Source organism: Bordetella sputigena (genome assembly GCF_965137885.1).
Lineage (GTDB): Bacteria > Pseudomonadota > Gammaproteobacteria > Burkholderiales > Burkholderiaceae_B > Bordetella_C > Bordetella_C sputigena.
In genome coordinates this window covers 337,599-394,347 of record NZ_CBCSCA010000001.1, presented here as the reverse complement: position 1 = coordinate 394,347, position 56,749 = coordinate 337,599, and the positions used below count along the sequence as shown (strand labels likewise).

The window sequence follows — 56,749 nt, the reverse complement described above, 5'->3', positions numbered from 1 at the left end:
GCGGCCTGCAGGGCTTCCATCAGCTGGGAGGCAAGGCGCAGGCGGCTGACCGCGTGCGATTCCAGTTGCTCTCGCCAGTCGCCGTTGGGGGGCGGATGGACATCCAGATCCTGTATCAGGGCGGAGGCCGCATCGTTCAAGCCATCGTGCAGGATATATCCGGACTGTGCCAAGGCCGCTTCGGCATCCCGGCGCCGGCCCGCGTGATGGTCGCGGAAGCGGCGCCACGCCAGGGCGGCGATGTCCTTGCACAGGCGCATCGTGTCGTCGGCGGTCATATCGGTGAAGCTCGCGCACTCGGCGCAAGCGGACGCGGCACACTCCGCGCCATCGCGCAAGGCGCGTAGGGTATGGGCAGGATCCGATGCGTCGCGCGCGAAGGCCTGCGCCACATCGGCCAGGTGATCGGCGGCCATCTCGATATGCGGCGCGGCGCGTTCACGGGCGACGGCGGCCAGGGCGCGCTTATCCAGGGACAAGCCGTATGGCCCCAGGGCCGGCTGTGCGATGCGCAGGCAGGCCGCCTCGCTGCCGCACAGGCTCTTGATGCACGCGTAATCCAGAGCGACCGCGAATTGGCGGTGGGCGGCCGCGGTGGCCGGATCGCCATGAAAATCGGAGGACCCGCCAGGCCCTGGCGACAAGCGATGAACGGCGCGCCGGATGGTGGCCCGCAGATCCAGCTCGATGTGCGGCGGAATGAGCAGTCCTCCCGGCAGGCAGTCGCTGTCCCAGGCCTCGACCGCCATGGCCAGCGTTTTCAGGCCGTGCGCGATGGGCCATCGCTGGTCGCCCGCGCTGTGGATTTCCAGTTCGCGGCGGCAGGTGAGCAGCGTGTCCAGATAGCGCTGCGCGAGATTGTCGCGCACCTTGCCCAGGAGCGCCGCCGCGCCCGCGTACTCGGGCGCGGCGCTTTCCATCGCCAGCAGCAGTTGCGTCAGCGTCCGTATGTCCAGGTGGCCGGCGAAGGCCAGGACATCCTTCAGCGGCTTGCCCAGCAAGGCCGCGGCGATCAGCCGAGGCGCGAGCGTGGCGCTGCCGCCGGGCGCCAGCATGCCGGCGTAGCCGACGCTGTCCAGGCTTTTCTCCAGCGATTCGGCGGCCAGGTCGTAGACGGCCTGCGGACGGCGGCCCTGTTCCAGCTGGAAGTCGACCAAGCGCGACGTGGCGTGGACGAAGTAATCCAGGCGTTCGCAGACCGTGCGGTTTACGGCCGCCTGGAGCGCGCCGATAAGGTCGAGCCGCTGCCGCCATATCTCCGGCGATGCGCGCAGATGACGCAAGGCCTGTGCGACCGCGCATTGCGGACGGGCGTCTGCACCGGTGACGCCTGGCCGCGGCGCCAGATGTGTCGCCAGGACTTGCAGTTCGATATGGGACAACTGCCCCAGGGCGGTGCCGAGCAGGCCGGTGCCGGCGCGCGTTCCCCCGGTACGGTGAAGCGCGGTCGCGAGGCGGGCGCATGCCAGGTCCAGCGCATGGCCGTCCGCGCGCGCGGGCAAGGCCTGGACGACCTGCTTCAGCGCCGGGAGCAAGGCACGGCGCGCCAGTTCGCCGTCCAGCATGGCGGAAAATCCGGCCCAGGCCTGGCGTGCCGGGTCCGCCTTGGGCGCGAGCATGACCCAGGGAACCGGACCGCGGGTGGCGCTGCCCAGCGACTGCCGCAGCGTTGCGAGTTGGGCGGTATCGGCGCGCGACAGATAGTTTTCCGCGATGCGGCGGAAGACATGGGCGTGCGCCTGCCGTGAGCATCTGCGTGTGACGCGCTCGTACAGGCGCTGCATATCGTCGTGGCCGACGGGGGCGCCGGCGCGCGCTTGTGACCACTTGGTCATGGCCCGCACCCGATCGGCGCTGCCGGCCCTGGCGTAGACCAGGGATAGTTTGCCGCGCAGGCTGTGCGTCTGGCGCATGTCGGCGATCAGCGCCTTCAACCGTTGCCGGCGGCCAGGCCGCGCGCGGAAGCCGACGCCGGCCGAACCCGCCGTCGTGGTGTCCGTGGGATAAGTAGCGCTACGGACCGAACCCCAACCATCCACCGCCATCATGTTCTCCTGTACGGCGCCTTGCACGTGGCGCTCGCGGCGCAACCGGCCATCGTAAGAGGCGGCGGTACCGGCGGCCATGGGCGGGTGCATATTGCGGCAGATTCCTAGGAGAAATGGTGGGGCCGGGCATCCGGGCGCCGGGCATCCGGGCGCCGGGCATTCGACCCGCGCGCAGTCGGGACACGCGGTATCCAGGCGCCGGGCGCCCGGGTGCGCACCTGCGCTACGATGGCAGCGCTGCCGCCAGGGCGCGCCCGGCGGCCGGACCCAGCCTATCGATCACGAATCACGCCATGAACATCGACGACGCGCACCGGATTGCCGACCTGGACGCCCTGACCGCGCTGTACGGGCAGCCCAAGGACACCTCCGTACTTAAAGAAAGCGCAACGCTGCATCCAAACTACCGCGCCTTCATCCGCGCCGCGCCCTTCGTCGCGCTGGCGACCAGCGGCCCCGGCGGCCTGGATGTCTCGCCGCGCGGCGATGCGCCGGGCTTCGTGGAAATCCACGACGAACAGACGCTGCTGCTGCCGGACCGCCGCGGCAACAATCGCGTCGACAGCCTGCGCAATGTGATCGCCGATCCACGCGTGGCGCTGCTGTTCCTGATCCCAGGTATCGGCGAAACGCTGCGCGTCAACGGACGCGCGCAGATCACGGTGGATCCGGCGTTGCTGGACAAACTGGCGATGGACAGCAAGCCGCCGCGCTCCGTGCTGGTCGTGCACGTGGAAACCGTGTTCTTCCAGTGTTCGCGGGCGGTGGTTCGGTCGCGGCTATGGGATCCCGCCACGCAGCTGCGGCGGGATGCGTTGCCCAGTACCGGACGCATACTGCGCGATCTGATCGGCAGTGGTTTCGATGGCGAGCAATACGACCGCGAACTGGCGGATCGCGTGAAAAAGACGCTGTATTGAAGAAAGCGCCTTATCGAAACGTTGGGCCCAGGACTGCCTGAAGGCCGCGGGCGACAGCGCTATTCCTTGGCCTGCCAGCCGCGCACGAAAACGTCCACGGGCTGGCGCTTGCCGCCGGCCTTCTGCAATTCAAGCAGGCGCAGGATGCCATCGGCGGTGGCGATGTCGATACCCGCGGGCAGTGCCCGCAACACCGTGCCGGGCACAGTGGCCGATTCGCCGGGCAAGGCCTGCGCGCGCCACACCTTGACGGGATCGTCCAGCCCCGGCAGACGCACGGTGGCGCCGGGCACCGGGTCGAAGGCCCGCACTCGCCGGGCCAGCGTTTCCGCGGACAGCGAGAAATCCAGCGCGGCTTCGGCCTTGTCCAGCTTGGCTGCGTAGGTGACGCCCTGGTCCGGCTGCGGCGTCGGCGTCAAGCCGCCCGCGCTCAAGGCAGCCAGGGCCTCGACGATAGCGGCGGCGCCGGCCGTCGCCAGATCGTCATGCAGCGCGGCGGCGTTCTGCTCGGGACCGATGGGAACGCGGCGCACGAGAAGCATGTCGCCGGTATCCAGGCCGGCGTCCATTTGCATGATGGTTACGCCGGTTTCCGTATCGCCCGCTTCGATGGCGCGCTGGATGGGCGCGGCGCCGCGCCAGCGCGGCAGCAGGCTGGCGTGAATGTTCAGGCAGCCATGGGGCGGCAGGTCCAGCACCCACTGCGGCAGGATCAAGCCGTAGGCCGCGACCACCATGACGTCAGGTTCGGCCGCCCGCAATTGGTCGCGGGCCTGGGCGGCCTCTTCCGGATAGCGGCCGTCCAGGCGCAGGCTGCGTGGCTGATCGACCGGAATGCCGGCGGCCAGCGCCGCCTGCTTCACCGGACTGGGCGTCAACTTGAGCCCGCGCCCGGCTGGCCGGTCGGGCTGCGTCAGCACCAGCGGCACCGTATGCCCGGCCGCCAGGATCGCTTCCAGCGCCAGACGGGCGAAATCCGGTGTCCCGGCGAAAACAACGCGCATCGTTACCCTACTCGTTCTGCTTTGCGCATCTTGGTCTTGATGCGGTTCTGCTTCAGCGGCGACAGATATTCGACGAACACCTTGCCGTCCAGGTGATCGAGCTCGTGCTGCACGCAGACCGCCAGCAGGCCTTCGGCTTCCATCTCGTAGGGCTGGCCTTCGGCGTTCAGCGCCTTGAAGCGGATGCGCGCGGCGCGTTCGACTTCGTCGTAGATGCCCGGCACGGACAGGCAGCCTTCTTCGTAGGTCTGCCTTTCTTCGCTCTTCCAGGTAATTTCCGGGTTAATCAGCGTCAACAGCTGACTGCCGTCCTCGGACACGTCGATGACGACGACGCGCTCGTGCACATCGACCTGGGTAGCCGCCAGCCCGACGCCGGGCGCGTCATACATGGTGTCCGCCATATCGCGGACCAGCCGGCGGATGCGGTCGTCCACTTCCGCCACCGGCTTGGCCTTGATATGCAGCCGCGGACTGGGATAGTGAAGGATGTTGAGCAAAGCCATGGAAAGCGGTGCATCCCGCGGCCGCGCTCGAGCGGGCGGGAAACAGGATCGGGTGGTTGGGATAACTGTAATGATAATTCAACAAGGGTTTGATTTCTAATAGTTTCCGGCTAACAGCCACATAGCCGGATCGGTCGTCACCCGGGCGGCGACCCGGTTGCCGAAGCCTCCGCGGATGAGCTCCGCCGGATGGATATTCCGGTCACTGCGCCGAACACCGGACAGCCGCGATCGTGCGACACTGCGCGCATGCCTCTGGACACCTCACGCGACGAACTGGCCGCCTGGCTGCGGCTCTCCCTGGAACCCGACCTGGGCGTGATGGGAGCCATCGGCCTGCTCAGCGCCATCGGCCTGCCCGAGCAGATCTATGCCCTGGGCGCCGCCGCGCTCGCACGCCATATCCCGCAGGACCTCGCCCGCCAGCTGGGCGCGCCGCCCGCGCCCGCGACGGCCAGCCTGATCGACGAGACGCTGCGATGGGTGGAAGGCCCGGACCGCCACATCATCACACTGGCGGACCCACGCTACCCGCGGGCGCTGCTGACCACGGCGGATCCTCCCCTCTTGCTGTACGTCCGCGGCGAACCGGCGCGCATGGCCGGACCAGCCCTGGCGGTGGTGGGCTCGCGCAGCGCGACGCCCGGCGGCGCCGAAAATGCCCGGGCTTTCGCCCGCCATCTTGCCCAGCACGGCTGGTGCATCGTCAGCGGATTGGCGTTGGGCATAGATGCGGCCGCCCACGAGGGCGCCCTGGATGCCGGGTCCGCGGGCGCCGGCACCGTGGCCGTCATGGGCACGGGCATCGACCGGATCTACCCGCCGCGTAACGCGGGACTGGCGGAACGCATCGCGGCGCATGGCGCGCTGGTGTCGGAGCTGCCGCTGGGCAGTCCGGCGATTGCCAGCCATTTCCCGCGGCGCAACCGGCTGGTGGCCGGGCTTGCGCAAGGCGTCCTGGTCGTGGAGGCCGCGCGCCAGAGCGGTTCGCTGATCACCGCCCGCCTGGCGGCCGAGAACGGCCGGGAGGTATTCGCCATCCCGGGCTCCATCCATTCGCCGCTATCGCGCGGTTGCCATGCGCTGATACGGCAAGGCGCCAAGCTGGTCGAAACGGCGCGCGACATCACGGACGAACTGGGCGATGCGGCCGGCGCCGCGCGTAGACAAAAAGCGGATGCGCGTGCCGCGGACGCCGCGGCCGAGGCCAGCGACGGCTCAGGCCGGTACGATGCGCGGGACGTGAAGGGACGCGCCGCCGGCACGGACGTCCCCGGCGAAGACGGTGCCGACGAACACGCGGCGGACCACCGCGCGGCGGCCGGACAGGATCGGGCCGATCATGACGCCGCTGCCGCCGCCGGCAAGCCGGCCGGCGCCCAAGCGGCCGTCATGGCCGCCCTGGGCCATGACCCCGTCCATCTGGACACCCTGCTTGAACGCACCGGCCTGGCCCCCGCCACGCTCTCGGCCCGCCTGCTGGAACTGGAATTGGCCGGCGTGGTTGCCCGCCTGGATGGCGGTCGTTTCCAGCGTTTGGCTGGCGCGCGACGCGCCGCCAAAGGCTAATATCCCGCTATATCGCCGCATTCAGTCCAGGAATACGCCATGCCTGCTCCCACCCGCGTCAAAATCGTCGAAGTATCCCCGCGCGACGGCCTGCAGAACGAAAAGGATTTCGTTCCGACCGACGTCAAGATCGAACTGGTGAACCGGCTCGCCGCGGCCGGCTTTCCGAACATCGAAGCCACGTCCTTCGTCTCGCCCAAGTGGGTCCCCCAGATGGCCGACGCCGCGCAGGTGATGGCCGGCATCGAGCGCAAGCCCGGTGTCATCTATTCCGTATTGACGCCCAACATGAAGGGCTTCGAAGCCGCGCGCGATGCCGGGGCCGATGAGGTCGTGATCTTCGGCGCCGCCAGCGAGGCCTTTTCGCAGAAGAACATCAACTGCTCGATCGCCGAATCCATCGCCCGCTTCGAACCGGTGGCGGCCGCCGCCAAGGCCGCGGGCCTGCGGCTGCGCGGCTCCATCAGTTGCGCCCTGGGCTGCCCCTACCAGGGCGAGGTGCCGGTGGCCGCCGTGGTCGACGTGGCGCGGCGCTACCTGGCGCTGGGCTGCGACGAGATCGACGTCGCCGACACCATAGGCGTGGGCACGCCCAGGCGCGTGCGCCAGGTCATGGACGCGGTGACCGCGGTGGTCGATCCGGCCCGGGTCTCCGGCCACTTCCACGACACCTACGGCCAGGCCGTGGGCAACATCGCGGCGGCGCTGGAAAGCGGCATCGCCATCTTCCATGCATCGGTGGCGGGGCTGGGCGGCTGTCCCTACGCCAAGGGCGCCACCGGCAATGTGGCCACCGAAGACGTGCTGTACCTGCTGCGTGGCATGGACATCGATACCGGCATCGATTTCGACGCGGTCGTCGACATCGGGCAATGGATGTCCGCGAATCTGCACCGCAAGTCGTCCAGCCGCGCGGGCAATGCCGTCGCGGCCAAGCGGGCCGCCTAGCAGCGTGCATCCATCCATCAGCCACCCGCTGGAGGCGCCGACGCGCACCCCATGAACCGCCCCGCCGAGCCGCCTTCCTACATCCCGCTTGCCGCCTTGCTGCAAGAGATCGGCCCGCTGCCGCTCAACGGCCAGGCCTGGCCCGACTGGGTGAAAATCCTGGCCTGGATACTGCTGGCCGCGCTCGGCTGGGAGATCGTCACGACCATCATCCGGCTATACAGCGGCGCCTTGAGTCCGCTGCTGCTCGGCGGGGTGCTGGTGTGTTTCCTGGCCTTGGCGGTGGTAGCGTGGTCCATGCAGACCTCCATCACCACGATAGACAGCCAGGGCCTGCGGCAGACCTGGCTGACGAAGCGCGAAATCGCCTGGGAGGATATCGGCAGCGCGCGCTTCGTGCCGATGATTTTCTCCAAGCGGCTGATGGTGATCAGCCGTTCGGGCAGGACGATGACGTTCCAGGGCGGTACGCGTGAACTGGAACGGGCCTTCATGCATATCGCCGCCACTTACCAGGGCAAGGCGCCGCGCGCCGATCTCAGCGGATAGGCAGCGCGTACATCAGCCCGCCCTTGTTCCACTGCGCATTCAAGCCGCGCTGCAGCTTCAGCGGGCTGCCCTGGCCGACGTTGCGCTCGAAGCTTTCGCCGTAATTGCCCACCTGCTTGACGATGTTGTAGGCCCAGTCTTCGCCCAGGCCCATGTTCTTGCCGGCGCCGGCCGTCACGCCCAGGATGCGCTTGACGTTGGGGTTTTCGCTGCTGCTTTTCAGCTGGTCGACGTTGGCTGACGTGATGCCGTATTCCTCGGCTTCGATCATGGCCGACAAGGACCAGGAAACGATGTTCAGCCAGTTGTCGTCGCCCTTGCGCACGAAGGGGCCGAGCGGCTCCTTGGAGATGATCTCGGGCAGAACGACATAGTCATCGGGATTGTGCAGCTTGGAAATGCGGATGGATGCCAGGCCGGACGCGTCCGTGCTGAACACGTCGCAGCGGCCCGCGGCGAACGCGTTGACCACCTCGTTGAATTGCTCGATGACGACCGGCTTGTATTCGATGCGGTTGGCGCGCGCCCAGTCCGCCAGGGTGTTTTCGTTGGAGGTGCCGGCTTGCAGGCACACCGTCGCGCCGTTCAATTCCTTGGCGCTTTTCACGCCCAGCGACTTGGGCACCATGAAGCCCTGGCCGTCATAGAAATTGACGCCGGCGTGGATGATGCCCAGCGCCGTATCGCGCTGCTGCGTGACGGTAGTATTGCGCGCCAGCAGATCGATCTCGCCGGATTGCAGCGCGGTGAAACGCTGCTGGGCGTCCAGCGGCACGATCTTGGTTTTGTTGGCGTCGCCCAGGACGGCCGCGGCCACGGCGCGGCACAGGTCGACGTCCAGCCCATGCCATGCGCCCTTGGCGTCCGGCGCGGAAAAGCCGGCGAAACCGGTCGTGGTGCCGCACAACACCACGCCGCGCTGGCGCACGGTGTCCAGCGTGGCGCCATGGGCGGCCTGGGCCGCCAGCGCGAACAGGACGGCGCCGGCGAAAGCCGGCAGACCGAACAAACGGGAGATGGATCCGATACGCATGAGTTTTCCTTCTTGGATGCTGCCTGGATGCGTTAAGCGGCGCCCGTCGGTGGGGCCGCCAGCCGTCAAGCTTAACGCGCCGGCATCGATCGGTGAACCTGAAGCTTCTAAGCTCAAGCGTAGTTGCGTGTGTCGGCGATGACCTTGCCGTCATTGGGCAGGCTGTCCGGTTCGCACAGGACGACGTCGGCGCGCAGCTTGGCGACGTCGCGCACCGATCGCGCGATGGCCTCGGCCAGGCCGGCCGGCGCGGCGCGGGCTTCGACGTGCAGGGTCATCGTGTCGGCGCCGATCTCCCCGGCGATCACCAGGCGCGCGCGCAGCGCTTCGGGATGCCGGCGCAGGATGTCGGCCACCTGCGAGGGATGCACGAACAGCCCGCGCACCTTGGTGGCCTGGTCGGCCCGGCCCAGCCAGCCGCGGATGCGCGTATTGGTGCGGCCGCAGGGCGACAAGCCGGGCAGCACCGCGGACAGGTCGCCGGTGCCGAAGCGCACCAGCGGGTAATCGGGATTGAGCGTGGTCACCACGACTTCGCCGACCTCGCCGTCAGGGACGGGATCGCCGGTGCCCGGGCGGACGATTTCGACGATGATTTCCTCGCCCAGCACCAGGCCTGCGCGGGCCGGGGTTTCGTAGGCGATCAGGCCCAGGTCGGCGCTGCCGTAGGCTTGATAGCCGTCGATGCCGCGCGCCGACAGGCTGTCGCGCAACGCAGCGGGGAAGGCCTCGCCGGACACCAGCGCGTGGCGCAGCGAAGGCAGCGCCACGCCCATTTCGTCGGCCTTTTCCAGGATGATCTTCAGAAAGCTCGGGGTGCCGGTATAGGACGCCGGCGCCAGGTCGCTGATGGCGCGTACCTGCTGTTCGCTTTGTCCGGTGCCGCCGGGAAATACCGTGCACCCGATGGCATGGGCGGCCGTCTCCATCATCGAGCCGGCGGGCGTGAAGTGGTAGGAGAAGCAGTTGTAGACCAGTTGGCCCGGACGGATGCCGGCGGCGTACAGGGCGCGGCCGAAACGCCAGTAGTCGCGGCGAGGGCTCTCGGGTTCGTAGATGGGGCCGGGCGATGCGAAGACGCGCAGCGCCTCGCCCCAGCCGATGGCGGAAAATCCGCCCATGGCCTTGGCGGCGCTGCCTGCCGCCAGACCACCGCCGGCCGCCCGGCCATCGCTCGCCCTGCGCCCGCCACCTGCCGCCACGCCGATGCTGGGCGTATGGCCGTCGCCTGGCGCCGCGCCCCGCCGCTCCATGCCGCCGTCGCGGCTGGCCTGTTGCCGCGCCAGCAGCTCGGACTTGCGCAGTACCGGCAAGGCGGCCAGGGCTTCGCGCGACACGACGGCGCGTGCGTCCACGCCGGCCAGCTGCGCGGCGATCGCCGGCGCGCGGGCCATGGCCTGCGCGATGGCATGCGGCAGGGCCGCCATCAATTCATCTTCGCGGGCCTCCGGCGGCCGCGTTTCCAGCGTATCGAAGTAGGCGGCATGGCGCATGATGTCGGGCTCCGGCGATCCGTGGCTGGGTTTCTACAGGGAACATCAGGCCAGCCACCGCTTGCGGCGGCGGTAGAACTTGGTGTCGCGGAAACTGCGCCGCGCGCCACTGGAAATGCCCAGATAGAACTCCTTGACGTCTTCGTTGCTGCCCAGCGCGGCGGCATCGCCGTCCATCATGACGCGGCCGTTTTCGAGGATGTAGCCGTAGTCCGCGTAGCGCAGCGCGATATTGGTGTTCTGTTCGGCCAGGAGGAAGCTGACGCCTTCGCGCTGGTTCAGGTCGCGCACGATCTGGAAGATTTCCTCGACGATCTGCGGCGCCAGGCCCATGGAGGGCTCGTCCAGCAGGATCATCGCCGGGCTCGCCATCAAGGCCCGGCCGATCGCGGTCATCTGCTGTTCGCCGCCCGACGTGTAGCCGGCCTGGCTGCCGCGCCGCTGCTTCAGCCGGGGAAAGTACTGGTACACCCGCTCCAGCGCGGCTTCCGTATCGGCGCGGCCGAGCCGGCGCGTGTAAGCGCCGGTGCGCAGGTTTTCTTCCACGGTGAGGTGGGCGAAGCAATGGCGGCCTTCCATCACCTGCACGACGCCGCGCCGCACCAGGTCGGCCGGCGACAGCCGGTCGACCCGTTCGCCGCGATAGCGGATGCTGCCCTTGGTGACTTCGCCGCGCTCGCCGCGCAGCAGGTTGGATACCGCGCGCAGCGTGGTCGTCTTGCCGGCGCCATTGGCGCCCAGCAGCGCCACGATGCGGCCTTCCGGCACGCACAGCGACACGCCCTTGAGCACCAGGATGACGTGGTTGTAGATCACCTCGATGCCGTTGACGTCCAGCAGCGCGGCAGGCGGCGCGGCGGCTTCATTGCTCATGCGGTACTCCTTGCGGCACGGCCGCGGGCCGCGGCGTGGAAACGCCGCGTATCGGCCAGGACAAGTGCGCCACGGCGCTCACCCCTGGGCCCCGCAATTGACCGGCGTGATGTTCTTCTCCTTGGCATACTTGGCCGCCGTTTCCTTGACCAGGGGATCGACCATGCTCTTGTCGGCCTGGTACCAGTCGGAGACCACCTTGAACTTGGCGCCGTCCCATTGCACGATGCGCGCCCAATCGGCGCCCAGGTGGTTGGCGCAGGACGTCCTGAACGGACGGACGATCTCGCCGAAGCCCAGCTGGTTCAGCCGTTCCTGCGTCAGGTTCAGGTTTTCGAAACCCCAGCGCACCTGCTCCGGCGTCATGGACTTGCCCTTGCCATATTTTTCCTGTGCGGTGCGTATGGCTTCGACCTGCAGCATGGAGATAATCATGCCGCGCATATGGGCGATGGTGCCCACCGAATTGCCGGTCCTGTCGCTGCCGTCGCCCTTGTCGTAGACGAACTTCTTCAGGTCCTGCGACACCTTGCCGGGTTCGCCGCTGTTGTGGATGGTAATGGCGTTGTAGCCCTTGGCAACGGCGCCCAGGTCCTTCACGTCGCCCTCGGATCCGGCCCACCAGATGGCGTACATCTTTTCGCGCGGATAGCCGCTGGCCTGGGCTTCGCGGATGGCGGTCGGCGTCATGATGCCGGCGCTCCACAACAGCACGTAGTTGGGCCGCGACTGGCGAATCTGCAGCCACGTGGATTTCTGCTCCACGCCGGGGGCGGTGACCGGATAAAGCAGCAACTCGAAGCCGTCCTTGGCGGCGCGCCGCTGCAGCAGCGGTATGGGTTCCTTGCCGTAGGGCGAATCGTGATAGACCAGGGCGATCTTCTTGCCCTTGAGATTGCCGCCTTCCTTCTTGGCGATGTCCTGGATCATGGTGTCGGCGGCCGTCCAGTAGGTGCCCAGCAAGGGGAAATTCCACGGGAAAACGGAACCGTCGACGGCCTGCGACAGGCCATAGCCGACGGTTTCCACCGGCACCTTGTCCAGGGGCGCCTTGTCGCTGACCGCGAAGGTGATGCCGGTCGACTGGGTGTCGAAGCCCGAGGCGCCGGTGGGCGCATGCGTCTTCAGGCGCTCATAGCACTCCACGCCGCGATCGGTGGCATAGGCGGTCTCGCATTCCTCATAGGTGATCTTCACGCCGTTGATGCCGCCGTCGCGCGCGTTGACCAGCTTCAGATAATCCAGTTTGCCATCGGCCCACGGTATGCCCAGCGGCGCGAAGGAACCGGTGCGGTAGACCAGCAGCGGAACGAACTGTTCGTCCGCCCAGGCGGGCAGGCTGGCCGAGCCCAGCACGGCGGCGACGCCGGCCGCGGCCGCCGCGAGTCGAATATTCAAGCGCTTCATCTCCATGTCCTCCTGGGTGGTGTGCGGGACACCGGTTTTATCTCCGGCCAGGCGGATGGCGCCCGGCCGGAACGTTATGGATATGCCTGGTCAATGCGGGAACGGCCAAATGCGCAGCTTCTCCTTGCCTATGCTCCACAGCCGCGCAAGTCCATGCGGCTCGGCGATCAGGAAAAACACGATCAACGCGCCGAACACCATGTGTTCGATATGCGATGCGGTATCGACGGCCAGCGGCAGCCCCAGCACGCGCGGGATATTGGTCAGCAGCACCGGCAGCAGCACGATGAACGCGGCGCCGAAAAAGCTGCCCAATATCGAACCCAGGCCGCCGATGATGACCATGAACAGCAGCTGGAAAGAGCGCGACAGGTCGAAGGCCAGCGGCTCCCAGGCGCCCAGGTGGATAAAGCCCCACAGCACGCCGGCCACGCCGACGATGAAGGAGCTGACCGCGAATGCCGTCAGCTTGGCGTACATGGGCCGGATGCCGATGACGGCGGCGGCCACGTCCATATCCCGTATCGCCATCCACTGGCGGCCCATGGCGCCACGCACCAGATTCTTGGCAAGCAGCGTAAAGACCGCCACGACGGAGAGTACGAACAGGTATTTCTGCGCCGAGCTTTGCAGGGGAATGCCGAAGACTTCCAGCGGCGGCACCGATACGCTGCCCGACGGCGAGTAATTGGTGAAGAACGGGATGCGCAGGAACGCCCAGTCGACGAAGAACTGCGCGGCCAGCGTCGCCACCGCCAGGTACAGGCCGCGTATGCGCAAACTGGGTATGCCGAACACCACGCCGACCGCGGTGGCGCACAGGCCGCCCAGCACCATCTGCAGCAGGAGCGGCATCGCGGGAATGCGCACGCCGAAGTTCCAGGCGGCATAGGCGCCCACGGCCATGAATGCGCCGGTGCCCAGGGATATCTGGCCGCAGTAGCCGACCAGCACGTTCAGGCCGACGGCGGCCAGGGACAGGATCAGGAATGGAATCAGGATGGCCCGCAGGAAATAATCGCTGGCCAGCGCCGGCACGGCGATGAAGGCGGCCGCCAGCAGCACCGCGACGAAGACCTTGTCCTGCAGGATGGGGAAGATCTGCTGGTCGGCCAGATAGCTGGTCTTGAATTGTCCGTTCTCGCGATAGAGCATGGCGTTTTCCTGGTCCCGTGGCTGGCCGTTGCGCTAAACCCGATCGATGATCTTTTCGCCGAACAGGCCCTGCGGCCGGAACAGCAGGAAGGCCAGCGCCAGCACGTAGGCGAACCAGATCTCGATGCCGCCGCCCACCATGGGGCCCAGATAGACCTCGGATAGTTTTTCGCCGACGCCGATGATCAGGCCACCCAGGATGGCGCCCGGGATCGAGGTCAAGCCGCCCAGGATCACCACCGGCAAGGCGCGCAGGGCGGCCGTCGACAGGGTGAACTGCACGCCGAATTTCGAGCCCCAGATCACGCCGGCCACCAGGGCGACCAGGCCGGCCACGCTCCACACCACCACCCAGATGCGGTTCAGCGGTATGCCGACGGATTGCGCCGCCTGGTGGTCGTCGGCCACGGCGCGCAGCGCCCTGCCCGTGCCGGTGTACTGGAAGAACAGCGCCAGCAAGGCCACCAGCAGGGCGGCGATGAGCGCGGCGGTCAGGTCTTCCAGATTGAGCAGCAGGCCGCCTTCGAACAGGCGGTCCAGGATCAGCGCGGGCTCCTTGGGCATGCCGACGTTGATGGAGTACACCGAACTGCCGAAGGCAATCTGGCCGGCGCCGTCCAGGAAGTAGCTGATGCCCAGGGTCGCCATGAGCAGCGTGGTCGCTTCCTGGTTGACCAGATGCCGCAGCACCAGCACTTCCACGACGCGTGCCAGCGCCATCATGAGCGCGGCGCTGACGATGAAGGCCAGCACATTGGCGAGCAAGGGCGAGTCGAACCCGAGCCAGTGCGGTATCCATTCGGAAAAGCGCGCCATCGCCAGCGCGGCGACCAGCACCATCGCGCCCTGGGCGAAATTGAATACGCCCGAGGCCTTGAAGATCAGCACGAAGCCCAGGCCGATCAGCGCGTAAAGCATGCCGCTCATCAGGCCGCCAAACAGGGTTTCCAGGAAAAAGCCCACCGCGCGCTCCTTGTTCCGTCAGTGCGATACGCCCAGGTAGGCGCGTACCACTTCTTCATTGGCGCGCACCTGGTCCGGATCGCCGTCGCCGATCTTGCGGCCGTAGTCCAGCACGACGACGCGATCGGAGATGTCCATCACCACGCCCATATCGTGTTCGATCAGGACGATGGTGGTGCCGAATTCGTCGTTCACATCCAGGATGAAGCGGCACATGTCCTGCTTTTCCTCGATGTTCATGCCGGCCATGGGTTCGTCCAGCAGCAGCATGCGCGGCTCCATGGCCAGGGCACGGCCCAGGTCCACCCGCTTCTGCAGGCCGTACGGCAGGCGGCCGACGGGCGTTTTGCGATAGGCCTGGATTTCCAGGAAATCGATGATGTTCTCGACGAACTCGCGGTGGCGGACTTCCTCGCGCGCGGCGGGGCCGATGCGCAGGGCCTGCGCCAGCAGGCCGCATTTCATGCGCAGGTTGCGGCCGGTCATGATGTTGTCCAGCACGCTCATGCCCTTGAACAGGGCCAGGTTCTGGAAGGTGCGGGCGATGCCCATTTCCGCCGCGCGGCGCGGCGTCATGCGGGCATAGCGCTGACCCTGGAATACGATGGCCCCCTGCTGCGGGGTGTACACGCCGTTGATGACGTTCAGCATGGAGCTTTTGCCGGCGCCGTTGGGGCCGATGATGGCGCGGATTTCGTGTTCGCGCACGTCGAAGGAAATATCCGTCAACGCCTTCACGCCGCCGAAGCGCAGCGAAATGTTCTGCATATCCAGGATCACGCCGCCGACGCGGCGCGCGCGATCCGGATGATCGCTGCGGGCGGCCGGCGCCGACGGCTCCGCATCGACAACGGCATGAAGAGGCATGGCCGCGCTATATCCCATATCAGTCATCCGTGGCGCCGAGCGCCACCCTCGTCGCAAAAAACCGGTGCCGTCCAAGCGGGGATGCCGCGGATCCGGCTCCGCCGGTCCGCCGGCATCGCCCCCTCGAGGGGGAAGCGCGCAGCGCTTCGGGGGTGGGTCCCCATCTCAAGCTGCCTTCGCCGTGACGGCGGGATACGCGCGTACATCGCGGATCGATAGATCGGCGGCGATGCGCCCTGTCCGGCCGTCCTCGAACTTGACCTCGGTTTCGATGTAGCGCGACGCGCTGCCGTCGTACAGCGCGTCGACCAGCACCGCGTATTTCTGCGCGATGAAGGCGCGGCGCACCTTGCGCGTGCGCGTCAATTCATCGTCGTCGGGATCCAGCTCCTTGTGCAGGATCAGGAAACGCCGCACCTGCGACGCCGCCAGGCGCTCATCGCGCGCCAGCTCGGCGTTGGCCTGCTCGACGCAACCGGCGATCAACTCATAGACTTCGGCCTTGCCGGCCAGGTCGGTATAGCCGGCATACGGCAAGCCGCGCCGCTCCGCCCAGTTGCCCACGGCTTCCAGGTCGATATTGACGAAGGCGCACACCGCATCGCGGCCGGCGCCAAAGACCACCGCTTCCTTGATATAGGGAAAGAACTTGAGTTTGTTCTCGATGTACTTGGGCGCGAACAGGCTCCCATCGGCGAGCTTGCCCACGTCCTTGGCGCGGTCGATGATCTTCAAATGTCCATCCGCGTCCAGGAACCCGGCGTCGCCGGTATGGAACCAGCCGTCTTCGTCGCGCGCGGCACGGGTCGCCTCGGGATTGCGGTAGTACTCCTTGAACAATCCGGGGCTCTGCACCAGGATTTCACCATTGTCCGCCACCTGGATGCGCACGCCGCTCACCGGCGGCCCCACCGTGTCGGCGCGCACCTGGCCGTCCGGCTGCACGCAGACGAACACCGATGTCTCCGTGGAGCCGTACAGCTGCTTCAGGTTGATGCCGATCGAACGGTAGAACGCGAACAAATCGGGCCCGATAGCCTCGCCCGCCGTATAGGCCACCCGGACGCGGCTCATGCCCAGGGCGTTGCGCAGCGGGCCGTAGACCAGCAGGTTGCCCAGCGCATAGCGCAGCCGATCGCCCACGCCCACGGCCTGGCCATCCAGCAGCGGCACGCCCACGCGCCGCGCCAGCGCCATGCAGGACTTGAACAGCCGGCGCTTGATAAAGCCGGCATCCTCCATGCGGATCAGCACGTGCGTGAGCAGGTCTTCCAGAATCCGCGGCGGCGCGAAGTAATAGGTGGGCCCGATGTCCCGCATATCGATCGCCACCGTGGCCGGCGATTCGGGATGATTGACGGTAAAGCCGGTCACCAGCAGCTGCGTATAGGAGAACATGTTCTGGCCGATCCAGGCCGGCGGCAGATAGGCCAGCACGTCTTCGCGGTCGGTCAGATGTTCCATGGCTTCGACGGCGCGCGCCCGGTCGATCAGGGCCGCGTGGGTCAGCACGACGCCCTTGGGCTTGCCGGTGGTGCCGGATGTATAGAACATCGCCGCGGTCTGGCCGGGCCGGACGGCGGCGGCGCAGCGCTCGAAGAAGGCCGGATCGCCCTGCGCGCGCTCCGCGCCCTGGCGCAGCAGTTCATCGAAGGACATCAGCGCGGCATCGCCGTAATGGCGCAATCCGCGCGGATCGTCATAGACGATATGCCGCAATGCCGGGCAGATTTCGCGCGCCTCCAGCATCTTGTCGACCTGTTCCTGGTCTTCGGCGATCGCCACGCCGACATCCGCGTCGCGCAGCACATAAGCCATTTCCTGCGCGACCGCGTCCTGGTACAGCGGCACGGGGATGGCGCCCAGCGCCTGCGCCGCCATCATGGCGATGTACAGTCGCGGCCGGTTTTCGCCGACCACAGCCACGTGCTGGCCGGCCCGCACGCCCAGCGCCGCCAGGGCGTGAGCGACATGATCGGCCAGCCCCGCGACCTGGGCCCAGGTCAGCGTCTGCCAGATACCCAGGTCTTTTTCGCGTATGGCGGGGCGCCGGCCGCGCACTCGCGCATGCATAAGCAGCAGGGCGGGGAAGGTGTCCGCCGCCGATCCCGGTGGGGATGCGGGCTGGAATGACGCCACGTTGTCTCCTGTATGGTTCCGCCATGCCGGCCTGCCGGGCGATCGTGCCGCCGCGGCATTGCCGACCATCGCGGACCGCGCATTTTCTGATGCAAAGCTGCGCTGCAATGTGTGGTTAAGGTATAAGCTTGCACCGGACCCAACTGTCGCATTCGCGACAATTTCGGGCGATTCAGGGACGATCTAGGGTATATCCCGATGCAAGTAATCGACTCCTTGCAATTGGCTGCGGCCTGGTTCCGCTTACTGACGCCGACCGAACAGGGACGCGTGGAAAAAGACCTGACCGTGCAGCAGGCGCCGGCCGGCACCATCATCGAACGCAAGGGCCAGATGGCGCAGGCGTGGATAGGTGTGCTGGCGGGCCTCGTCAAGGTGTCGGTCGGCAACGCCGAGGGGCGGATGGCGTCGCTGACGGGCGTGCCAGCCGGTGGCTGGTTCGGCGAAGGTTCGCTGCTCAAGCGCGAGGCCCGCAAGTATGACGTGGTGGCGCTGCGCGACTCGGTCATCGCGCGCCTGCCGGCGGCCACCTTCGAATCGCTGCTGGACAGCAGCATCCCCTTCAATCGCTATTTGCTGCAGCAGCTCAACGAACGGGTGGCGCAGTTCATCGGCAAGGCGGAAAACGACCGGCTATTGGACGCGGACGCCAGGGTGGCGCGCTGCCTGGCGGAGCTCTTCAATCCCATTCTCTATCCCGGCATGGCCGTGCGCCTGAGCATCACGCAGGAGGAAGTCGGCTATCTGGCGCGCGTGTCGCGGCAACGCGCCAATCGGGCGCTGCGCACGCTGCAGCAGGCCGGATTGCTGAAGGTGGAGTATCGAGGCGTGCGGGTGCTGGACCTGGATGGCCTGAAAGGCTACGAGGCCGTGAAGCGGACACCGCCCTGAAGCGGTGACGGGCGTGGGAACTCCGCATGCCCACCCCGGACGAACACGCCGGGCACCACCATCGGCCAAGACGCAATGTTCGCCTATCCCCATCTTTCCCCGCCTAGTTTCGATCGCGCATTCTGGGTCGCCTATACGCCCGCCATCGGCCGCGATGACTACGCCGGCACGCAGCAGGCGCTCGCGACCTTGCCCGTGAGTTATTCGGAGGCGCTGCACGGGTCCCACAACGACTTCTGCAACAGTCCGGACTTTGCCGTTTATACGGAAGAAGTACGGTCGCAGTTGTCCTTTCTCGCCGAATTCTGCCGGCGGCACGAGGCCCGCGATCATGAAGCGATCGCGGCCGGCCTCCGGACCTTCTTCAACCACCGCTTCGACGACCCGCACTACTTCAGCACGCGGGCCGCCATCGTCGATTCGCACGGCAAGCAATCGCTGGACGAGTTCTGCTGGATGATCCGCCACGAGGCGATCGACGCGCAGATCAGGAAAGCCGCGGTACGCGATCTGGCGCTGGGCATAACGGAATGCGCCGACGGCGCCGTTTCCAATCTGGTATCCGCCGCGCGGAAGCTGGCGCTGGCGATCGGCGGCATCCGCGGCAAGCTGTGGAGCATCAAGGAAGAGACCGCCCGCAATACCCTGCTGGCGGTCGTACATGAGTCCTTCGCCTGGAAGCCAACCTACCACGCCGGCAACGAAATCCACTACGTCACGACCGCATGGAACAGCCTGGCGCCCTGGTACGGCTTCGAAGAAGACGCGGACGGCATGCGAATGCCGGAGGCGCAGGAGCCTGCTTTCCTGGCGTTGTGCTCACAACGCTTGCGGGCGGCGCTGACGCCGGACCGGCTGGCCAGGACGATGGCGGAAAGCTGCCAGGCACGATTCAACAGCCATAGTCCGCCCGAATCGCAAGGTTCGGCGTTGGCGTGGACGCCCGCCGTTCAGGAAATGCTCCAGGGAAAACTGCGCGAGATCGGCGAAGACTTCGGCCTGACGTGGGAAGACGGCGATCGGCTGGATGCCGCGACGCAACGATGGACGCGACGGGAAAGCGATCTGCGGCTGGGCAGCTTCGTCGTGCTGGAGCATGTGGCGGGTATCGACGGCGATGCCGGCGACGGCGCCTGCGCGTGGAGGCTGCGTACCGATCCGTCGCTGATCGCGCTGGACATCCTGCGAACCATGGCGGAACTGGGACTATTGAGCCAGGGCAGCCTGCCACGCAACCTGGGAGAGTGGATCGAAGATGACGAAACGCGCGCCGCGCTGTTCGTCTACGGCGAACTGGCCTGGGTCGCGCGTGCGACCCGCCAGGAGCATTTCGACGCGCCGCTGTGGCAAGCCCGCGGATTGGACGTCGAGCCGGCCACATTGCCGGATCTGCGGCAGTGGCAAGACGCACGGCTCGACAGCGAACAGGTTCCACCCGCCACGGCCATCCACCAGGCCGTCCGGGCGACCGCCGTGGCGCGATTGACCGACATGCCGATACGCTGGCTGAACGACGGTCCGGCCGCCGAATCCTTCCTGCTGCGCCTGGGCCCGGAGGCCGCCTCGGCTTATCTGGCCGCCAACGCGCCTTCCATCGCCGCTTCCGCGGCCCGCTGCGCAAGCCTGCTGCGCAGCGTTTACCGTGCCGGCATGGGCAAGGCCATCCCGGAGCTGGTCCGGCAATGGCGGCCCAGGCCGGCGGGCCAGATCGACATGGTCTACAGACTGATGCGGGACAACGCCATACCGGGAATGTTCGACGCCCTGCTGGGCCGGAATGCCGAAACCGCCGTCATGGCCTGGTATGCGCCGCTGCGCGACGCGGGGCTCTTCGCGTTCATCGCCCCCAAGATCGGCAACCTGCTCGGCTCCAGGTATATGGGATCGCCGGTCTTCGCCAGCGCCCTGCGCTCCGGCCGCCCGGCGCCGGTCCAGGCCTTCTTCCTGTTATTGAAGGAACTCCTGAAGGACCCGCATATCCGGAGGCACATCAAGAATGCCGTGCCGGACCTGCTGCGCGCCACCGATTTCCTGGAAGCGCCATCGCTGTCGTTCGCCATGGCCAGCGGACATGCCAAAGTGGTGCGGGCCTTTTACACGGGCTTGAGCGGCCTGCTCGCGGAGTCCTCCTGGGCAGCGGCGATCCGCCCCCCGCTGCTCGCGGCTTTGCCGGACCTGCTGGTCGCCGATTCGCATGGCGTGGACTGCGGCCTGGCATACGCCATGGCCAACGGCCATACCGCGGTCATCGAGGCCTTTCACGCCATATTGAAGAAGTTCATGACCAGCGCCATCACCGCGCCCCGGATCCGCCAGGCACTGCCGGACATGCTGGACCCCAAGGACGGCCAGAAGGAACGGGGCATCGTGCTGGCCCTCGAAAGAGGTCATGCGCCGGCCGCGGCCGCTTTCGAAGCCATATGCGCCGATCCCCTGATCCGGCCGCACCTGCCGGCGCCCGGCGCGACGATAGCAAGCCCTTAGTGGCTGCTGCCCAGGTATGCCGCCACCACCGCCGGATCGTTCTTCAGCTTTTCCGGCGTGCCATGCACGGAAATCCGGCCGTTCTCCAGTACATAGCCGTAGTCCGCGACATTCAGCGCGGCGGACGCGAACTGCTCGACCAGCAGCATGGTGACGCCCTGCGCTTTCAGGCGGGCGATGATGCGGAACACTTCCTCCACCAGGATGGGCGCCAGGCCCATGGACGGCTCGTCCAGCAGGACCAGCTGCGGATTCAGCATGACGGCGCGCGCCATCGCCAGCATCTGCTGTTCGCCGCCCGACAAGGTGCCCGCCAGCTGGTCGCGCCTTTCCCTCAAGCGGGGAAACAGCTCCATGGCGCGATCCAGGTCGGCCTGGACGTCGCCGCGCGGCCGGCTGCCGGTCAGCCGCGGATACGCGCCCAGCAGCAGATTGTCCGTGACCGTCAGCGTGGGGAATACGCGGCGGCCTTCGGGCGAATGCGCCAGCCCCAGGCGCGCGATGCGGTGGGACTCCAGGCCATCGATGCGGCGGCCTTCCAGGGTGATTTCGCCCGCCGTGGGCTTGATCATGCCGGACAGGGCGCGCATGGTGGTTGTCTTGCCGGCGCCGTTGGAACCGATCAGGGTCACCACCTTGGCTTGCGGCACTTCCATGCTGATTCCGTGCAACACCTTGACCTTGCCGTAGCCGGCCTCCAGCTTGGAGATCGATAGCATGTTGTTCTCCTTGTTTCCTAGGCCGTCACGGCGCCGCCAAGATAGGCCTCCACCACCCGGCTGTCCGCCTGTACCTGGGCGGGCTGGCCTTCGGATATCTTCTGGCCGAAGTCCAGCACCGACACGGTGTCGCAGACGCCCATCACCACGTCCATGTGGTGCTCGATCAGGATCAGCGTGATGCCGTGGTCGCGCACCTTGCGGATGATCTGCAGCAGTTCGGCGATGTCGGGCGCCGTCAGGCCAGCCGCCGGCTCGTCCAGCAGTAACAGTTGCGGATCCAGCGCCAGCGCGCGGGCGATTTCCAGCAGCCGTTGCTTGCCATAGGGCAGGTTGCGCGCCTCTTCGGCGGCGAAGGACTCCAGCCCGACGAACTCCAGCAAGGCCAGCGCGCGGGCGCGCGCCGCGGTTTCCTCGCCCTTCCAGCGGGGCGTGCGCAGCGCGATATTGCCCAGCCCGGTGCGGAAGCTGTGATGCAGGCCGACCAGCACGTTCTCCAGCGCCGTCATCTCGCCGAACAAGGCCACGTTCTGGAAGGTGCGCGCGATGCCGGCGGCGGCGATGTCGGCCGGCACCATGCCGGCCAGCGAGCGCCCATTGAATTCCACCGTACCGTCCGTCGGCACGTAGATGCCCGTCAGCACGTTCATCATGGTGCTCTTGCCGGAACCGTTGGGCCCTATAAGCCCGTGGATGGTGCCGCGCCGCACCTGCAGATCCACCTGGTTCAGCGCCTTGAGTCCGCCGAACTGCATCACCACGCCCTTGGCGCTGAGCAGGATATCGGCGCCGCCCGCGCCGGCGGCCTGGGGCACGGCTTCGATGCGGTGCGCCAGCTCCTTGCTGACCGCCAGCGCCTTGCGGCCGGTATGGAAAAACAGGTTGCGCACGAAGCCGACGATGCCGTCGGGCAGGTAGTACACGACGAACAGTATCATGGCGCCGAAGATGGTCAGGCGCCAGTCGGTCAGGGCTTCCACCCAGAACGAAAAGACGGCCAGCAGTATGGTGCCGGCCACCGGCACCGCCATGCGGTTCGGCGTGGCGCGGCCCTTGGCGATGGCGGTCGCGGCGCCCACCACCATCAGGATGGCCAGGGTCAGGGCGATCGCGCGGAAGGTGCCGATGTCGTCCAGCATCTTGGGCAGCAGCACGACGATGGCGGCGCCCAGCAGCGCGCCTACCCGCGATTTACGTCCGCCCATGATGATGGCCAGCAGGAACAGGATAGTCAGTTCAAAGTTGTAGGTGTTGGGGGAGATGTACTGCTCCGAATACGAGTACAGCGCGCCGGCGAGCCCGGCGAAGCCGGCGCTGATGACGAAGGCCACGACCTTGTAGCGGTAGACCGACACGCCCATGCAGTCGGCGGCGATGGGACTGTCGCGCAAGGCCTCGAAGGTGCGGCCGATGTGCGATTTCAGGATGCGATGCACGACGATCAGCGAGAGGACCAGCAGCACCGCGACCAGCCAGAAGTATTCGGCCTTGGTCAGCACGTGGCCGTTGAAGGATGGCTTGTTTATCTTGATGCCCAGGGGTCCTTCGGTCAGGAAGGTCATCTCGTTGATCAGTATCTGGATGATGGTGCCGAAGGCCAGGGTGACCATGGCCAGGTAGGGTCCCGTCACGCGCAGCGCCGGCAGCGCCAGCACGGCCCCGAACAGCGCGGCGATCAGGATGGCCGCCGGCAGGATGATGCCGATGGGCATGTGCAGGTGGAACACCAGCACGCCGGCGACATACGAGCCGATGCCGAACAGGCCGGCATGGCCCAGCGACACCTGCCCCGTGTAGCCCACCACGATGTCCAGCCCGAACAGCAGGATGGCGTAGATCATGATGGTTTCGATCAGGTGCAGGTAGTACGGGTTCGACACGGCCAGCGGCAGCCCCGCCAGCACGGCGATGCCCACTATTGAAGCAACGAAAGTCAGCGATCTCATGGGTGGAGCTCCCCTTTAGACTTTTTTTATGGCGGTCTTGCCGAACAGGCCGGCGGGTTTCACCGCGAGTACGAGGAGCAGCAGCACCAGGCCGGGAACGTCCTTGTAGCCGGTGGACAGGTAGAAACCGGTGGTCGTTTCGGCGATGCCCAGGATCAGCCCGCCGACGATGACGCCGGTGCCGCTGGACAGGCCCCCGATGATGGCGACCGCGAAGGCCTTCAGGCCCAGCACGGCCCCCATGGTCGCGCCGGTCAAGGTCAGCGGCGCGATCAGCACACCGGCGAATGCGGCCGTGAGCGAGGACAACGCATAGGAAAGCGTAATGACCAGATTGGTATTGATCCCCATCAGCCCCGCCGCGGCACGGTCAGCGGACGTCGCCACGAAAGCCTTCCCATAGATGGACTTGCGATTGAACAGCTCCACCAGCAGCATCATCGCCAGCGCGCCCACCACGACCAGCAACTCCATGGGCAGCACATTGGCGCCCGCCAGCTGTATCGGCGACATGGGCAGCGGCGATGGAAAAGGCAGATCGTCGCGGCCCCAGACGTTTTCCGCGACATTGCGAAAGATGATCCCCAGCGCGATCGTCGCCATGATCCAGCCGAATTCCGATCGCGTCTTGATGGCCGGCCGCACCCCTACCCGCTCCACCAGCGCGCCCTGCACGAAGCCGAACAGGCATACCAGCGGAATCATGACCCAGTAATTCACGCCCAATCCCACCAGGGACAGGCCCACCAGGGCGCCGAGCATCAGCGCTTCACCCTGGCCGAAATTCAGCGTGCCCGAGGTGGCGAATGTCAGCTGGTAGCCGAACGCGATCACCGCGTAGATCATGCCCAGCGCGATACCGCTATAGATAAGCTGCAGAAGAATCATGGGACTTCCACGTCAGGGAATCGCCGCGCCGCGCGCAGGCGGCGCGGGCGGCAGCGGAATTACCGCAAGGGGTGGGATACGCGGGCGCTACTTCGCCTGCGACGACGCGACCTTGGCGCTGGTGTCCTTCTTGCGCGGCAGCGCAGTGGCCTTGATGTCGTCCGGATAGGCATAGACCACGCGGCCGTCCTTGACCTCGCCGAAGACCACCAGATTGGCCGTGATGGCGTCGTGGTCGTCATGCGTGAACGGATGGTCGTAGGTCATGACCACGCCTTCCACCGGCGTCTGCAGATTCTCCAGGGCTTCGCGGATCTTGGGTCCGTCCGTCGAATTGGCCTGCTTGATGGCCGCGGCCAGCAGATAGATGGAGTCGTAGCCCTGCGCCGCCGACACGGGGGAATCGATGCGATTGTTCTTGGGCTTGAACTTGGCCAGGTAGGCGTCGATGAAGGCCTTGCGCTTGGGTGTGTTGGGCTCCTGGATGAACGTCTGCGGCATCCGCGCGCCTGAACCGTTCGGCCCCGCGTTGTCGATGTAGTTGGCCATCGACAGCGTCCAGCTGCCTATCATGGGCACCTTCCAGCCCAGCTTGGCCATGCCGTTGGCGATCTGCGCCAGTTCGGGTCCGATGCCGTAGGTCAGGATGGCCTCGGCGCCGGCCTGCTTGGACTTGAGCAACTGCGCCGTCATATCGACGTCCTTGATGTTGAACTTCTCCACGGCTACGGCCTTGACACCCTTGGCCGCCAGCGCCTTTTCCAGATCCTCGCGGCCCAGCTGGCCGTAGTTGGTGGAATCGGCCAGGATGGCCACCTTCTTGTAGCCGTCGCGCACCACCGCCTCTTCGACGATCATGGGCGCCTGGATGCTATCGTGCGCGGCGTTGCGGAACACGTAGTTGTCCGGATCGGTGAACTGGTGCGTGATCACGCTGCCCGTCGCCACATTGTTGAAGACGGGAATCTTGGCGTCCTGGTAAAAGCGTTGCGACGCCAGCGCCACGCCGGTATTGATGAAGCCGACCGTAGCGACCACCTGCTCCTTATTGATCAGCTCCTGGGCGATCTGCACGCCGCGTTCGTTCTTGGCCTCATCGTCGCGTTCGATCAGCACCAGCTGCCGGCCCAGCACGCCGCCGTTCTTGTTGATCTCCTCCGCCGCCAGCCGCACGCCGTCGCGCATGCTGACGCCCATGGAGGACGAACCGCCGGTGTACGGTCCGGACACGCCGATCTTGATGGGGTCGGCGGCATACGCCCCACCGGCCAGTGCGAATGCAAGGGTTCCTACCAGCAGTTTTAAACGATGGTTCATCGTTGTCTCCGTTGTCGATATCGATGCTGCGTTGGAAAACCGTCAGTCTTGCGATCAAATGATTGCGGCGGCGATGCTCCCGTCAAGGACGCGCTGGCCCGCGCTGGCGCCGGTGCGTGACATGGGTATGGCGAAGCTGAAAATGCTGGCCGATGGCCAGCGAACGATGCGCATGACGGGGGCATATGGCATAGGCATCGCGACAGCGGCGACGCCCTTATGCCCGTATTCCGCGGCGGCGGAAATCATGCCTTCTCCCTCGATCTTCTTGTCTGCGGCGCGAAGCCATGCAAGGCCTTTGCGTGCCGCGCGGCGCGTGAGTATGCGCCGCGGTCTCCTCGTGTCCAATGATAGTGAGGGCGCGGCGCGTGCTCAATGCTGCTTTCATTAGGGATTGCCCGCGCGACGAAAGTTTCGCGTAAGTTCCGCCGGGTTTGCGGCGACCGCGACGGCGCCCGGCACGCCATTCACCTCGTGATGCGAGCCAAAACTGTCGACAAAGCAATGGGCCGGACGTCGGTGCTCCCGGCTCGGCGCGCGACCAGGTAGCGGCGCCGACGGTTTGTCATCGCATGCGTACTATCCGCTCGATGCGCGCATCACAATGCACGCGCCAACAGCCGGCACGCGAGCGCGGCCATGACGATGGCCATTCCGCCATCCAGCAGGCGCCACGCGCGCGGATCGCGGAACCAGGGCCGCAACAGCCGCGCGCCGCCGCCCAACGCCAGCAGCCACAGCGCGCTGGCGGTCATGGCGCCCGCGGCATAGGCGGCCGCGTTGTGGCCGAAGCCCTGCGCCAGCGACCCGACCAGGATGATGTCCATCCAGAAATGCGGGTTGATCAGGGTGAAGCCCAAGGCGCCCAGCATGGCGGCGCGCCGCGTCCCCGCGGTCTGCCGCGCGGGCGCCAGCGCGCTGCCGGCGGACCAGGCGCGCCGCGCCGCCCGCGCCGCGTACATGGCCAGAAAGACGGCGCCCGCCCACGCCACCGCCGGCATGATCCAGGGTGTTTGGTTCGCCAGCGTCCGCCAGGCCAGGACGCTCAGGGCGATGCAGATGGCATCGGCGGCCGCGCACACGGCCAGCACGCTGCCGATGTGGGCGCGCTGCAGACCCTGCCGCAGAATGAAGGCGCTTTGCGCGCCCACCGCCGCGAACAGGCCCAGACCGGTACCCAGGCCGGACAGCCAGGGAAGGAAGAAGGAAGCGTTCATGATGGCGGTCATTCTGGCTTGCCACACATATGAAGAACAGCTAAATTTCCTAACCCAAGTTTAGTTTTGCTAACCTATATGAATCTGGACCATGCCCAGCTGCGCGCGCTGGCCGCCGTCGTGCGCGAAGGCAGTTTCGAGCGCGCGGCGGCGGCGCTGCATGTCACGCCATCGGCCGTCTCGCAGCGCATCAAGGCCCTGGAAGACCGCGTCGGCCGCCTGCTGGTGCAGCGGACCACGCCCACGGCGGCGACGCCGGACGGACGGGTCCTCGTCCAATTGGCGGAACAGGCGGCGCTGCTGGAGCACGATGCCTTGAACCGGCTGGGCGTGGCCGAAGATGCGCCGCAGGCCACGCTGCCGGTGGCGGTCAATCACGACAGCCTGGAAACCTGGTTCATGGATGCGGCTGTCGACTTCGCGGCGCGCACGCGGGCGACGCTGGACCTGCGGGCGGAGGACCAGGACCATACCGCCGAACTGCTGCGCGGCGGCGCGGTGATGGGCGCGGTGACCACGCTGGCCGAACCGGTGCAGGGCTGCCGGCTGCATGCGTTGGGCAGCATGCGCTACGCGGCGACCTGCAGCCCGGATTTCCACAGGCGTTATTTCGCCGACGGGGTCGATCCCCGCTCGCTGGCCCAGGCGCCGGTGCTGGTCTACAACCGCAAGGATGCGCTGCAAGGCCGCTTCGCCAGGCGCATCATGCGCGGCGCGAGCTGGCAGCCGCCGGTGTGGTGGCTGCCTTCCGCGCGCGCCTTCGTGCGCGCCTCGCTGGCGGGACTGGGGTGGACGATGAATCCCTTGGCGCTGGTGCAAGACGATCTGGACGCCGGCCGGCTGGTGTTGCTGCGCGCCCGCGCGTTCGAGGACACGCCCTTGTACTGGCAGCACTGGCGGGTGGCGTCCGACACCATGGCCGCGTTGACGGATGCCGTGCTGGCGGCGGCGCGCGGGTTGATACGCCGCCGCGGCGGCTGAGCCGGAAACGCCCGGAACCGGCGGCGTTGAATCGGAGGTCGGTGTTTGTGTCCTCCGTAAACCGGCGCCCTAAAACAGACGCTGGTTAAACTACGACCACTATCCTAGGAGACCACGTATGCCGTTTTCCCGCCTGGCCCTCGCCGCCGCCGTGCTCGCCCTGCATGGCACCGCGTTCGCGCATGACTACAAGATCCGCGACATCGAAATCGACGATGCCTGGGTGCGGGCCACCGCGCCCGGCCAGACCGCGGGCGGGGGCTACATGGAAATCGAAAACGACGGCGCCGCGCCGGATCAGCTGATCGGCGTCAAGTCGGACGCGGCCAGCAACGTCACCATCCACCAGACGGTGACCAGCAATGGCGTATCGACGATGCGGGAAGTCGACGGCGGCGTGACCGTACCCGCCAAGGGCGAGGTCAAATTCACGCCCGGCGGCTACCACATCATGTTCGAAAAGCTGAAGGCGCCGTTCAAGGAAGGCATGGAGATACCGGCCACCCTGACCTTCCGCCAGGCCGGCGACGTGCAGATCAAGTTCAAGGTCAAGCCGCTGACCTACAAGGCGCCGGCCATGGGCGGACACATGGAGCATGGCGGCATGGGCAATATGCCGGCGCACGGCCACTGAAAACCGGGGCGGCGCGGCGGTGCGCGGGAAGCTGGTGACCCTGGGCGCCGACCCCATTGGCGACGCCCGGGCGGCCTTCCAGGCTTATCACGCCGGCGCCCCTACTCCAGCCTGATATTGGCCTTCTTGATCACGCCGGCCCACATCGCGCGCTCCTGCTCGGCGTAGGCCTTGAACTCCGCCGGCGGCATGGGCATGGGGATGACGCCCATATCCTGCAACTTCGCCGCGACGTCCGGCTGCGCCAGCGTTTTCTGCAGATCGGCGCTGAATTTTTTCACCACCGCGTCGGGCAGTCCGGCGGGACCGACGACGCCCTGCCAGGCATAGGCGGTGAAATCGGCCACGCCCTGCTCGGCCATGGTGGGCACGTCGGGCAGCACCGGCAGGCGCTGCGGCGTGGCGGCCGCCAGCACGCGCAGCTTGCCGGCCTTGACGTTGGGCAGACCGGCCGCCAGATCGATGAACATCAGGTCGACCTGGCCGCCCAGCAGATCGGTGATGGCCGGCGCGGCGCCCTTGTACGGAACGTGCAGCATGTCCACGCCGGTGCGTTGCTTGAACAGCTCCAGCGCCAGGTGATGCGGCGATCCGGAGCCGGCCGACGCCACCGTCAGCTTGCCCGGCGTGGCCTTGGCGGCCGCCAGCACGTCGGCCACGGTCTTGTACGGAGAGTTGGTGTTGACGGCCAGCAGCAGCGGCAGCTTGGCCAGGCCGCCGATATAGGTGAACTTGTCGGGATCGTAGGAAAGCTTGGCGTACAGCGACGGGTTGTAGGCCAGCGTGCCGGAATCGGCCGTGCCCACCGTGTCGCCATTCGGCACGGCCTGCGCGATGGCGGTCGCGCCGATGATGGTGGCGGCCCCCGGGCGGTTTTCCACGACGATGGTCTGCCCCAGCGATTTTTCCAGCGCGCCGGCGACGTTGCGCGCCACCACGTCGGAGCCACCACCGGCGGGATAGGGCACGATCCAGCGTATGGGCTGGGTCGGCCAGTTCTGTGCGTACGCGGGCGTGACGACGGTGGCGGCGGCTAGCGCGGCGGCAAGTGCGGCGGCCGGCGCGGCAATGCTGGCCGCGCGCCTGACGAAAGCGAGCATGGTTGTCTCCGTGGCACCCGCGTCGATGCGCGCGGGTCGGCGCACATTATGCCGACAAGTCAGGCCGCCGCGCCATAATCGCGCGCGCCGAACAGCGCGCTGCCGATGCGGACTTCCGTGGAGCCTTCCTGGATGGCGAGCTCGAAGTCGCCGCTCATGCCCATGGACAGGCGCCGCATGTCGACACCGGGTATGGCTTCGTCGCGCAGGCGGTCGCGCCAGGTGCGCAGGGTGCGGAAGCACGCCCGGACCGCGTCATCGTCGTCCGAATTGACCGCCAGCGTCATCAGGCCGCGCACGCGCAGCGCCGGATAGTCGCGCGCCAGCGTGCGGACGAAGCCGGGCAGCTCGGCCGGCTCCAGCCCGTACTTGCTCGGCTCGTCGGAGGTCTTGACCTGCACGAGCACGTCCAGCGCGCGCCCTTCCTGCTCCAGCCGCCGGTCCAGCGCCTGCGCCAGGTCCAGGCGGTCGAGGGACTGCACTTCGGCGGCCAGCCGCGCGGCATCCTTGGCCTTGTTGGTCTGCAGATGGCCGATCACCACCCAGTCGATGGCGCAATCGGCCAGGGCCGCGGCCTTGTCGCGGATTTCCTGCATCTTGCTTTCGCCGAAGCGGCGCAGGCCCAGCGCCGCCGCCGCGCGGATCTGCTCGGCGGGAAAGGTTTTGCTAACGGGAAGCAAGGCGACTTCCGCCGGGTCGCGGCCGGCGCGAACGCAGGCCGCGGCGATGCGGGATTGCAGGTCCGCCAGGCGGGCGGCGAAGGTATCGGTGGAAGACATGGTCATGCGGTGGTGAACAGCCAGGAGTCTAAACCGAAACGGATCGCGCGGCGGCGAGCACCGCGATCCGCGCCGCGCCCGGGGGGGTGGGCGCATCGCGAACAGCGCGGTGCGGTGCGGTGCGGTGCGGTGCGGTGCGGTGCGGTGCGGTGCGGTGCGATTTGGTCCGATCTCGGGATTAGAATATCCGCCGCGTTCCGGCCCGCCCCCCGCGGCATTCCGTTCCTGCATCAGGGTCCACCATGTCCTCCCGATCCGTGCCCGGCTACTCGTTCGCGGCACCTTTCCAGATTCCCGCGCCCTCCCCCATCCGCTCGCTCGCGCCTTACGCCAATCGTCCAGGCACGATCAGCATGGCGGGCGGCTATCCCGCCACGGAGCTTTTCGACGTCGAGGGCTTGAACGCCGTGGCGGCCAAAGTGGGCGCCCGGCTGGCCGGCTGCTTGCAATACTCCAATATCGAAGGGCAGGCGGGATTGCGCGCGCAGCTGGCGCGGCTTTCGGCGGAGCGCGGCATATCCTGCGACCCCGACACCGAACTGGCCGTGACGGGCGGATCGCAGCAGTCCCTGGCGCTGCTGGGCCGGGTGATGCTGGAGCCCGGCGATACGGCCATCATCGAAAGCCCCGGATTCCCCAATTCGCGCCAGGCCCTGCATTACACCGGCGCGACCGTGCATACGGTGCCGTCCGGACCGGATGGCGTGGATGTCGATGCGCTGGCGGTGCTGGTCGAACAGGTACGGCCCAAGCTGGTCAGCGTCGTGGCCACCTTCTCCAATCCCTGCGGCGCGACGCTGGATCTCGAACGCCGCCGTCGCCTGATCGAACTGGCCGCCCGCCATCGCTTCCTGCTGGTGGAGGACGACCCCTACAGCGAATTGCGCTTCGAAGGCGAGCCGATCCCGCCGCTGCTGGCGCTGGCCGAAGGCGAACAGCGCGACTGGGTCGTGTATATCGCGAGCATGTCCAAGACCATGGCGCCGGCGCTGCGCATCGGCTGGCTGATCGCGCCCGCGGAAATCCGCCGCCGCTGCATCAGCGCCAAGGCCGCCGACGATATGGCGTCCTCGGCCTGGATCCAGGAGATCGTCGCGCAGTACCTGGAGGACGGGCGCTACCGTGAACACGTGCCGCGCATCCGCGCCGCGTACGCGGCACGCGCCAATGCGCTGGCGCGCGCCCTGACGGAGGAGATGGGCGACCTGGTCAGCTTCCGCAAGCCGCAGGGCGGCATGTTCTGCTGGGCGCGGCTGAACGGCGATATTGACAGTACCCGACTGCTGCCTCATGCCATCGAGCACGAAGTGGTCTACGTGCCCGGCAAGGCCTTCTACAGCGATCCCGCGCAGGCGGACGCGCATGCCATGCGACTGTCCTTCGCCACCATGAACGAAGCGCAGATCCGCACCGGCATCGTGAGGCTGCGCCAGGCATTGGAGGCCTGCGCGGCGGGCACGCCGACGACGGTGACCCTGGCGGCATAGCGGCCACCGTGGCCGCGCCGGCGCCACGGTGTCATTCCGCGCCGGCGAGCAGATCGGCGAACAAGGCGGGCGCGCCCATCTGGCCGCCCTTCAGCATCAGTTCCATCCCATCGGCCGTATGCCCCGGCGCATGCACGCGGCAGACGGCGACACCCGGATGGGGCGTGTAGGAAAACGTCAGCGCCCGCGCGCCCCACGATTGCACCGCCAGGCTGGAGGTGTCGCCGCCGGCAAAGCCGGCCCGCGCAAGCGGATGGCGTTGCAGCACGTCCGCCATCAGCCGGCCGCAGGCGCGCGCCAGCGCACTGGTAAAGCCCGGTCGCCGGGCGCCGCTGTCGTCGCCTAGCGTGCTGTGCGCGACCACGCTGCGGCCCGCCTGCAAGGCTATGACAATGCGCTCGGTCAAACCGGCCGTGTAGGCGACATCGCCAGCCGCCATGGCCGGCGCGTCCAGCGGTATCGAGACGAAGCCGGCCAGCTCGGCGGCGACGATCTGCGCGGCCGTGACGGGCGAACGGCTACCCGCGACGATGAAGGTCTGGTCGACCTTGCGCGCCAAGGCGGCCGCGCCCGCGGCACGCCCTTCCGTCGCCAGCCAGGCCTGCGGCGCACCCGTGGGGCCGACGACCAGCAAGGACGCCCCTTCCACGTCCAGCCGGTACCTGAGCAATGCGCCGACGCGCGACAGATCGGCGCTGCGAGTCACGTCGAACAGCACGGCCGGCGCCCCCTGGCCCAGCAGGGCGTCCAGGCGCCGCGCGGCGGTATTTGCGTCTTCCTCCAGCATCGCGATGTCGAACGATGCAACGCCGTCCAGCCCCTGGCGCGCCAGATGCAAGCGCAAATCGGATTCGTCCATGGGCGTGACGGGATGGCGGCTCATCGTGGGATGCCGGTCCAGCCGGTACACCAGCCCGTCCTGGCCCGCGCGCGCATACAGATGGCCGAAGCTGCAATAACGCCCCAGGTTGGGCTGGCCGCCGACGATGTACGCCGGCCGCTTTCCGAGCGCGCGCCACGCCAGTCGCAACGCATGGCCGATACTGCCGATATGCGGCGCGCTGTCGAAAGTGGAGCAGGTCTTGTAGTGCAGGACGTCCGCGCCGGTGGCCGCCAAGCCGCGAAAAACGCGTGGCAAGGCCTCGTCCATTTCGGCGGGCGACATCGATCGCGCCGTACCGGCCACGCCCACGCAATCGAGCGGACCGAAATGGGCGAGATCGTCCGCGGTGGGCACATCCAGGAACAAGGCGGCGCGCAGGCCGGCGGACACTACCGTGGCCAGCGTGTCCGTGGATCCCGTGAAGTCGTCGCCGTAAAACGCCAGGCGCGGCCGTGGCGGCGCGGCGTCCGCGCTTGCCGATGCGGCTGCCGGCATGTTCATGGACATGCATGCGCTCCGTTGTGCTGTCGCCGGCCCGTCCCCGCCTTCGCGCCGCCGCTCAGCCATAGAAGTCCAGCGCGTGCGCCAGGGCCGGACGCTGGCGCGCGAACTCAGGCAAGGCCACGCCGGCCCGTGCCGCGTCCCAGGCGTCGCGTATGCTCTGCACCCCCGCGGCGGCGCCGTCCGGGTGCCCCAGGATACCGCCGCCCGACAGGAATATCAGGTCCTCGCTGCCCAGTCCCTGGAAGGTCGCCGGCACGGTGCCCGCCCATTGGCCCGACGAAAATACCGGCATGACGGCATCCCCGCCGGCCATGGGCGCCAGGCAGGCGCGCGCGGATTCGATGACGCTTTCGTCGCTTTCATAGAACTTGCCGCCCAGCCCGTTGACGTGCAGCTGGTCCACGCCGGCCAGGCGCCAAAGCGCCTGGTAGGCGGGAAACGCGATGCCCAGCGCCGGATGGCGCGACATCATCGCCATGCCGTTGCGATGGCCGTGGATGGCGAGCGGGCTGGTGCGGCGCAAGGCCTGGATGGCGCTGAAACCGCACCAGTTCAGGCTGGCCATGACGCAGTTGCCGCCGGCGGCTTCGACCCGCGCGGCATGGCCGCGCATGGCATCCAGATCGTCGGAAATATTGAAGGCGTACATGACCTTGCGGCCGGTGCGCTGCGCGTGATCGTTGATCACCCGCATGACGGCTTCCACCCGTCGCGCCAGGGGCGAATGCGGCGGGTTGGCCATGCATTCGTCATCCTTGATGAAGTCCACGCCGGCCTCGCACAGGCCGGCCACCACGCGCGCGGTCTGTTCGGGCGTCATGCCTACATTGGGCTTGATGATGGTGCCCAGGATGGGGCCGTCGCGGCGGCCCGTCAGCGCGCGCGTGCCGTCCACGCCGTGGCGCGGCGCATCGAACAGCTTCACGTATTCGGCGGGCAGGTCGAGCGACAGCAGCTTCACGCCGGTCATTTCGCCCAGGTCATAGATATTTCCGCCCACCGTGGCCGCCAGGGCAGGCAGATTGGCGCCGACGTTGTCCACCGGAAAGGACACCGTAACGATGGCCTGCCGATAGGGTCCGCGCACATCGCGCCGCTGCAGGAAGGCATTGGGCAGGCTGGGCGTGCCGGTCAAGCCCGTCTGTTCGATGGACTGCACGAGGGCGCGCGAGCGCCGGCGCAGGTCGTCGGTTTCGCCGGCCACCCGCACGAAGGTGCCGCTGGATTGTTCGCCGGCCAGCACTTCGGCGGCCTGCTCCGGCGGGAAAGGCGTTTCGATGAAATACCGGGCGCGGAAATCGCGCCTTGGGGTGTCCGTCATGGCGGGTCTACTGGATGTCTACAGGGGTCTACAGCGTGGCAAGATCCGGAAAGGGGCGCACCGGATCGCGACCGTCCCAGCCTATCGAGGCCTCGCGTATCAGCCGGAACAGGCGGCCCTTGGGACCGGCGATCTCGGACAGCTCGATTACGGTGCCGGGATGGGTTTCGGTTTCGTAGTAAACGTAGCGGCCGCGTTCCCCGACTTCGCCGCTCATGCCGACCTTCAATCCACGCTCGGCCAGGCGGCGCACGTTTCAATGGCGCATTTCCTTATGGATGCCGCGCACGACGTAACCCGCCTGCCGCGATTCGCCGAACAATCGACTCACGGCTATGCCTGGGTCGGCCATTCGATCAGACCGGACCGCCTTCGCGCGCCCACCGCACGGCATCCTCGACGCGATCGTTGCCCCAGAACATCTCACGTCCGGCGAACATCATGGGGGCGCCGAAGACGCCCAATTCTTGCGCCCTGTCCACCTGCGCGCGAAACGCCTGCTTGATCTCGTCGCTGCCGGCGCGCGCCAGCACGGCTTCGGCATCCACGCCCAGCGCGCGCAAGCGTCCAGCCACGACGTCCCGCTGCTGGATGTCCAGGTCGTCGACGAAGTTGGCGCGGAACATGGAAAGGCAGAACGCCTTGCCCCAATCCGCCTGCAGCCCGATGAAGGCCACCCGGGACGGCAGCACGCCGACCCGCGGGAACTCGGTCGGGCGCCGATAGGTGATGCCGTATTTGGCGGCCAGGCGCTGGACCTCGCGCATCATGTATTCGCCCTTGTCGGGGAACAGGCGGAAAGGCGAGTCGTCCCAGCCGCGCGCCTTGAATATCGGTCCCAACAGGAAAGGCCGGTAGTCCACCGTGACGCCGTGCGCCGCGGCAATCGGCTCGATGCGCTCCAGCGCCAGGAAGCTATAGGGGCTGGCAAAGTCGAACCAGATCTGCAACTGCCCTTTCGCGTCCGCGGCAGCGGATGCCGCCGGCTTCGTCTCCATCTGCGTCATGTCGCCTCTCTTCTCTATCTATTGTCTTCCGGGGTTGAACCCGTGTTCGCTCTTGCCGCCGGCGCCGGGTCCCACGTCGATCGCCCGGTCCGCCTGCCGCGGGGCCGCGGTGCGACCGGCGCGGGCGCGCGCAGCGCGCGCCCGCCGACCGTGGCCGGTGCGGCTGATCCGGCCTCCGGCCGCAACGGCGGCCGTCGCCGGGAAACGTCAGCCGCCGACTTCCACCCCCGGCTCCCCGCGGGCCATCCGGCCCACCACCGCGGCCTGGCCGAAGCCCTGCTCGCGCAATACCTCCAGCACCCGCGGCGCGGTCTCGCGATCGCAAGCAACCAGCAGCCCGCCGGAAGTCTGCGGATCGGTCAGCAGCGCGCGCGCGACATCGTCGACGCCCGGCGCCAGCGCGACCGCGGCGCCATAGGATGCCCAATTGCGCCCGGATGCGCCGGTGATCATCCCCGCCTGCGCCATCTCGCGCACCCCGGGCAGCCAGGGCAAGGCCGCCAGATCGATGCGCGCCCGCAGGCCCGCGCCGCGGCTCATCTCCAGCGCATGGCCCAGCAGGCCGAAGCCGGTCACGTCGGTCAACGCATGCACGCCGGGCAGCGCCGCCAGCGCCGGCCCCGGCGTATTCAGCCGCGTCGTGCTGTCTATCATGGCCTGGTAACCCGCGGCATCCAGCTGGTTCTTCTTGAGCGCGGCCGACAGGATGCCCACCCCCAGCGGCTTGCTGAGGATAAGCACGTCGCCCTCGCGCGCGTCGGCATTGCGCCTGACGCGGTCCGGATGGACCAGCCCCATGGCGGCCAGGCCATAGATGGGTTCGACGGAATCGATGGTGTGCCCGCCCGCCACCGGAATGCCGGCCTGGGCGCAGACGTCCTGCCCGCCGCGCAGGATTTCCGCGATGGTTTCACGCGGCAGCACATTAATGGGCATGCCGACGATGGCCAGCGCCATGATGGGCGTGCCGCCCATGGCGTAGACGTCCGACAGCGCATTGGTCGCCGCGATGCGCCCGAAGTCGTACGGGTCGTCCACGATGGGCATGAAGAAATCGGTGGTGGCGATCAGCGCCTGCTCGTCGTTCAGGCGGTACACCGCGGCGTCGTCCGCGGTCTCGGTGCCGACCATCAGGCCGGGAAAGGCCTGCGTCGGCGCGAAGCGCGCCAGCAGGTCCGCCAACACGCCCGGCGCGATCTTGCAGCCGCAGCCGCCGCCGTGCGAAAGCGAAGTCAGGCGCGGCGGCGCGCCGGCGCTTGCGTCTAGGGTCATGGGAGTCTCCAGGAAAGCGGAGAAAGCATAGCACCGGCCCTCCCCGGCCGCGCCGCGCCAGCCGCCGCTCACCCGGGGCCTGGCGCCCCCGTGGCGGTCCCGCTACGGGCCCCAGCATTCGGGCGCCGCCGGGCCCGCGGCCTCTACACAAGAGCCGTCAAAACGTCCTACTATCATGGTCCTTCCAAGCCCATACTCGCCCAGGCCCGAACGAGATGACGACGCTGCTCCCCGACTGTCCGCTATGCCAGCAGCACGGCGGCACGCTGCTGTGGCAAGGCACCCACATGCGCGTGGTGGAGGTCGAAGACGCCGATTATCCCGGCTATACGCGGGTCATCTGGAACTCGCACATTCCGGAAATGACCAGCTTGTCGCGCCATGGCCGCGAGCTGATGATGGAAGCCGTCTGGCGCATAGAGGAAACGCAACGCGAAATCCTGCGCCCGGACAAGGTCAATGTCGCGTCGCTGGGCAATATGGTGCCGCATCTGCATTGGCACGTGATCCCGCGCTGGCGCGGCGACCGGCATTTCCCCGACGCCGTGTGGGCCCCGCCGCGCATCGCGCCGGGCCAGGAACCGCCCGAATGGGCGCCGCGCATGCAGGCCATCCGCGCCCTCATGCGACGGTACCAGGACCGCCTGCTGGAAACCCTGAATGCACTGCCGCGCCACTGAACCGGCGCCGGCGTATCCGGCGCCACGGATTTTCATGACCGCGCTCATGCCATGAACACTCGTTTTTTCGCCATCTCTGTTCCGCGGCTGCTGGCCGCGCTGGGACTGATGGCCGCCGCGCCGGCCTGCCTGGCCGCGCGGCCCATCAATACGCCCTGTCCCGGAACCCTGCAACTGACCCAGACGCCGGTCAATACGCCGGGCGGCTGGTCGGTCATGCCCGATCCGCGCCGCGATACGGACCATCGCCTGCAGGGAATTACCTTCTTCGCCGGCGATCCCCGCAATATGGTGGCGCTGGCGCCCGACGCCGAAAAGCGGTCCACGCGCGGCTATGCCTCCACCTGGCATTTCCGTCCGGACGACCAGGGCTATTGGATAGGCTGCAGCTATACGGATACGAACCTGCTGGCGGTGCGCAAGCTGGCGGACAACATCAGCCAGTGCGACATGATGCAATACCTGGCCGACCGGCGCCGGCCGGGCGGCGCCGTGGAAGTGGTGTGCTACTGAATGGACAACTGCCTGCGCACGCCTCTTTCCCTATTGGTTTCCCAACTGCCGCCGGATTGGGCGCCGGCCCTGGCGACGCCCGCCGCGGCACGCATCCTGCCGGAACTCTGCGCACATATCGACAGCCGGGTGGACGCCGGCGTCACCGTCTACCCCCATGCGCCTTTCCGCGCGCTGGAAATGCTGCGTCCCGGCGACGTCAAGGTGGTGATCCTGGGACAGGATCCCTACCACGGTCCCGGACAGGCGCAGGGGCTGGCCTTTTCGGTGCCGGATGACTGCAAGCGCCCGCCCAGCCTGCGCAATATCTTCAAGGAAATCGCCGCGGAGTATCCCGACAAGGGCATCCCGGCGGGCAATGACCTTACCCCCTGGGTCGAGCAGGGCGTGCTGCTGCTGAACACCTCGCTGACGGTGGAGGACGGCCAGCCGGCATCCCACGCAAAGCGCGGCTGGGAAGCCATTACGGACGCGCTGATCGAGCTGGTCGCCCGGCAGTCGCGGCCCAAGGTGTTCATGCTGTGGGGCGCCCATGCCCAGTCCAAGCGGGCACTGTTGCCGGAGGACGACAATACGCTGGTGCTGATGGCCAATCATCCCTCGCCCCTTTCGGCCTCGCGCCCCCCCGTCCCCTTCCTGGGGTGCGGCCATTTCCGCCGGGCCAACGACTGGCTTCTGACGCATGAGCAGGAAATTGTCGATTGGGGTTTGCCCGAGAAAACACTGGCGTCGCAGCAGGCATTCAGGTTATGATTTTCGCGCTGCACAAAAGAACGGCATTTTTCCGCATTGCTAGTCCGCCGCCGGCGTCGCCGACGGCCTCGAAACAAGTCACGGTGTTTGCAGCTTCGTCGGGTATGGGTATTAAACCCGGGTATTGAACCCGGAGTGAAACCCAACCCGGCCCATGCCGGTCTTCATCGCTTCCTGACCCCTTTCCTTACGCCAGCGTCCCCATCTGGACGCGACATGCGCATGGTTGATCCGGTCGGCGTCGATGCTCCATCAACCTGCGCTGGATCCGGCACACACACCCCGGCCCGGCCTCGATACGTGCCGCCAAAAGCGGCAAGGATAAGTCATGTCTTTCGAATCCCTGGGACTCGAGCCCACCCTGTTGTCCGCGCTGCAAGAAGCCGGCTTCGATACCCCCACTTCCGTCCAGGCCGCCGCCATTCCTCAAGCCATGGCGGGCCATGACCTGATGGTCTCTTCGCAGACCGGCAGCGGCAAGACCGCGGCCTTCATGCTGCCGGCGCTGAACCGCATCGCCAAGATGCCGGCCAACAAGGGCTCCGGCGTGCAGGTCCTGGTGCTTACGCCCACCCGCGAACTGGCCTTGCAGGTCAATGACGCCACGCGCCAGTACGGCAAGAACCTGCGCGACCTGCGCACCGCCACCGTGGTGGGCGGCATGCCCTATGGCGCGCAGCTCAAGGCCTTGTCGCGCCGCGTCGACGTGCTGGTCGCCACGCCCGGCCGCCTGATCGACCACCTGCAGGCCGGCCGCGTCAAGCTGAACACCGTGCATACCCTGGTGCTGGACGAAGCCGACCGCATGCTGGACATGGGCTTCATCGAGGACATCGAGACCATCGTCGGCCGCCTGCCGGCCGAGCGCCAGACGCTGTTGTTCTCCGCCACGCTGGACGGCACGGTCGCCAAGCTGGCGGCCAAAATGATGCGCGAACCGCAGCGCATCGAAATCGCCGGCGCCAAGGAAAAGCATTCCAACATCACCCAGAGCCTGCTGTACGCGGATGATGCCGCGCACAAGATGCAGCTGCTGGACCACGTCCTGCGCGACACCACGCTGGACCAGGCCATCGTTTTCACCGCCACCAAGCGCGGCGCGGACGACCTGGCCGACCGCCTGTCCGACCAGGGCTTCGCGGCGGCGGCGCTGCATGGCGACATGAACCAGCGCCAGCGCACCCGCACGCTGAGCATGCTGCAGAAGCGCCAATTGAAAGTGCTGGTGGCCACCGACGTGGCTGCCCGCGGCATCGACGTGCAGGGCATCAGCCACGCGGTGAATTTCGATCTGCCCATGCAGGCAGAGGACTACGTGCACCGCATCGGCCGTACCGGCCGCGCGGGCCGCGATGGCCTGGCCTTTACGCTGGCCACGCATGCCGAACGGCACAAGGTGCGCCGCATCGAGCACTTCATCGGCCAGACGCTGACGCCGCAGATCATCGCCGGCCTGGAGCCGAAGCGCACGCCGCGTCCGTACGAACGCTCCGGTTCCGGCGGCAAGCCGGGTTTCGGCAAGCGGCCGTTCAACCGCGATAGCCGCGGCGGCTTTGGCGCCCGGCCGTTCGATGGCCCCCGTCGCGAGTTCCGCGAAGGCGCGGGCCCGCAGCGCGAGTTCTCCGGCGATCGTCCGCAGCGCCCGTGGCGCGATGGGGCCCGCCCCATCCGTGCCGAAGGCGAGGCTCGTCCTTTCCGTGCCGAGGGCGAGGCTCGCCCGGCCGACCGCGGCTTCCAGCGCAACGACCAGGGCTTCCGTAGCGACGGCGGTCCGCGCAGGACCGAACGCAGCGGCGAGGAAGGCGGTTTCCGTGCCGAGCGCACTTTCCGCCAGGGTGATCGTCCGCAGCGTCCGGAAGGCGGCTTCCACCCCGCGCGGTCCGAAGCCGGCATGCGCGCCGACAAGGCCGCCCGCGACGGGAACGGCCATACGGGCCGCTCCACTGAAGGCTACGCTCGCCCCACCGGCAGGCCCGCTTTCGACAAAAGCGGCAGCCGGTCGGGCAAGCCCTTCAAGCCTGCCTACGCCGGCCGCCGGGACTGATCTGCATCGGCATCGCGGGTAGCGACATGACCCGCATATGAAAAACGGCGCGGTACCACCGCGCCGTTTTTCTTTTCCGCAAGGACGTATCTCGCGCGGCGGGCGCCATCCATGGAGACCCGATTGCCGCGCCTTGCCTTGTTGCCCCCCGTCCTCCGCTTCCTGCTTTTGTGCGCGGCCGCGCTGGCAGCCGCCGGCGCACAAGCCACGCCGCCACCGACCGCCGTCACACTGCGCAATCCGCTCTGGACCGTCGAACTGCGACCGCAAACGCTGGCGATCCGCGTGCTGCCGCCGGCGCGCGGCATTGACCCGGGCCTGTTTCCGCTGGCTGAGCACTCGCCCGCCGCCGCCGGAAAGGCAATTTCCGACAGCGTGGAACGTTCGCGCGGGATCGAGATTTCCAGCGGCGTGCCGGCCCATCCCACGCAAGACCTGCGAACCAGCCCGACGCAAGCCACCTGGCAATGGGACCAGGGCCGCTATCGCCTGGCGGCCCGGCTGGACGGTGCCGACCTGACCCTGTCCATACAGGCGCGCGACGCCGGCCGGCTGGCCATCCTGCGCCAGCCCGCGGTGGCCATGGGCCGGGCGCTGGCCCTGCCCATGGCGGAAGGTCACTACATCCCCGCGGGCGATGCGCGATGGCGCGACTTCCTGCTGCGCGACATGGCCGAGTTCGACACCTCGGCCGATCTGAGCCTGCCGCTATGGACGCTGGATCATGGCGACCACACGCTGTCGTGGATACTGGAAAACCGCTATGACAACGTGGCCGCCTTTACGCGCGATGGCACGGGCCTGGCCATGTCGCTGGACCATGTCTTTACAGCGCTGGCGCCGGACGCGCCCATGACCCTGGTCCTGCACCTGGGCGCCGCCGATCCGCTGGCGGGCGCCCGACGCCATCGCGCCCGGCTGCTGGAGCAGGGCCGCCTGCGCGCGCTGGACGAAAAGATAAAGGCCATCCCGGCCGCGGCCGGGCTACCGGGCGCCAGCCATCTCTACCTGTGGGGCAGCGGCCTGCTCGCACCGAAGGATGTGCGCGACTGGCCCGGTTTCCTGGCGCGCCTGGACGGCGCCGGGCCCTTGTCCACGCGTTTGCGCGCACACATGGACAATGACCTGCTGGCCACCATCCGCGATGCCGCCGGCAAGCCCGAAGCGACCGCTAAAGCATGGCTGATCCGTGGCATCAACGACGCCTTCGACGCCCTGGCGCGCGGCGCCTGGCAGACCGCGGCGCCGGACCCGCGCGTGCTGGCGTCGCGCTACGGCGAGATCCGACGGGAGGCCGCGCGGGCCTTCGGCCCCACGCTGTCCCCGGACCCGGCACGCTGGGGCGCCGGCGTATCCATCGACACCATGCAGGCGCTGCAACGCGCCGGGCTGCGCCGGCTATGGCTCGGACTGGGCCAGGGCTGGGAGGGCGGACTATGGCACCCGGAAGCCATCGCCGCCGGTGTCCGCGCGGGCTATCTGGTCGCGCCCTACGATTCCTACGAAACCGCGCTGCCGCCGGGCCAGCAGCCCAGCTGGGCATCGGCGCAGTTGGGCGCGGCGGCTTATCGCGATTGCGGCATCGAACGCGCCGACGGCAGCATGCAGCCGGGCTTCCAGGGCGCCGGCCGTTACACGGACCCCGACTGCGTGCGGCCTTGGCTGCAGGCCCGCATACGCGCCATCCTGGATGCCGTGGCATTCAACAGCTGGTTCCTGGACGTCTATGCGACCGGCATGGCGTTCGACAACCATGCCGCCGGCCGCGCCGCCCCGCGGTCGCGCTACGTCGCGGAAAGCGCCCGCAGCCTGCGCTGGCTGGCCGATGCGCTGGGCCTGCCGGCCGGATCCGAAGGCGGCAATGCGGCGGCCGACGACATTCTGTTCGCGCACGGCATGCAGACGCCGGTGATCGGCTGGACGGATCGCGATCTGCATGGCAATGCCCGCTCGCCGTATTTCCTGGGCCACTGGTATCCCGAGGACGAACCGGCCAAATTCTTCAAGCCGGTACGCCTGAAGGAACCCTACGCCGCCATCCACTTCGATCCGGCCACTCGCCTGCCGCTGTACCAGGCCGTCTATCACGGCGCGGTGATCACCACGCACCATTGGCTGTTCGACAACCTTAAACTGCGCAACGTCGCGCGCGAAAATACCCTGATCCAACTGCTGTACAACGTGCCGCCGCTGTATCACGTCAGCAGCGGCACGCTGGCCGGCCGCTTGCCGGAGATTACCCGCCACGATGCGTTCTTCAGGCCGCTGCACGAACGCCTGGCGACGCAGGCGCTGGCCGGGTTTTCGTGGCTGACGCGGGACAGGCGCGTACAGCGCACGGTATTCGAAGACGGCACCAGCCTGGTGGCGAATATGCGCGCCGGCGACTACCGGCACGGTGATACGGTGATTCCCGGCTGGGCTATCGCGGCTTTTGTGCCGGGGCAGAGCAGGCCGCTGATCCATCGCGCCACGACGCGGTTTCCGGACGACGGGATTTCCTGAAACAATGGCGGCCTCGCCCACCTCTTGCAGCAGCAGTACATGCCCCAGACTTTTCCGCCCCCGTTGGATGATGCATCGCAGGCGCACACCGCGCGCATGGCGGCGCATCTGCATGCCGCGATCGCGCAGGCGGGCGGCTGGCTGTCGTTCGAGCACTGGATGGCGGAAGCCCTGTACGCGCCGGGACTGGGCTATTACGCGGCGGGCAGCGTCAAGCTGGCGGAAACCGGACCAGGCCGCGACGAACACGCGGACCCCGCGGGCGATTTCGTCACCGCGCCCGAATTGACCCCGCTGTTCGGCCAGACCGTGGCGGCACAGGCGGCGCAAGTGCTGCGGCAGACCGGCACGAATACCGTTCTGGAGTTCGGCGCGGGGACCGGCGCGCTCGCCGGGCAGGTCCTGGCCGCGCTGGATGCGGAAGGCCTGGACGTGCGCTACCAGATCGTCGAGGTCTCCGCGGACCTGCGCGCCCGCCAGCAAACGCGGCTGGCCGCGTACGGCGGCCGCATCACCTGGCTGGACCGCCTGCCCGATGCGTTCGAAGGCTGCGTGCTGGCCAATGAAGTGCTGGACGCCATGCCGGTGCAGGTCTTCCGCTGGGATGAAACAGGCGCCCTGCTCGAACGCGGCGTCGTCACGACGCCGGAAGGTGGCTTTGCCTGGGCCGACCGCGCCGCCCCGCCGCGCCTGGCCGAGATCATGGCGCAACGGATGCCGCCGCTGGAAGGCTATGTATCCGAAGTGAATCTGCAAGGCGAGGCCTGGGTGCGCGGCATGGGGCAATGGCTGCGGCGCGGCGTGGCCTTGCTGATCGATTACGGCTTTCCGCGCCATGAGTACTACCATCCGCAGCGCGCCGCCGGCACGCTGATGTGCCATCTGCGCCATCACGCGCATGCCGATCCGTTCCTTGCGCCTGGATTGCAGGACATCACGGCGCACGTGGACTTCACCGCCATGGCGGACGCCGCCTTGTCGGGCGGGCTGGATGTGCTGGGCTATCTGTCGCAGGCGCGCTTCCTGGTCAATGCCGGGCTGATGGACCGGCTGGCGGCGCTGGATGCCGGCGACGCCGCGAATTACGCGCGCACGGTCGCGCCGGTGCAGAAGCTGGTGTCGGAAGCCGAGATGGGTGAGTTGTTCAAGGTGCTGGCGATCGGACGCGATGTGGATCCACCGCTGATCGGTTTCCGGCGTGGCGACCGGCGCGCCATGCTTTAGCGGCGCCGCGCACGTTGCAGCCCTCCCGCGGCGCGCCGGCACGCGACTGGCGCCGGGGGCATATTGCGTGTCTCACGCGCGGCGCGAAGCTCTCGGCGCCCTGGCCAGGATCTACGCCCGCCGCAGGGCACGCAAGCGCGCTTTGCGCAGCGCTTCCTTGATACGGGCGGGGTCGCCCGTATGTTCGCGCGCGATCGCGCCCGCATCGATGCCGCGGACGGCATCCAGATCGGGGCGCCATGCGTCGTGGTCGACCGCCATGCGGACATCCGCCGTACGCAGCAGGTCCAGGAAACGCCCCGGTTTGCGCAGGGCGTCGCAGCGCTCCATCAGCGCCAGCCTGGCTTCGGCGTCGTCAGCGGGCCAGCCGCTCTCGGCGGTCCGGGCGTCCGGCGCGCGATCGCCAGCAAGGGCGGCATCCTCCCTTCGCGTGGCCTGCAATGCCGCCAGCCCATCCAGCACCAAAGGCAGCAAGCGCGCGTGATCCGCGCATTCCGTGGGAACCCGCAGGCGCGCCGCCAGGTCACCCCGCTGCGGCGAGCCCAGGCAAAGCAGCGCATAGCGCCCCGCCAGGGGCAAATCGCGCCGCGCGGCTTCGTCCAGATCGGCCTTTACCCCCGGGTCCACCCGCAGGCCCGGCAGGATACGCGGCAAGGCATCGGCCTGCTCCAGCACGTCCATCATCCTTGCGGGATGCCGCGCCATCAGCCCGCGCGACAACTCTTTCCACACGCGTTCCGGCACCAGGGCATCGGCCTCGCCCGCCTGCACCATGGCGCGGCACAGCGCCAGCGTTTCCGGCGCCACGGTGAAATCGCCGAAGCGCGCGGCGAAGCGGGCCAGGCGCAGGATGCGCACGGGGTCCTCGGCGAAGGCCTCGCCGATGTGGCGCAGCACACGCGCACGCAGGTCGCGCACGCCGCCCAGGGGATCGATCAGCCGGCCGTCGGCATCGCGGGCGATGGCATTGACGGTCAGGTCGCGGCGCGCCAAGTCGTCTTCCAGCGTGACGTCGCTGCCGGTGTAGAAGGTGAACCCTTTATAGCCACGGCCCGATTTGCGCTCGGTGCGCGCCAGGGCATATTCCTCGTGCGTGGCGGGATGCAGGAAGACCGGAAAATCCCCGCCCACCGGCACGAATCCACGCTGCGTCATCGCTTCCGGCGTCGCGCCAACGACGACCCAGTCGCGGTCGCCCGCCGGCAAGCCCAGCAGTTCGTCCCGGACCGCGCCGCCGACGATGTAGGCCCGCAGTCCATCCAGCACCGGATCGCTCATCGCGTCACCCGGCGGCGGACGTACAAGACCGGCGCCGGGCGCTGGCGGCGGCCGCCCGGCCGCCCGCATACACGGCGCATGCGGCGCGCGCCATCACGGCAGGTCCGTCCGTTCCGGCGGCTGCGGCGAGACCTGGCCCAGGCGCTGCTTGAGCGACTGCGGCTGGCCGCTGAACAGCGCCGCGTAATACGTGGCGTTGGCCATGACATTCTTGACGTAGGTGCGCGTCTCGGTAAAGGGAATGGTTTCGGCGAAGATGGCCCCTTCCACCGGATGCGTCAACGACGCGCGCCAACGGATAGGCCGGCGCGGTCCCGCGTTGTAGCCGGCGCTGGCCAGCACCTGCGAGCCGTCCAGATCCTGCAGCACCATGCTCAGGTAGGAGGTGCCCAGCAAGGTATTGGTATCGAAGTCGTTGACCTGTCCCGGCGTGAAATTGCTCAGGCCGATTTTGTTGGCGACCCATTTGGCGGTGCCGGGCATCAGCTGCATCAACCCGGACGCGCCGACGGACGAGCGCGCGTCCATGATGAAGCGCGATTCCTGGCGGATCAGCCCATAGACCCAGGCCGGGTCCAGCGCCACCTGGCTGGCCTTGGCGGCCACGCGCCCTTCGAAGGGTGCGATGTAGCGCTGCGTGAAATCGAACTCCTTTTCGGTGCGATCCGACGTATTCACCACCCGATCGTAGATATTTTCGCGGCGCGCCAGTTCGGCGGCGGCCAACAGCTGGCGATCGTCCATGCCGCGCAGCGCGAAGTTCCATTCAGGCACGGCATCGCCGCGCCAGCCCAGGCGGAACAGCGCGATGGCGCGCTGCAGGCCCTGGTTGGCGCGCGCCTGCGCCATTTCCTGCGTGCTGGGCGGCGGCGCCTTCGGCGGCACGGTGATGGCGCGGCCCAGTTCTTCCGCCGCCAGCTGGCCATAGAAACTGAACCTGCCGGCGATCTGCTCGTACTCGCGCTGGGCCTGCTCGCGGCGGCCCAGCGCCGCGACGCCCCGCGCGTGCCAATAGATCCACGCGGGCTCTTCGCGCGCTTCCGGGGACATGGCCTCGATGGAGGCGACGACCCACTTCCAGTCGATGCGCGGCTGCCGCAGCGCGGCGCGCACTTTCCATTCTTCGTTGTATTGCGTCAGCCGGATATGGCCGGCTTCCACATACCAGTCGTGGGCGCGCGGATCCTGGTTCAGCACCGCCACCAGCGCCAGCTGCGCGCGCACCCAGGCCAGATCCTGGCGCGGCAGGTTCTTGGCCCATTCGCGGCGGACGTAGGAATCGGCGACGTCCAGGTTGCCGCGCGCCAGGCGGGCCAGCGCGATGGTGACCAGCTCGGTTTCCGCCGGCGAGCGCAGCGTCCGCGGCTGGCGCACCAGCCATTTCATCGGGTCCTTCATCATCGCGTCGTAGGCTTTCTGCTCCGGCGGTTCGAACAGATAGCCCGCGTATTTGCGCGCGTCGCCCAGCTTGTTGTCTTCGATGGCGTCGCGGAACCGGGGCTGCAAATCCTTCCAGCCCAGGATGCGGTTGGCGACCAGGTCGTCATAGAGCGACCAGCACCACACGCCCGGCGCGAAGGCCCGCAGCGCGTCCGCGCCGCTGACCTTGCGGCCCGTCATGTAGCGCGCCTCCAGCGCGGCGCACTCCGTCTGCGCATTGCCGTTCTTGACCGGCGCCAGCCTGTTGACGGTGTCGTAGTCGCCCGAGCGCGCGGCCGCCAGCAGCCAGTCCGCGCGCAGTTTGTCCGCCAGATAGGCGTCCGGATTGCGCTCGATGAAGCGGCGCAGCTGGTCCACCGGCCATTGCGCGCGCGGCATGTTCCACACCTGGTAGCGCAGCAGCCAGTATTCGGGGTACATGCCCAGCACGTCTTCGCGCGCCTGCGGCACCACCACGGCCAGCGCCGACCATTGTTTGCGCGTCATGGCGTCGCGGGCGGTGATCACCGCCTGCCGCGCGGGCGTCAGGGGATCGGTGGTCAGCAGCGAGACCTGTTCCGGCTGCGCGCTGGCGGTGGGATCGTTGGCCAGGCTGGTGACGGGCGCGGCGGCCCCGTTGGAAGCGACGAGTCCGGCGGCCGCGCCTGGCGCGGCGGCGGCATCGCCCGCGTTCGCCGTGCCGTCGACCGCCAGACCGGGCGTATGCTGCGCCAGCGGGGCGTGCTGTTGCGCATCCACCGGCGCGCACGCGGACGTCAGCAACCCCAGCAGCGGCAATACGCGGCCCAGCAGGCGCGCGGCATCGACCCCCGGCGGTTTCTGATAACGTCCCGATTCCCCCCTACGCATCAGCTCTCCTTAACGCCTGTACCCAATGACTACGAAAAATACGACAAAGGATAACGCAGTACCGGTGCGCAAGCGATTGCGCGAGGCCCGCGCATCGTTGAACGATGCGCAGCGCCAACGCGGAGGACTGCTCATGCGGGGCCGTCTCTATACATGGGTGGCGCTGGCGCGCGACGCCGCGCGCAAGGCAGGCCAGCCCGAACTGTCGGTCATCGCCGCCTATTGGCCGCTGCCCGACGAGCCGGACCTGCGGCCCCTGCTCAGCCAGTGGGTCGAGGCCGGCATTACGGTCGCCCTGCCGGTGGTGCGCGGCCCCGGTCAGCCGCTGGAATTCCTGCCCTGGACGCCGGACACGCCCATGCGCGAAGGCGCCTACGGCATCGCCGAGCCCGCGGCCGGCGCCGCGGTTACCCCGGAGCTGATCCTGGTGCCCACGCTCGGCTACACCGGGCAGGCGGACCGGGTCGGCTATGGTGGCGGCTACTACGATCGCACGCTGGCGGCCCTGAAAGCGGCCGGACATGGTTTCACCACGATCGGCATCGCCTGGTCGGTGGGCCGCCTGGAGGACACCCATGCCCCCGAACCGCACGACGTCCGCCTGGATGCCGTACTTACGCCGGACGGCTGGGTGCCCAAGGCGCCTTAAACTGAACGGGCCAGACCGCAACAGGCCGTTCCACGGGTCAGCTCACGTCGGCCGGACCACAACCGCCGGACCTCGCCGGGCGGCGCCACGGCGGGCAAGCGCGGCACGCCGAATCGCCGCCCACGCCCTCCGCCAGGCGCCCGGCACCACGGCGGTGCGTCGGCGGCCGGAACGGGGCGTCGCCCACGCACCGGAACGGCCCCGCACAGGGCGCCGGCCGGTCCGCAAAATTGGCACGACTGTTGCTTCTTAGCATTCGTAAACGGGCGTCCCCGTCTATCGCCCGGGTAAAGGGCGAAGGCGGCCGCCCCCGACCGGGAGGAGCGCAATCATGGACCAGCCGTCCGGCCCAATCCGCGCCTACGACGAGATGTACGACAGCCAGGGCGGCGTGCGGCAGCACTACAGCGCCCTGCAGCAATGGCTTGCCACGCAGACCGACGAGGTCATGGCCGCGCGGCGGCTGGAGGCCGACTTCAATTTCCGCCGCGTCGGCATCACCTTTTCCGTGGCCGGCGACGAGGCCGGCACCGAGCGGCTGATTCCCTTCGACCTGATCCCCCGCATCATTCCGGCCGCCGAGTGGCGCGAGCTGGACGCCGGCCTGAAACAGCGCGTGCGCGCGCTGAACATGTTCATCCACGACATCTACCATGGCCATGACATCGTGCGCGCCGGCATCGTCCCGGCGGAACAGGTCTTCCTGAACGCGCAATACCGGCCGGAGATGCAGGACGTCGACGTCGCCGAGAACATCTACTGCCATATCGCCGGCGTGGACGTGGTGCGGGCCGGCGCGGGCGCCTTCTATGTGCTGGAAGACAATCTGCGCGTGCCGTCGGGCGTGTCATACATGCTCGAAAACCGCAAGATGTCCATGCGCCTGCTGCCCGACGCCTTCAGCCGCCTGAAGGTGGGCCCGGTGGCGCACTACCCCGACCTGCTGCTGGACAACCTGCGCGAAGTCGCGCCGCGCGGCAACGACGATCCGACCGTGGTGGTGCTGACGCCGGGCATGTACAACTCGGCGTACTTCGAACATGCCTTCCTGGCCCAGCAGATGGGCGTCGAGCTGGTCGAAGGACGCGATCTCTTCGTCGACCACAACACCGTCTACATGCGCACCACCCGCGGGCCGCGCCGCGTGGACGTGATCTACCGGCGGGTGGACGACGACTTCCTCGACCCGCTGTCCTTCCGCGCCGATTCGGCGCTGGGCGTGCCCGGCCTGCTGTCGGTATACCGCGCCGGCCGCATCACGCTGGCCAACGCCATCGGCACCGGCATCGCCGACGACAAATCCACGTATCTCTACGTGCCGGACATGATCCGCTTCTACCTGGGCGAAGAACCCATCCTGCAGAACGTGCCCACTTGGCGCTGTTCCAGGCCGGACGAGCTGTCGCACGTGCTGGCGAACATGCACGAGCTGGTGGTCAAGGAAGTGCATGGCGCCGGCGGCTACGGCATGCTGGTGGGGCCGTCGTCGACGCGCGCCGAGGTGGACGACTTCCGCGCGCGCGTACGCGCCAACCCGGCCGCCTACATCGCCCAGCCCACCCTGGCCTTGTCGACCGTGCCGACCTATGTGGAAAGCGGCGTGGCGCCGCGCCACGTCGACCTGCGTCCCTACGTGCTGTGCGGCAAGGAAATCCATACCGTGCCGGGTGGCCTGTGCCGCGTCGCGTTGACCGAAGGCTCGCTGGTGGTCAACAGCAGCCAGGGCGGCGGCACCAAGGACACCTGGGTGCTGGAGGAATGACCATGCTCAGCCGCACCGCCGATAGCCTGTTCTGGATGTCCCGCTACATGGAGCGCGCCGAGAACATGGCCCGCATGCTGGACGTCAGCCTGCAGATGTCCCTGCTGCCGCAGGATCCCGCCACGCGCGAACGATCCTGGCGCGCCTTGATGCGTATTTCCGAACTGCAGACCTTGTTCGACGAGCGCCACCCCGAAGGCGCGGCGCGCGACGTGCTGCGCTTCATGGTGCGCGATCCGGACAATCCCTCATCGATCTATGCCTGCCTGCGCGCCGCCCGCGAGAATGCCCGCGCGGTGCGGGGCAGCCTGACGACCGAGCTTTGGGAAACCTACAACAGCACCTGGCTGGAATTGCTGCGTCATCTGCGCGCCGAACTGCCGGAACGCAACCCGGGCGAATTCTTCGAATGGGTCAAGTTCCGCTCGCACGTGGCGCGCGGCGTGGCCCTGGGCACGATGCTGGAAGACGAGGCCCTGTATTTCATGCGGCTGGGCATGCATCTGGAGCGCGCCGACAATACCGCGCGCATGCTGGATGTGAAATTCCATGAATACGACGACGCCGCCGACGGCATGCGGCCCGATGCGCAGCGCGGCGTGGCGGTGCGCGACGAGTTCTACCGCTGGGGCGCCATTCTGAGCTCCGTGTCCGGGCTGGAGGTCTATCGCAAGGTATATCGCGACGTCGTTACGCCGGACCGGGTGGCCGAGCTGCTGATCCTGCATGGCGACATGCCGCGTTCGCTGCTCAGCTCGGTACAGGCGGTGGCGGACAACCTGGCCCTGATCTCGAACGACCGCTCGGCGGAAACCGAACGGCGCGCCGGCATGCTGTGTTCGGAACTGCGCTACGGCAAAGTGGAGGACATCATGGCCAGCGGCCTGCATGGCTACCTGGAACGCTTCCTCGACCGCGTGAACGATCTGGGCAATCGCATCAGCCACGACTTCCTGCTGCCGCTGTCGGCCTGGCAGTCCGGAGCCGTCAGGGGACAACGCGCATGAGACACTTCATCAAACACGTCACCCAGTACCGCTACACCGCGCCGGTGACCTACAGCATCCAGACGCTGCGCCTGACGCCGCGCGGCGAAGACCACCAGCGTTCGCTGCGCTGGCATATCTACGCGCCCGGCGACCTGGCCGAGCAGGTGGACGCCTACGGCAACACCACGCATACGCTGACCCTGAACCACCAGCACAACGAGATCGACCTGCTGGTCACCGGGCAGGTGGAAATCGACCCGCTGACCGATGGCCTGCTGACCAGCGAGGAAAACCGCCTGCCGGTGGACGCCTACCGCGTACCCACCGCGCTGACGATGCCGGACAGCACCATCGCCGATTTCTGCGCGCGGGTCCTGCCGCAAGGGCTGCGCGAACCGGCCGACGCGCTGAAGCTCGCCCAGGCGATTTCCGACCAGGTTGCCTACGAGCCCGGCATCACCGACGTCACCACGGCGGCCGTGCAGGTGCTGGCGCTGGGCCACGGGGTGTGCCAGGACCATGCGCATCTGTTCCTGGCCTGCGCGCGCGCGTTGGGCGTGCCGGCGCGCTATGTCAGCGGTTATCTGTACACGGTGAACGACCATGCCGCCAGCCACGCCTGGGCCGATATCTGGCTGCCGGGCGGGGGCTGGTGCAGCGTGGACATCACCAACCGGCAGTTCGCCTCCGATTGCCATTGCCGGCTGGCGGTGGCGCGCGACTACGACTCGGCCAGCCCGGTGCGCGGCGTCCGCCATGGCGGCGGCACGGAATCGATGGTGGTGAACGTGCAGGTGCAGTCAACCCAGCAGTAGACGGACGACGGCGTGGATAGCCGCTCACCGCTGGCCAAGCCGCTTATCGGCTCGCCGCTCCCCACGGCGCCGGCGGTGGCGCGGCGGACTGTTGCGGGCCACCGACGCCGCACTGTCGTTTTTTCCCCGGTTCACTAAAATGCCCGGGTTGCCTTACATCCAACGTCCATGACTTACTGTGTCGCGGCCCGCTTGCACACGGGCCTTGTTTTCCTCTCGGATTCACGCACCAACGCGGGCGTGGACCAGATCAGCGTGTTCCGCAAACTCAACGTGTTCGAACGCCCGGGCGAACGCGTCATGGTGCTGCTGACCTCCGGCAACCTGGCCATCAGCCAGTCGGTGGTGAATATGCTCTCCATGCACGACAGCGCCGACCCGGCTTCGATCTGGAACGCGCCGAACATGTTCGAGGCCACGCGCATCGTCGGCGAGGCGATCCGCGAAGTGCATCGCCGCGATGCGGAAGCGCTGCACGACCAGGGTGTGGAATTCAACGTCAATCTGATCTTCGGCGGCCAGATCCGCGACGAGCGCTGCCGCCTGTTCCAGATTTATTCGGCGGGCAATTTCATCGAGGCCCACGCCGAGTGCCCCTATTTCCAGGTCGGCGAGTCCAAGTACGGCAAACCCATCCTGGACCGCGTGCTCGACCCCGGCACGACCCTGGACGAAGCGGCGAAATGCGCGCTCATATCCATGGATTCGACGCTGCGTTCGAATATCTCCGTCGGCCTGCCGCTGGATCTGCTGGTCTACGAGTCGGGTTCCCTGCGGGTGACGCGCTTCGCCAACATCGACGAGAACAACGCCTATTTCCGGATGATCCGCGGCAGCTGGGGCGAAAAGCTGCGCCAGGTGTTCGCGGAAATCGACGATCCGGTGTGGACCAATCCGGCCTCGCCGGACAGCCTGGTCCCGGCCGGACGCATCCATCAGCCCGTGCGCGTGCTGCCCGGCAGCGCCGAACCCACCGACGTCACGCCGGTGCAGGCGCTGGCCGAGGGCAAGGAGCCGTCGCAGGCCGGCTGAGCCGCCCCGGACCGGCCAGCGCCGCGTCCCGCGGCCCGAACCGCCTGGAATGTTCCGAATGCGCGGCGGCTGCTGTCGCCGCGGCGTCTATCGACGGTGGGCGTCCGCGCCCCTGGCAATGGCGCAACTATCGTCCAGCAATTCCTCCGATGCGCCACGGTTGCCGGCCGGCGTGTAGCGCCCGTGCCTGGCGTCCTGATCCGCCTCGCCATCCAGGAAAGCGAAACCCGGCCGGCCGTCGGCCAGGGTCACGGGCGCCATGAACAAGGTGTGGGGCAGCATGTCGCCGTCGGGATATACATCCCTGGCGAGCAGGCGCACGGGATCGGTATGCGCCAGCGCGGCATCATCCGTGAGCAGGGCACGGTAGCGATGGCGCTTGCCCGCCAGGGGCGGCAGCAGGGTCCATCGCGAGTCGCTCAGCTTGCCGACGCTGGCGGCCAGCTGGGCGGCGACGTCCGGACGGATGCAGGTGACGTGGATATGCAATTGATCCTGGCTGCGGCCATAGATGGAATTCGCCGCGAAGCCGATCTGCGTGCGTTGCAACGGCAGCTTCAATACCCGCTCTACGTAGCCGCGGTTCTCATAGGCGGCGCGCCAATAGTTGGGGCCATTGGTGACCCACAGACGCGAGTCTTCGGTGCCGGTAATCGGTTCGGTGGGCAGCAGCAGGAAGGCATAGGGCTTGGCCGGGCTGTTGTCCTTCAGGACCATGTACCCGGCCTGTAGGTCCACCCTGGCGCAGGCGTTGGGCCGCGATACGTCATCCGCGGGCGGCTCGCGCGGCGGCGCGGTAGCCGATGCATGCGCTTCACGCCCGCCCGCGCCGGCGGCCCGGGACGCCTGCACGCAGTGCCGCACGACGTTCCACAGTGCGTTGCGTCGTTCCGTGATCGTCCAGCCGGGTCCGGGCACGGGAACCGCCGCGACGGAAGGGCCGCCCGCCATGGCGCCGGCCCGCGCCGGCATGGCGGCCAACGCCACCAAGCCGGCCGTCACCGCCAGCGTAAATACGAATGGAAAACTGCACACCCGGGTCGCCCGCCTTTCGATATATCCGGCCATCCGCATGCGGAGCCGCGAGTATCGTATAGGCGAAACGGCCGCATCGTGCGATCCGGCCTGGCATGCGCGCAAGGCCTGTTCAACGCAGGCAACACGGCGCGTAAACAGGCGACGCTGTCACGCCCGCGTCATATTTTGCCGGTCAGGCTTTTCCAGATCGCCATGGGCGCTTCGGCGCTGTTCAAGGTGTAGAAATGCAGCCCGGGCGCACCGCCTTCCAGCAGCTTCCGGCACAGGTCCGTCACCACGTCCACCCCGAACGACCGTATGGACGCCTTATCGTCGCCGAACTCGGCCAGCCGCAAGCGGATCCAGCGCGGGATCTCCGCGCCGCACATCTGCGAAAAGCGCGCCAGCTGCGTATGGTTGGTGATGGGCATGATGCCCGGCACGATGGGGACCGACAGGCCCTTCGCCGCCACCCGGTCCACGAAATCGAAATAGGCGTCGGGATTGAAGAAGTACTGCGTAATGGCGCTATCCGCGCCGGCGCGCACCTTATCGACGAAATGATCCAGATCGCGGGACGGATTGTCCGCCTGCGGATGCATCTCCGGATAGGCCGCGACCTCGACATGGAACCAGTCGCCGGTTTCCTCGCGGATGAAGGCCACCAGATCGCGCGCATATTTCAGTTCGCCCGCGTCACCGCCCATGCCCGACGGCAGGTCTCCGCGCAAGGCGACGACCTGGCGCACGCCCTCGTCGCGATACGACTGCAGGATGGCGCGCAGGTCGGCGCGCGTGGCGCCCACGCAGGACAGATGCGGGGCGGCCTCCACCCCCAGGTTGCGCAGCATGCGCACGGTGCCGGCGGTACCCTCGCGGGTGGAGCCGCCGGCGCCGAAGGTCACGCTGACATACCGGGGATGGATGGCCAGCATCTGCTTGGCCGCGCGCAGCAGGCGTTCCTGCGCGGCGATATCGCGCGGCGGGAAGAATTCCAGGCTGTACGCCGGCGTTGTGGTATCGGTCATGAGGCGAGCAAGGTAGACAGCAGGCCCGAGATGATGCTGTACAGGATCGCACCGATCACCGCCCACCAGAAGCCGTTGACCTGGAAGCCCTTGAGTATGGACCCGGCGAACCAGAACAACAGCGCATTAAGGACGATCAGGAAGAGACCGAGCGTGACGATGGTAATAGGCAGGGTCAGCAATACCAGCACCGGCTTGACCAGCATGTTCAGCAGACCCAGCACCAGCGCGGCGATCAACGCCGATCCGAAGCTCGCCACCGCAATACCCGGCAGCAGGTAAGCCACCACCAGCAAGGCCACCGCATTAAGGATCCAGACCAGGATCAGGCTCAGCATGTTCGATTCTCCCGCATCGAGTCGTTGAAAGGGGCGGCGATAGCGCAGAGCATCGCCGTCCCTTGCAAGACTACACCATCAATAGCGGTAGTGATTGCTCTTGAAGGGACCGTCCACCGGCACGCCGATGTACGACGCCTGGTCGGCGCGCAGCGTGGTCAGGTTGGCGCCCAGCTTTTTCAGGTGCAGGCGGGCGACTTTTTCGTCCAGCTGCTTGGGCAGCACGTAGACCTGGCCCTTTTCATAGGCTTCGTTGCGCGTGTACAGCTCGATCTGCGCGATGGTCTGGTTGGTGAAGGACGAGGACATCACGAAGGACGGGTGGCCCGTGGCGCAGCCCAGGTTCACCAGCCGGCCCTTGGCCAGCAGGATGATGCGCTTGCCGTCCGGGAAAATGACGTGGTCGACCTGCGGCTTGATTTCTTCCCACTTGCAGCCTTCCAGCGACGCGACATCGATTTCGTTGTCGAAGTGGCCGATGTTGCAGACGATGGCCTGGTCCTTCATGCGGTCCATGTGGTCGCGCGTGATGACGTTGTAGTTGCCCGTGGCGGTGACGAAGATGTCGGCCTTGTCGGCGGCTTCTTCCATGGTCACGACCTTGTAGCCTTCCATCGCGGCCTGCAGGGCGCAGATCGGGTCGATTTCGGTGACCCAGACCTGGGCGCGCAGCGCCTGCAGGGCCTGGGCGCAGCCCTTGCCCACGTCGCCGTAGCCCGCCACCACGGCGATCTTGCCGGCCACCATCACGTCGGTGGCGCGCTTGATGCCGTCCACCAGCGATTCGCGGCAGCCGTACAGGTTGTCGAACTTGGACTTGGTGACCGAGTCGTTCACATTGATGGCGGCGAAGGCCAGTTCGCCGCGCTGCGACATCTGGTACAGGCGATGCACGCCGGTGGTGGTTTCTTCCGTCACGCCGCGGATCT

General features: G+C 67.6%; 49 protein-coding genes and 1 pseudogene (2 of these 50 only partly in view). 20 read left to right on the top strand and 30 right to left on the bottom strand.

Going from position 1 to position 56,749, the window contains the following annotated elements:
* A protein-coding gene (locus tag ACNA0R_RS01860) for a hypothetical protein (RefSeq protein ID WP_415824175.1) crosses the window boundary here: on the bottom strand, positions 1-2,138 show its 5' portion. 823 nt of this gene lie to the left of the window's left edge; 2,138 of the gene's 2,961 nt are visible here — the first part of the coding sequence; the start codon lies at positions 2,136-2,138; its stop codon lies beyond the left edge, outside the window.
* A gap of 203 nt (positions 2,139-2,341) precedes the next feature.
* Between ACNA0R_RS01860 and ACNA0R_RS01855 the strand changes: the two genes are divergently transcribed.
* Complete coding sequence (locus tag ACNA0R_RS01855) at positions 2,342-2,968, top strand: pyridoxamine 5'-phosphate oxidase family protein (protein ID WP_415824174.1); 627 nt, start codon at positions 2,342-2,344, stop codon at positions 2,966-2,968.
* A 59-nt stretch (positions 2,969-3,027) separates the two neighbouring features.
* On the opposite strand, the gene fmt is transcribed toward ACNA0R_RS01855, so the two are convergent.
* Together fmt and def are read right to left on the bottom strand one after the other, a co-directional pair.
* Positions 3,028-3,972, bottom strand: a complete 945-nt coding sequence (gene fmt, locus ACNA0R_RS01850; RefSeq protein ID WP_415824173.1) for a methionyl-tRNA formyltransferase — start codon at positions 3,970-3,972, stop codon at positions 3,028-3,030.
* Between the two features lie 2 nt (positions 3,973-3,974).
* Positions 3,975-4,478 carry a peptide deformylase gene (gene def / locus ACNA0R_RS01845; RefSeq protein WP_415824172.1) on the bottom strand — a complete coding sequence of 168 codons (504 nt, stop codon included), beginning with the start codon at positions 4,476-4,478 and terminating at the stop codon, positions 3,975-3,977.
* Positions 4,479-4,727: 249 nt separating this feature from the next.
* On the opposite strand from def, the gene dprA reads away from it, so the two are divergent.
* From dprA to ACNA0R_RS01830, 3 genes are read left to right on the top strand one after another with little or no spacing between them, the layout of a single operon-like run.
* Positions 4,728-6,047, top strand: coding sequence for a DNA-processing protein DprA (gene dprA, locus ACNA0R_RS01840; protein WP_415824171.1), 1,320 nt, complete (start codon positions 4,728-4,730; stop codon positions 6,045-6,047).
* Between the two features lie 39 nt (positions 6,048-6,086).
* Positions 6,087-6,995 (top strand): hydroxymethylglutaryl-CoA lyase, encoded by a 909-nt coding sequence (locus ACNA0R_RS01835; RefSeq protein ID WP_415824170.1) that lies wholly within the window; start codon positions 6,087-6,089, stop codon positions 6,993-6,995.
* A 51-nt stretch (positions 6,996-7,046) separates the two neighbouring features.
* Entirely contained in the window at positions 7,047-7,544 is a 498-nt protein-coding gene (locus tag ACNA0R_RS01830) for a hypothetical protein (protein WP_415824169.1), read from the top strand.
* On the opposite strand, the gene ACNA0R_RS01825 is transcribed toward ACNA0R_RS01830, so the two are convergent.
* The 8 genes from ACNA0R_RS01825 to ACNA0R_RS01790 form a co-directional block, all read right to left on the bottom strand.
* Entirely contained in the window at positions 7,534-8,577 is a 1,044-nt protein-coding gene (locus ACNA0R_RS01825) for an amino acid ABC transporter substrate-binding protein (RefSeq protein ID WP_415824168.1), read from the bottom strand. The genes ACNA0R_RS01830 and ACNA0R_RS01825 overlap by 11 nt on opposite strands.
* Positions 8,578-8,690: 113 nt before the next feature.
* Positions 8,691-10,070: a phenylacetate--CoA ligase family protein gene (locus tag ACNA0R_RS01820; RefSeq protein ID WP_415824167.1), complete on the bottom strand. Its 1,380-nt coding sequence runs from the start codon at positions 10,068-10,070 to the stop codon at positions 8,691-8,693.
* A 45-nt stretch (positions 10,071-10,115) separates the two neighbouring features.
* Complete coding sequence (locus ACNA0R_RS01815) at positions 10,116-10,943, bottom strand: ABC transporter ATP-binding protein (protein ID WP_415824166.1); 828 nt, start codon at positions 10,941-10,943, stop codon at positions 10,116-10,118.
* Between the two features lie 78 nt (positions 10,944-11,021).
* Positions 11,022-12,356: an ABC transporter substrate-binding protein gene (locus ACNA0R_RS01810; RefSeq protein ID WP_415824165.1), complete on the bottom strand. Its 1,335-nt coding sequence runs from the start codon at positions 12,354-12,356 to the stop codon at positions 11,022-11,024.
* An 84-nt stretch (positions 12,357-12,440) separates the two neighbouring features.
* The gene (locus tag ACNA0R_RS01805) at positions 12,441-13,505 is read right to left on the bottom strand and encodes a branched-chain amino acid ABC transporter permease (protein ID WP_415824164.1); all 1,065 of its coding nucleotides are present in this window, start codon (positions 13,503-13,505) and stop codon (positions 12,441-12,443) included.
* A gap of 33 nt (positions 13,506-13,538) precedes the next feature.
* Positions 13,539-14,468, bottom strand: coding sequence for a branched-chain amino acid ABC transporter permease (locus ACNA0R_RS01800; protein WP_415824163.1), 930 nt, complete (start codon positions 14,466-14,468; stop codon positions 13,539-13,541).
* 18 nt (positions 14,469-14,486) lie between these two features.
* Positions 14,487-15,236, bottom strand: coding sequence for an ABC transporter ATP-binding protein (locus tag ACNA0R_RS01795; RefSeq protein ID WP_415824462.1), 750 nt, complete (start codon positions 15,234-15,236; stop codon positions 14,487-14,489).
* Between the two features lie 264 nt (positions 15,237-15,500).
* Entirely contained in the window at positions 15,501-17,474 is a 1,974-nt protein-coding gene (locus tag ACNA0R_RS01790) for an AMP-dependent synthetase/ligase (RefSeq protein ID WP_415824162.1), read from the bottom strand.
* A gap of 198 nt (positions 17,475-17,672) precedes the next feature.
* On the opposite strand from ACNA0R_RS01790, the gene ACNA0R_RS01785 reads away from it, so the two are divergent.
* Both ACNA0R_RS01785 and ACNA0R_RS01780 read left to right on the top strand, forming a co-directional pair.
* Positions 17,673-18,365, top strand: a complete 693-nt coding sequence (locus ACNA0R_RS01785) for a Crp/Fnr family transcriptional regulator (RefSeq protein WP_415824161.1) — start codon at positions 17,673-17,675, stop codon at positions 18,363-18,365.
* Between the two features lie 75 nt (positions 18,366-18,440).
* Positions 18,441-20,849 carry a hypothetical protein gene (locus ACNA0R_RS01780; RefSeq protein ID WP_415824160.1) on the top strand — a complete coding sequence of 803 codons (2,409 nt, stop codon included), beginning with the start codon at positions 18,441-18,443 and terminating at the stop codon, positions 20,847-20,849.
* On the opposite strand, the gene ACNA0R_RS01775 is transcribed toward ACNA0R_RS01780, so the two are convergent.
* The 6 genes from ACNA0R_RS01775 to ACNA0R_RS01750 all read right to left on the bottom strand — a co-directional run bounded on the left by ACNA0R_RS01775 (position 20,846) and on the right by ACNA0R_RS01750 (position 26,948).
* Positions 20,846-21,568 carry an ABC transporter ATP-binding protein gene (locus ACNA0R_RS01775; protein WP_415824159.1) on the bottom strand — a complete coding sequence of 241 codons (723 nt, stop codon included), beginning with the start codon at positions 21,566-21,568 and terminating at the stop codon, positions 20,846-20,848. The two genes, ACNA0R_RS01780 and ACNA0R_RS01775, sit on opposite strands and share 4 nt — an antisense overlap.
* 17 nt (positions 21,569-21,585) lie before the next feature.
* Positions 21,586-23,514 (bottom strand): ABC transporter permease subunit, encoded by a 1,929-nt coding sequence (locus ACNA0R_RS01770; RefSeq protein WP_415824158.1) that lies wholly within the window; start codon positions 23,512-23,514, stop codon positions 21,586-21,588.
* Between the two features lie 15 nt (positions 23,515-23,529).
* Entirely contained in the window at positions 23,530-24,402 is an 873-nt protein-coding gene (locus ACNA0R_RS01765; protein WP_415824157.1) for a branched-chain amino acid ABC transporter permease, read from the bottom strand.
* Positions 24,403-24,489: 87 nt separating this feature from the next.
* Positions 24,490-25,719 (bottom strand): ABC transporter substrate-binding protein, encoded by a 1,230-nt coding sequence (locus ACNA0R_RS01760; protein WP_415824156.1) that lies wholly within the window; start codon positions 25,717-25,719, stop codon positions 24,490-24,492.
* Positions 25,720-25,773: 54 nt separating this feature from the next.
* Positions 25,774-25,968, bottom strand: a complete 195-nt coding sequence (locus tag ACNA0R_RS01755) for a hypothetical protein (RefSeq protein ID WP_415824155.1) — start codon at positions 25,966-25,968, stop codon at positions 25,774-25,776.
* A 350-nt stretch (positions 25,969-26,318) separates the two neighbouring features.
* A complete protein-coding gene (locus tag ACNA0R_RS01750; protein ID WP_415824154.1) occupies positions 26,319-26,948 on the bottom strand; it encodes a LysE/ArgO family amino acid transporter in 630 nt (209 codons plus the stop codon).
* 66 nt (positions 26,949-27,014) lie between these two features.
* Between ACNA0R_RS01750 and ACNA0R_RS01745 the strand changes: the two genes are divergently transcribed.
* Both ACNA0R_RS01745 and ACNA0R_RS01740 read left to right on the top strand, forming a co-directional pair.
* The gene (locus ACNA0R_RS01745; protein ID WP_415824153.1) at positions 27,015-27,917 is read left to right on the top strand and encodes a LysR family transcriptional regulator ArgP; all 903 of its coding nucleotides are present in this window, start codon (positions 27,015-27,017) and stop codon (positions 27,915-27,917) included.
* Between the two features lie 118 nt (positions 27,918-28,035).
* Complete coding sequence (locus tag ACNA0R_RS01740) at positions 28,036-28,551, top strand: copper chaperone PCu(A)C (RefSeq protein WP_415824152.1); 516 nt, start codon at positions 28,036-28,038, stop codon at positions 28,549-28,551.
* 101 nt (positions 28,552-28,652) lie between these two features.
* Here ACNA0R_RS01740 and ACNA0R_RS01735 read toward each other — a convergent pair whose 3' ends face one another.
* Positions 28,653-29,651, bottom strand: a complete 999-nt coding sequence (locus ACNA0R_RS01735) for a Bug family tripartite tricarboxylate transporter substrate binding protein (RefSeq protein WP_415824151.1) — start codon at positions 29,649-29,651, stop codon at positions 28,653-28,655.
* A 59-nt stretch (positions 29,652-29,710) separates the two neighbouring features.
* Positions 29,711-30,430, bottom strand: coding sequence for a YggS family pyridoxal phosphate-dependent enzyme (locus tag ACNA0R_RS01730; RefSeq protein ID WP_415824150.1), 720 nt, complete (start codon positions 30,428-30,430; stop codon positions 29,711-29,713).
* 242 nt (positions 30,431-30,672) lie between these two features.
* Here ACNA0R_RS01730 and ACNA0R_RS01725 point away from each other — a divergent pair, with 242 nt between their 5' ends.
* Positions 30,673-31,917 carry an aminotransferase-like domain-containing protein gene (locus ACNA0R_RS01725; RefSeq protein ID WP_415824149.1) on the top strand — a complete coding sequence of 415 codons (1,245 nt, stop codon included), beginning with the start codon at positions 30,673-30,675 and terminating at the stop codon, positions 31,915-31,917.
* A 31-nt stretch (positions 31,918-31,948) separates the two neighbouring features.
* Here ACNA0R_RS01725 and ACNA0R_RS01720 read toward each other — a convergent pair whose 3' ends face one another.
* From ACNA0R_RS01720 to selD, 5 genes and pseudogenes are all read right to left on the bottom strand, one after another.
* Positions 31,949-33,307 carry a four-carbon acid sugar kinase family protein gene (locus ACNA0R_RS01720; protein ID WP_415824148.1) on the bottom strand — a complete coding sequence of 453 codons (1,359 nt, stop codon included), beginning with the start codon at positions 33,305-33,307 and terminating at the stop codon, positions 31,949-31,951.
* 52 nt (positions 33,308-33,359) lie between these two features.
* The gene (locus ACNA0R_RS01715; protein WP_415824147.1) at positions 33,360-34,625 is read right to left on the bottom strand and encodes a ribulose-bisphosphate carboxylase large subunit family protein; all 1,266 of its coding nucleotides are present in this window, start codon (positions 34,623-34,625) and stop codon (positions 33,360-33,362) included.
* Positions 34,626-34,653: 28 nt separating this feature from the next.
* Positions 34,654-34,851: pseudogene (locus ACNA0R_RS01710) on the bottom strand (VOC family protein); the annotation flags it as partial.
* 130 nt (positions 34,852-34,981) lie between these two features.
* Positions 34,982-35,632, bottom strand: a complete 651-nt coding sequence (locus ACNA0R_RS01705; protein ID WP_415824146.1) for a 2-hydroxychromene-2-carboxylate isomerase — start codon at positions 35,630-35,632, stop codon at positions 34,982-34,984.
* A gap of 207 nt (positions 35,633-35,839) precedes the next feature.
* Positions 35,840-36,904 (bottom strand): selenide, water dikinase SelD, encoded by a 1,065-nt coding sequence (gene selD / locus ACNA0R_RS01700; protein ID WP_415824145.1) that lies wholly within the window; start codon positions 36,902-36,904, stop codon positions 35,840-35,842.
* A 215-nt stretch (positions 36,905-37,119) separates the two neighbouring features.
* On the opposite strand from selD, the gene ACNA0R_RS01695 reads away from it, so the two are divergent.
* The 6 genes from ACNA0R_RS01695 (at position 37,120) to ACNA0R_RS01670 (ending at position 44,623) form a co-directional block, all read left to right on the top strand.
* On the top strand, positions 37,120-37,584 hold the full coding sequence (locus tag ACNA0R_RS01695; RefSeq protein ID WP_415824144.1) for an HIT family protein: 465 nt from the start codon (positions 37,120-37,122) through the stop codon (positions 37,582-37,584).
* A gap of 51 nt (positions 37,585-37,635) precedes the next feature.
* Positions 37,636-38,097 (top strand): STY0301 family protein, encoded by a 462-nt coding sequence (locus ACNA0R_RS01690; RefSeq protein ID WP_415824143.1) that lies wholly within the window; start codon positions 37,636-37,638, stop codon positions 38,095-38,097.
* The gene (locus ACNA0R_RS01685) at positions 38,098-38,850 is read left to right on the top strand and encodes a uracil-DNA glycosylase (protein ID WP_415824142.1); all 753 of its coding nucleotides are present in this window, start codon (positions 38,098-38,100) and stop codon (positions 38,848-38,850) included.
* Between the two features lie 328 nt (positions 38,851-39,178).
* Entirely contained in the window at positions 39,179-40,894 is a 1,716-nt protein-coding gene (locus ACNA0R_RS01680; RefSeq protein ID WP_415824141.1) for a DEAD/DEAH box helicase, read from the top strand.
* A gap of 111 nt (positions 40,895-41,005) precedes the next feature.
* Entirely contained in the window at positions 41,006-43,399 is a 2,394-nt protein-coding gene (locus tag ACNA0R_RS01675; protein ID WP_415824140.1) for a glycoside hydrolase, read from the top strand.
* A gap of 39 nt (positions 43,400-43,438) precedes the next feature.
* A complete protein-coding gene (locus ACNA0R_RS01670) occupies positions 43,439-44,623 on the top strand; it encodes a class I SAM-dependent methyltransferase (protein ID WP_415824139.1) in 1,185 nt (394 codons plus the stop codon).
* A gap of 111 nt (positions 44,624-44,734) precedes the next feature.
* Here ACNA0R_RS01670 and ACNA0R_RS01665 read toward each other — a convergent pair whose 3' ends face one another.
* Both ACNA0R_RS01665 and ACNA0R_RS01660 read right to left on the bottom strand, forming a co-directional pair.
* Positions 44,735-45,901: a CCA tRNA nucleotidyltransferase gene (locus tag ACNA0R_RS01665; protein ID WP_415824138.1), complete on the bottom strand. Its 1,167-nt coding sequence runs from the start codon at positions 45,899-45,901 to the stop codon at positions 44,735-44,737.
* 93 nt (positions 45,902-45,994) lie between these two features.
* The gene (locus ACNA0R_RS01660) at positions 45,995-48,193 is read right to left on the bottom strand and encodes a lytic transglycosylase domain-containing protein (RefSeq protein WP_415824461.1); all 2,199 of its coding nucleotides are present in this window, start codon (positions 48,191-48,193) and stop codon (positions 45,995-45,997) included.
* A 22-nt stretch (positions 48,194-48,215) separates the two neighbouring features.
* On the opposite strand from ACNA0R_RS01660, the gene ACNA0R_RS01655 reads away from it, so the two are divergent.
* The 5 genes from ACNA0R_RS01655 (at position 48,216) to ACNA0R_RS01635 (ending at position 53,437) form a co-directional block, all read left to right on the top strand.
* On the top strand, positions 48,216-48,839 hold the full coding sequence (locus ACNA0R_RS01655) for a 5-formyltetrahydrofolate cyclo-ligase (protein ID WP_415824137.1): 624 nt from the start codon (positions 48,216-48,218) through the stop codon (positions 48,837-48,839).
* 331 nt (positions 48,840-49,170) lie between these two features.
* The gene (locus ACNA0R_RS01650; protein WP_415824136.1) at positions 49,171-50,601 is read left to right on the top strand and encodes a circularly permuted type 2 ATP-grasp protein; all 1,431 of its coding nucleotides are present in this window, start codon (positions 49,171-49,173) and stop codon (positions 50,599-50,601) included.
* A 2-nt stretch (positions 50,602-50,603) separates the two neighbouring features.
* A complete protein-coding gene (locus ACNA0R_RS01645; protein ID WP_415824135.1) occupies positions 50,604-51,608 on the top strand; it encodes an alpha-E domain-containing protein in 1,005 nt (334 codons plus the stop codon).
* A complete protein-coding gene (locus tag ACNA0R_RS01640) occupies positions 51,605-52,405 on the top strand; it encodes a transglutaminase family protein (RefSeq protein ID WP_415824134.1) in 801 nt (266 codons plus the stop codon). The genes ACNA0R_RS01645 and ACNA0R_RS01640 overlap by 4 nt, the downstream gene beginning before the upstream one ends.
* A 168-nt stretch (positions 52,406-52,573) precedes the next feature.
* Positions 52,574-53,437 (top strand): peptidase, encoded by an 864-nt coding sequence (locus ACNA0R_RS01635; protein ID WP_415824133.1) that lies wholly within the window; start codon positions 52,574-52,576, stop codon positions 53,435-53,437.
* 87 nt (positions 53,438-53,524) lie between these two features.
* Here the strand turns inward: ACNA0R_RS01635 and ACNA0R_RS01630 are convergent, their stop codons facing one another.
* The 4 genes from ACNA0R_RS01630 to ahcY all read right to left on the bottom strand — a co-directional run.
* Positions 53,525-54,472 carry a CDP-diacylglycerol diphosphatase gene (locus tag ACNA0R_RS01630; protein ID WP_415824132.1) on the bottom strand — a complete coding sequence of 316 codons (948 nt, stop codon included), beginning with the start codon at positions 54,470-54,472 and terminating at the stop codon, positions 53,525-53,527.
* A gap of 161 nt (positions 54,473-54,633) precedes the next feature.
* The gene (gene metF / locus ACNA0R_RS01625; protein ID WP_415824131.1) at positions 54,634-55,482 is read right to left on the bottom strand and encodes a methylenetetrahydrofolate reductase [NAD(P)H]; all 849 of its coding nucleotides are present in this window, start codon (positions 55,480-55,482) and stop codon (positions 54,634-54,636) included.
* Positions 55,479-55,817, bottom strand: coding sequence for a phage holin family protein (locus tag ACNA0R_RS01620; protein WP_415824460.1), 339 nt, complete (start codon positions 55,815-55,817; stop codon positions 55,479-55,481). Before ACNA0R_RS01620 ends, metF begins: the two co-directional genes overlap by 4 nt.
* An 81-nt stretch (positions 55,818-55,898) precedes the next feature.
* Positions 55,899-56,749: the 3' portion of an adenosylhomocysteinase gene (ahcY, locus tag ACNA0R_RS01615; protein WP_415824130.1), read on the bottom strand. 568 nt of this gene lie beyond the right edge of the window; 851 of the gene's 1,419 nt are visible here — the last part of the coding sequence; its start codon lies beyond the right edge, outside the window; the stop codon is at positions 55,899-55,901.

What these genes read in the sequence shown, in the direction of transcription:
- ACNA0R_RS01835 (WP_415824170.1), top strand. Translation starts at nt 6,087, where the DNA reads ATGCCTGCTCCCACCCGCGTCAAAATCGTCGAAGTATCCCCGCGCGAC.
- ACNA0R_RS01750 (WP_415824154.1), bottom strand. Translation starts at nt 26,948, where the DNA reads ATGACCGCCATCATGAACGCTTCCTTCTTCCTTCCCTGGCTGTCCGGC.
- ACNA0R_RS01855 (WP_415824174.1), top strand. Translation starts at nt 2,342, where the DNA reads ATGAACATCGACGACGCGCACCGGATTGCCGACCTGGACGCCCTGACC.
- ACNA0R_RS01675 (WP_415824140.1), top strand. Translation starts at nt 41,006, where the DNA reads ATGGAGACCCGATTGCCGCGCCTTGCCTTGTTGCCCCCCGTCCTCCGC.
- ACNA0R_RS01720 (WP_415824148.1), bottom strand. Translation starts at nt 33,307, where the DNA reads ATGTCCATGAACATGCCGGCAGCCGCATCGGCAAGCGCGGACGCCGCG.
- ACNA0R_RS01795 (WP_415824462.1), bottom strand. Translation starts at nt 15,236, where the DNA reads ATGCAGAACATTTCGCTGCGCTTCGGCGGCGTGAAGGCGTTGACGGAT.
- ACNA0R_RS01815 (WP_415824166.1), bottom strand. Translation starts at nt 10,943, where the DNA reads ATGAGCAATGAAGCCGCCGCGCCGCCTGCCGCGCTGCTGGACGTCAAC.
- ACNA0R_RS01760 (WP_415824156.1), bottom strand. Translation starts at nt 25,719, where the DNA reads ATGAACCATCGTTTAAAACTGCTGGTAGGAACCCTTGCATTCGCACTG.
- ACNA0R_RS01735 (WP_415824151.1), bottom strand. Translation starts at nt 29,651, where the DNA reads ATGCTCGCTTTCGTCAGGCGCGCGGCCAGCATTGCCGCGCCGGCCGCC.
- ACNA0R_RS01730 (WP_415824150.1), bottom strand. Translation starts at nt 30,430, where the DNA reads ATGTCTTCCACCGATACCTTCGCCGCCCGCCTGGCGGACCTGCAATCC.
- ACNA0R_RS01715 (WP_415824147.1), bottom strand. Translation starts at nt 34,625, where the DNA reads ATGACGGACACCCCAAGGCGCGATTTCCGCGCCCGGTATTTCATCGAA.
- ACNA0R_RS01805 (WP_415824164.1), bottom strand. Translation starts at nt 13,505, where the DNA reads ATGCTCTATCGCGAGAACGGACAATTCAAGACCAGCTATCTGGCCGAC.
- ACNA0R_RS01655 (WP_415824137.1), top strand. Translation starts at nt 48,216, where the DNA reads ATGACTACGAAAAATACGACAAAGGATAACGCAGTACCGGTGCGCAAG.
- ACNA0R_RS01770 (WP_415824158.1), bottom strand. Translation starts at nt 23,514, where the DNA reads ATGAGATCGCTGACTTTCGTTGCTTCAATAGTGGGCATCGCCGTGCTG.
- ACNA0R_RS01645 (WP_415824135.1), top strand. Translation starts at nt 50,604, where the DNA reads ATGCTCAGCCGCACCGCCGATAGCCTGTTCTGGATGTCCCGCTACATG.
- ACNA0R_RS01755 (WP_415824155.1), bottom strand. Translation starts at nt 25,968, where the DNA reads ATGATTTCCGCCGCCGCGGAATACGGGCATAAGGGCGTCGCCGCTGTC.
- ACNA0R_RS01665 (WP_415824138.1), bottom strand. Translation starts at nt 45,901, where the DNA reads ATGAGCGATCCGGTGCTGGATGGACTGCGGGCCTACATCGTCGGCGGC.
- def (WP_415824172.1), bottom strand. Translation starts at nt 4,478, where the DNA reads ATGGCTTTGCTCAACATCCTTCACTATCCCAGTCCGCGGCTGCATATC.
- ACNA0R_RS01830 (WP_415824169.1), top strand. Translation starts at nt 7,047, where the DNA reads ATGAACCGCCCCGCCGAGCCGCCTTCCTACATCCCGCTTGCCGCCTTG.
- ACNA0R_RS01725 (WP_415824149.1), top strand. Translation starts at nt 30,673, where the DNA reads ATGTCCTCCCGATCCGTGCCCGGCTACTCGTTCGCGGCACCTTTCCAG.
- selD (WP_415824145.1), bottom strand. Translation starts at nt 36,904, where the DNA reads ATGACCCTAGACGCAAGCGCCGGCGCGCCGCCGCGCCTGACTTCGCTT.
- ACNA0R_RS01780 (WP_415824160.1), top strand. Translation starts at nt 18,441, where the DNA reads ATGTTCGCCTATCCCCATCTTTCCCCGCCTAGTTTCGATCGCGCATTC.
- ACNA0R_RS01690 (WP_415824143.1), top strand. Translation starts at nt 37,636, where the DNA reads ATGAACACTCGTTTTTTCGCCATCTCTGTTCCGCGGCTGCTGGCCGCG.
- ACNA0R_RS01695 (WP_415824144.1), top strand. Translation starts at nt 37,120, where the DNA reads ATGACGACGCTGCTCCCCGACTGTCCGCTATGCCAGCAGCACGGCGGC.
- ACNA0R_RS01680 (WP_415824141.1), top strand. Translation starts at nt 39,179, where the DNA reads ATGTCTTTCGAATCCCTGGGACTCGAGCCCACCCTGTTGTCCGCGCTG.
- ACNA0R_RS01705 (WP_415824146.1), bottom strand. Translation starts at nt 35,632, where the DNA reads ATGACGCAGATGGAGACGAAGCCGGCGGCATCCGCTGCCGCGGACGCG.
- ACNA0R_RS01785 (WP_415824161.1), top strand. Translation starts at nt 17,673, where the DNA reads ATGCAAGTAATCGACTCCTTGCAATTGGCTGCGGCCTGGTTCCGCTTA.
- ACNA0R_RS01640 (WP_415824134.1), top strand. Translation starts at nt 51,605, where the DNA reads ATGAGACACTTCATCAAACACGTCACCCAGTACCGCTACACCGCGCCG.
- ACNA0R_RS01810 (WP_415824165.1), bottom strand. Translation starts at nt 12,356, where the DNA reads ATGGAGATGAAGCGCTTGAATATTCGACTCGCGGCGGCCGCGGCCGGC.
- ACNA0R_RS01740 (WP_415824152.1), top strand. Translation starts at nt 28,036, where the DNA reads ATGCCGTTTTCCCGCCTGGCCCTCGCCGCCGCCGTGCTCGCCCTGCAT.
- dprA (WP_415824171.1), top strand. Translation starts at nt 4,728, where the DNA reads ATGCCTCTGGACACCTCACGCGACGAACTGGCCGCCTGGCTGCGGCTC.
- ACNA0R_RS01775 (WP_415824159.1), bottom strand. Translation starts at nt 21,568, where the DNA reads ATGCTATCGATCTCCAAGCTGGAGGCCGGCTACGGCAAGGTCAAGGTG.
- ACNA0R_RS01745 (WP_415824153.1), top strand. Translation starts at nt 27,015, where the DNA reads ATGAATCTGGACCATGCCCAGCTGCGCGCGCTGGCCGCCGTCGTGCGC.
- ACNA0R_RS01685 (WP_415824142.1), top strand. Translation starts at nt 38,098, where the DNA reads ATGGACAACTGCCTGCGCACGCCTCTTTCCCTATTGGTTTCCCAACTG.
- ACNA0R_RS01650 (WP_415824136.1), top strand. Translation starts at nt 49,171, where the DNA reads ATGGACCAGCCGTCCGGCCCAATCCGCGCCTACGACGAGATGTACGAC.
- ACNA0R_RS01670 (WP_415824139.1), top strand. Translation starts at nt 43,439, where the DNA reads ATGCCCCAGACTTTTCCGCCCCCGTTGGATGATGCATCGCAGGCGCAC.
- metF (WP_415824131.1), bottom strand. Translation starts at nt 55,482, where the DNA reads ATGACCGATACCACAACGCCGGCGTACAGCCTGGAATTCTTCCCGCCG.
- ACNA0R_RS01825 (WP_415824168.1), bottom strand. Translation starts at nt 8,577, where the DNA reads ATGCGTATCGGATCCATCTCCCGTTTGTTCGGTCTGCCGGCTTTCGCC.
- ACNA0R_RS01635 (WP_415824133.1), top strand. Translation starts at nt 52,574, where the DNA reads ATGACTTACTGTGTCGCGGCCCGCTTGCACACGGGCCTTGTTTTCCTC.
- ACNA0R_RS01765 (WP_415824157.1), bottom strand. Translation starts at nt 24,402, where the DNA reads ATGATTCTTCTGCAGCTTATCTATAGCGGTATCGCGCTGGGCATGATC.
- ACNA0R_RS01820 (WP_415824167.1), bottom strand. Translation starts at nt 10,070, where the DNA reads ATGCGCCATGCCGCCTACTTCGATACGCTGGAAACGCGGCCGCCGGAG.
- fmt (WP_415824173.1), bottom strand. Translation starts at nt 3,972, where the DNA reads ATGCGCGTTGTTTTCGCCGGGACACCGGATTTCGCCCGTCTGGCGCTG.